The following is a 55,563-nucleotide window of genomic DNA, read 5'->3' on the forward strand; positions in this document are numbered from 1 at the left end:
GGGGTGTCGCGGCCGCGGCGGGGGTCGCCGCCCTGCTCGGGGCGGCCCGGCGGCGGTCAGCTCCGCGCTGAGGGCGGGCAGGTCGCTGGCCGCGGGGCCCCGGATGGCGCAGGGCGTCGGCGGGGAGCACGCTGGACCGGACCCGCACGAGGCGCGCGAGACGAACCGAGGAGCGACCGTGGCCGTACCCGCCTGGAGGACCGTCGTCCTCGACACGACGAACGCCCGTGGGCTCGCGGAGTTCTACCGCGAGCTCCTGGGGCTGACCTACCGCCCAGGTGACGAGCCGCCGCCCGCGGGCGAGCCCGACCCGGACGGGGCCGACTGGCTCGTGCTCCGCGCGCCGTCGGGCCCGGGCCTGGCGTTCCAGCAGGTCGAGGAGCTGCCCCGCAGCACGTGGCCCGAGCCCGGGGTGCCCCAGCAGCTGCACCTCGACCTCACCGTGGCCGACGCCGACGAGCTCGAGGCCGAGCGGGCGCGTGCGGAGCGCCTCGGGGCGACCCTGCTGCTGGACCGCACCGACGACCCGGACGAGCCCCTCTACGTGCTCGCCGACCCGGACGGCCACCCGTTCTGCATCTTCGTCGGCTGAACGCGCCTAGGGTGGACGGACGACGACGAGGAGGCGCCTGATGGCCGGGAGCGAGACGTCCGGGGCGGCCCCGGGGCGGTACGAGCGGATGACCTACCGCCGGTGCGGCCGCAGCGGCCTGGACCTGCCGGCGATCTCCCTCGGGCTCTGGCACAACTTCGGTGACGACCGTCCGTTCGCGACCCAGCGCGACATCGTGCTGCGCGCCTTCGACCTGGGCGTGACCCACCTCGACCTCGCCAACAACTACGGCCCGCCGCCCGGCGCCGCCGAGGCGAACCTCGGGCGCCTGCTCGCACGTGAGCTCCGCCACCACCGCGACGAGCTCGTGATCTCCACCAAGGCCGGCTACCGCATGTGGCCCGGGCCCTACGGCGAGTGGGGCTCGCGCAAGTACCTGCTGCAGAGCCTCGACCGCTCGCTCGAGCGGCTCGGTCTCGACCACGTCGACATCTTCTACTCCCACCGCTTCGACCCGGCCACGCCGCTCGAGGAGACGATGGGCGCGCTCGACACGGCCGTGCGCTCGGGCCGCGCGCTCTACGCGGGCATCTCGTCCTACAGCCCGGCGGACACCCTGCGGGCCGCACAGATCCTCGCCGACCTGGGCACCCCGCTGCTCATCCACCAGCCCTCGTACTCGATGCTCAACCGCTGGATCGAGACCGAGGGGCTGCTCGACACGCTCGAGGAGGTGGGCGCCGGCTGCATCGGCTTCTCACCGCTCGCCCAGGGCATGCTCACCGACAAGTACCTCGACGGCGTCCCCGAGGGCTCGCGCGCGGCCGAGGGGACCTCGCTCGATCCCGCCCTGCTGACGGACGAGGCGCTCGCGCACGTGCGCGCCCTCGACGCGCTCGCGCGCGGGCGCGGTCAGTCGCTCGCGCAGATGGCCGTCGCGTGGGCGCTGCGCGACCCGCGCATGACGTCGCTCGTGCTGGGGGCGAGCAGCGTCGCGCAGCTCGAGCAGAACCTCGCGGCGCTCGGTAATGCCGACTTCGCGGACGACGAGCTCGCGGCGATCGACGAGCACGCCGTGGACGCGGGCATCGACCTGTGGGCCGCGTCGCGCAAGCGCCTGCGGCACCGCTGAGCAGGAGCGCCCCGCCGCCCGTGGGCGGCACGGCCGGCTCGGCCGGGCCCGCACCGTGCCGCCGCGCGGGTCGGTACGCCGACGGCGAATGAGGTCGACCCGTGTCGGTGGCCGGGAGCAGACTGACGCTCGCGCAGCGCCGCGCACACCCCTTGACCCGACGCGACCGGACCGGTGTGACCCATGGCTGAGACCTCTTCTGCGGCGCCTGCGCCGTCCCCGCTGACCTCCGGGCCGACAGATCCCCCCGCACCCGCACGCATGGAGCCGGCCCACCGGCGGGCGGTCTCCCTGCTGCTGGTCTCGGCCTTCGTCGTCATCCTCAACGAGACGATGATGTCCGTCGCGGTGCCCCAGCTCATGGCCGACCTCGCGATCACCGCGAGCACCGCGCAGTGGGTCACGGCGGCGTTCATGCTCACCATGGCGGTCGTCATCCCGATCACCGGGTTCGTGCTCCAGCGGGTCACGACCCGGGCGGCGTTCCTCACCGCGATGGGGCTGTTCTCCGTCGGCACGCTCGTGTGCGCGCTCGCGCCGGGCTTCGTCGTGCTCGTGCTCGGCCGAGTGGTCCAGGCCAGCGGCACGGCGATCATGATGCCGCTGCTCATGACGACGGTCATGACCGTCACGCCCCCCGCGAGCCGTGGCCGCACGATGGGCAACATCTCGGTGGTCATCTCGGTCGCACCGGCCCTGGGCCCCACGGTCTCCGGCTTCGTGCTGGGCGTGCTGGACTGGCGCTGGCTGTTCGTGCTGGTGCTGCCGATCGCCCTGGGGGCGTTCGCGCTCGGCGCCGCCCGCCTCACCAACCTCACCGAGCCCCGCTACGCGCGTGTCGACGTGCTCTCGGTGGGTCTCGCGGCGCTCGCGTTCGGGGGGATCGTGTTCGGGCTCAGCCGGTTCGGCGAGGCCTCGCACGCCGCCGGCGGCCTCGTGGGCGCGTGGGCGCCCGTGGTGGTCGGGGCGGCGGCGCTCTCGCTCTTCATCGCGCGTCAGCTCTGGCTCCAGCGGCGTGACGCGGCGCTGCTCGACCTGCGCACCTTCACGTCCCCGGTGTTCTCGGTCGCGGTCGGCCTCATGGGCCTGAGCATGCTGGCGCTGTTCGGCACCCTCATCCTGCTGCCCTACTACACCCAGAACGTGCTCGGCCTCGCCGCCCTGACGACGGGACTCCTCGTGCTCCCGGGCGGCGTGCTCATGGGCGTGCTGGCGCCCGGCGTCGGCCGTGCCTACGACAGGTTCGGCGCGCGCCGACTGCTGGTGCCGGGCACCGTGCTCGTGAGCAGCGCGGTGTGGGGCATGACGACCCTCGACGAGCGCTCGGCCGCCTGGCACGTGCTCGTGCTGCACGTGCTGCTGAGCCTCGGCCTCGCGCTCACCTTCACCCCGCTCTTCACGGCGTCGCTCGGCTCGCTCGCGCCGCGGCTCTACTCGCACGGCAGCGCGGTCGTCGGCACGGTCCAGCAGGTCGCGGGCGCGGCGGGCACGGCCCTGTTCGTGACCGTCATGACAGCCGGCGCGCTCGCGAGCACGCGCGGCCCCGCGACGGACGTCCTGGCCGTGGCCGACGGCGTGCACGACGCGTTCCTGGTCGGGGCGGTGCTCACGCTCCTGGCGATCCCGGCGGCCCTCGCGATGCGGACACCGCAGGGCCCGGCCGCCCACGGGGCCGGACACTGACGCGTGGCGGAGAGTGCGGGCCTCCTGCTGTACCGCCGGACGGCGGGCGGGGTCGAGGTGCTGCTCGGCCACATGGGCGGCCCGTTCTGGCGGAACAAGGACGCCGGGGCGTGGACCCTGCCCAAGGGCGAGCCCGGCGCGGGGGAGGACGCCCACGCGACCGCCCTGCGCGAGTTCGCCGAGGAGGTCGGCTCCCTGCCCGAGGGCAGCGGCCCGGACCTGCCGCTCGGCCGGGTGCGCCAGCGCAGCGGCAAGGTCGTGACGGCGTGGGCGCGCGAGGGTGACCTCGACCCGGCCGCGGCGGTCAGCAACCTCGTCGAGGTCGAGTGGCCGCCGCGCTCGGGGCGCAGCATCACGGTCCCGGAGCTCGACCGCGTCCGCTGGGTCGCGGCCGCCGAGGCGCCCGCACTCATGGTCACAGGTCAGGGCGAGCTCGTGACCAGGCTCGTCACGGCCCTCACCGGCGACGGCGCCTGAGCTGCCCGCGGCGCGGGTCGGTTCACCCGTCACACGTGGGTCGGACGCCGACGACGACCGTGCCGTCGAGGTCGTCGTCCCGCACCACGCGCGTGCGCAGGCCCGCGCGGCGCAGGAGTCCCGCAGAGAGGTCGCGCTGCGTCGTGCTCGTCTCGAGCACGAGCACGCCGCCGGGCCGCAGCCAGACGGCGGCACCGTCCGCGACCCTGCGGTGCAGAGCGAGGCCGTCGGAGCCGCCGTCGAGCGCGGTGCGCGGCTCGTGCACGCGTGCCTCGGGTGGCATCGTCGCGATCGCCTCCGTCGGGACGTACGGTGCGTTGACCGCCAGGACGTCCACGTGACCGCGCAGGCGGGCGGGCAGCGCGTCGTACAGGTCGCCGCTGTGGACCTCGCCGGGCACGTTGCGGCGCGCGACCCGGGCCGCCGCCGGGTCGATGTCCGCAGCATGCACCTCGAGGGGTGCCCCCGGGGCCGCGAGCGTGGCGACCACCGCGGCGACCGCCCCGGTGCCGCAGCACAGGTCCACCAGCACGCGCACGCCCGCGCACCGGGTGTCGAGCGCGGTGACGGCCTCGCGCACCACGAGGCCGGTGCGGCGGCGCGGGACGAAGACCCCGGGGGCAACCTCGACCCGCACACCGCACAGCTCGGCCCAGCCGAGCACGAGCTCGAGCGGCTCGCCGGCCTCGCGCCGCTCGACGAGCCGCGCGAGGTCGGCCGGGTCCCGCCCGGCATCGACGAGGAGCGCCGCCTCGTCCTCCGCGAACACGGAGCCCGCGGCGCGCAGCCGCGTCACGACGTCGTCCGGGGTCACCCGGGGAGGGTACGCCGCGGCCGGCCGAGCCCTCCGCCCGGCCGGCCGCGGGAGGGTCAGGACTCGCGGAGCGCCTCGGCGAGCTTGACCCGGCCGCCGAGCCGGAGCAGCGACCGCTCGTAGATCTTGGCGCCCAGCGCGATCACGGCGACCGTGGTGCCGGCGAGCACGACGAGGGCCACGAGCGGCTCCCACCACACCGCCTCGCCCAGGAACAGGCGCACCGGCATCGCGACCGGCGCGCTCACCGGGAAGAACGACGCGATACGCAGCACCAGGTCGTTGTCGTTGAAGAAGACGACCACGAAGTAGGGAGCCATCGTCAGCATCATGACGGGCGTCAGCACCGGGCCGGTGTCCTCGATGCGGGACACCAGCGAGGCGCTCGACGCGAAGATCGCCGCCAGCAGCACGAAGCCGACCACGAAGAAGATCGCGAACCAGGCCATGGGCGCGCCGAGCGCCCCGAGCAGCTCGTCCTGCCCCGTGACCACCATGCCGACCACGGAGACCGCGGCGAGCGCGGCGGTCTCCGCGACCGCGAGCGCGCTGTTGCCGAGGATCTTGCCCGCGAGCAGGGCACGCGCCGAGACCGTCGACAGCAGGATCTCGACGATCCGCGACTGCTTCTCCTGGACGGTGTTCTGGGCGATCGTCGAGCCGAACGTCGTCGCGGTCATCATGAACACGAGGCCGAAGGCGAGCGACACCAGGAACCGGATGCCGAACTCGGGGTCCGGGTCGCCGAGGATCTCGACCTCGGGCGTGACGGTGAGCGCACCGAGCACACGCTCGGGCGCGCTGCCGAGCGCGATCACGCGCGCGTCGAGCACGGCGTCGGCCGAGGTGTCCGCGACGACGGCGGCCTCGACCTCCTCGGCCTCGACCGCGGCGCGGGCCTCGGCGACGTCGGCGACGCGCACGCCCTCCAGGTCGTCGGCCGCGTCGACCAGCGCGACGGTCTCGGGGACCACGGCGACCCGCACCGGATCGGTCGTCCGTCCGGAGAGGAGCGACCCGAGGACGATCGCGGCGAGCACGCCCACCAGGAGCACGCCGGCCGAGATCAGGAACGACTTGGAGCGCACCTGCGTGACGACCTCGCGCTCGGCGACGAGCAGCGTGGACTGGAGCGTCCCGGGGACGGCCGGGCGAGGGGACGGGGTACGGGCGTTCATCGGACCTGCTCCGGGGTGGGCTCGGCGGTACGGGGGGACGTCGCGTCGGCCTGCTCGGCCGCGGTCTGCTCGGCCTCGGCGGTCTCGTCACGGACGATGTCGCGGAAGATCTCCGCGAGGCTGGGTCGTACGGGTCGGAACTCGTGGACCGGGGCCTGGTCGAGCGCGGTGCGCAGCACGCGCTGCGCCGTCGTCTCGTCGGCGTCGAACTGCGCCCAACCCCCGGCGAAGTCGACCACCTGCACACCGGGCTCGGCGCGCAGCCACCCGGTGTCACCCGCGGTCGTGAGCTCGTAGCGGGGCTCCGCGAAACGGTCACGCAGCTCCTCGCGACCGCCGGCGGCACGGATCCGGCCGCCCGCGATCACCACGACGTCGTCGCACAGGCGCTCGACGACGTCGAGCTGGTGGGACGAGAAGAGCACCGGGACACCGCGGGCGGCGTGCTCGGCGAGCACGCCGACCACCACGTCGACCGCGAGCGGGTCGAGGCCGGAGAACGGCTCGTCGAGGATCAGCACCTCCGGGTCGTGCACCAGAGCGGCCGCGATCTGCACCCGCTGCTGGTTGCCGAGCGAGAGGTCCTCGAGCCGGTCGTCCGCACGCCCGCCCAGACCCAGCCGCTCGAGGAGGTCGCGCGCCCGGGCGTCGGCGTCCGCGCGGTCGTAGCCGTGCAGCCTGGCGAGGTAGGTGAGCTGCTCGGCCGCGCGCATCTTCGGGTAGAGCCCCCTCTCCTCGGGCATGTAGCCGAACGCGCGCCGTCCGGCTGCGTCGAGCGGGCGACCGTCCATCGTGACCTCGCCCGCATCGGCCGAGAGCACCCCGAGCATGATCCGCATGGTCGTCGTCTTGCCCGCGCCGTTGCCGCCCACGAATCCCGTGAGCCGGCCGCGTTCGACCGCGAACCCGACGTCGTCGAGCACGAGGCGGTCCCCGAAGGACCTGTGGATGCCGTCGAGGCGAAGCATGGACGCTCCTTGTCGGTGGGGCCGCGCCGGTGCGCGCGGCTGCACCCTCGACGCTAGACGGCGCGCGGTGCGGCGACCTCGGGCGCGAGGCGGAACCTCGGCCCCCGGTCCCCTCCACCTCGGGGCGGAGGGGTGGTCCGCCGTCGGGCGCGCGGGGGAGGCGCGCCGGCCCGGCACGCGCCGCGCGGGGAGGTCAGGGCCGGGCGAGCCCGTGCTCGTACGCGAAGACGACGGCCTGCACGCGGTCGCGCAGACCCAGCTTGGTCAGCACGTTCGAGACGTGCGTCTTGATCGTGGCGCGGCCCAGGAAGAGCTCGGCCGCGATCTCGTCGTTGGTGAGGCCGCGCGCCACGAGCTGGAGCACCTCGCGCTCGCGCTCGGTGAGCTCGGCGACGGCGGCGGCGTCCGTCTGCGCGTCGGTCGCGGCCCTGCCGCCCTCGACGGCGCGCGCGATCACCGCTCGCGTGACCTCGGGGGCGAGCAGCGCGTCGCCCGCCGCGACCGAGCGCACGCCCTCGACCAGCTGCTCGGCACGGGAGTTCTTGAGCAGGAACCCCTGGGCGCCGGCCTCGAGCGCCTCGACCAGGTAGTCCTCGCGCTGGAACGTCGTGAGGATGAGCACCGCGGCGTGGATGTCCGGGTCCGCCACCACCAGGCGGGTCGCCTCGAGGCCGTCCATGTCCGGCATCTGCACGTCCATGCAGATGACGTCGGGCCGTAGCGCGCGGGCCTGGCTGATCGCCTGGCGACCGGTGCGCGCCTCGCCCACCACCGTCAGGTCGGGCTGCGCGTCGAGGATCGTGCCGATGCCGGCGCGCACGAGCTCCTGGTCGTCCACCAGCAGCACGCGCCACGGCGGGCCGCCCCGCCCGGGGTCGACGACGGCGTCCTCACGGTCGTTCACTTCTCGCTCCTCAGGGGGACGTGGGCGCGGACCAGGAACCCGCCGCGCTGTCGGGGGCCGGCCTCGAGCGTGCCGCCGTCGGCCGCGACACGCTCACGCATGCCCACCAGGCCCAGGCCGGACGACGGCAGGCCCGTGGTGCGCCCGCCCGCGCCGTCGTCGGCGACCTCGAGCTCGACCGCGCCCGGCAGGTAGCGCAGGCGCACGTCGGCGCGCGCACGGACGCCGCCGTGCTTGCGCGTGTTGGTCAGCGCCTCCTGGGCGATCCGGTAGAGGTTGAGCGAGACGAGCGGGGGCAGGGGAACCGGCTCGCCGACCACCGTGTAGTCGGTGGGCAGGCCCGCGGCAGCCGCGCGCTCGACCAGCTCGGGGATGCGCTCGACGCTCAGGGAACCGACGCCGTCCTGCGCCGAGGGCAGCGCGTCACGCTCGCCCGGCAGGTCCGTCGCCGAGCTGCGGAGCATGCCGAGCATGCCCTGGAGCTCGTCGATGCCCTGCCGCGCGGAGTCCTCGACCCGCGCGAGCGCCTGGCCCGCGCGGTCGAGGTCCGTCCCGAGCAGCGTGCGGGCGGCCGCGGCCTGCACGCCCATCATCGAGACGTGGTGCGCGACGGCGTCGTGCAGCTCGCGCGCCATGCGCAGCCGCTCGAGCGCGACGGCCTGGCGCTCGACCACCTGCCGCTCGAGCTGCAGCAGCCGGCCGCGGTACGCGGTGCGGGCGCGCTCACGCGCCGAGCGCCACGCGTGGTCGCCGAACCAGTAGGCACCCGCGAAGTAGAGGATGTTGGTGAGCAGCTGGGTCAGCAGGAACGCGATGAGCGGCGAGAGCACGCCCGCCCGGGAGAAGTCCGGCATGGACTCGGGGTCGGTGACGGTGAGGAAGATCTGGATCAGCAGCCACCCGAGCATCACCACGACGACGGTGAGGCGCACCCACGTGGCGCGACGCCGGTCCGGCTCCCACGCACCCACCGAGTACAGCGCCATGAACAGCGCGATGTTGATCACCAGGGTCTCGGGCACCCGGAGCATCACGGTGACGATGAACATCACCGTCACGACGGCCACCACCACGCTCGGCAGCCGCCGTCGCAGGGCCAGCGGGAGCATGGTCGCCGCCAGGCACAGCAGAGAGACCCAGCCCGCCGCGGGCTCCTCGTACACACCAGCGATGCGCTGGAGCACCATGCTGAGCAGCGCGAGCACCAGCAGCCCGCCCGCGACGACGGCGTCGTTGCGCACCTCGTCGCGGCCCACGGGAGCCCGGCGCCAGCCGGGCTCGTCGGGGTCGGGGGCCGCCGTCACGACGCCGCCCGGGCCGGGGCGCGCGGGCGCGACGACGTCGGTCGAGGGTGCGGGGTCCACGAAGGACACGGTAGGGGCCGGCCTCAGTCGAAGGGCGCGTCGAGCCACGCGTGGACGGGCGGCACGAGCTGCTCGAGCTCGTCCCAGAGAGCGTCCGGCACCGGGGCCCGCGCCGCGTCGACCGTCTGGGCGATGCGCTCGGGCCGGCTCATGCCCACGACCGTCGACGCGAAGCGCGGGTCGCGCAGCGAGAACTGCAGGGCCGCGGTGCGCAGATCCGTCCCGTGCGCCTCGCACGCGGCCGCCATCGCGTCGATCGCCGCCCGCACCTCGGCTCGCACCTCGCGGTAGCCGTACGTGGAGCCCGAGCCGGCCAGGATCCCGCCGCCGTAGACCGCGGCGTTGAAGACGCCCAGACCCTGCTCGGCAGCCATGTCGAGCAGACGGCCCGCGCTGCGGTCCAGCAGCGTCCAGCGGTTGTGCACGAGCAGGCTGTCGAAGACGCCCGTCGCGAGGTAGCGCTCCATCTCCTGGACGCGGCCACCCGCGAGCCCGATCGCACCCACCTCGCCGTCGTCGCGCAGCGCGACGAGCGTCTCGAGTGCGCCGCCCGGCGCGGTGATCTCCTCGAACGCGAAGTTCTCCGGGTCGTGCAGGTGGACGAGCGGCAGGTGGTCGAGGCCCAGGCGCTCACGGCTCTCGGCGACGGAGGCGCGCACACGGGCCCCCGAGTAGTCGCGGTCGCGCGGGTCAACCTTGGTCACGACGACGTGGCCACGCGGCAGACCCCCGGTGAGCCGGATCGCCTCGCCGATGCGGCGCTCGGACTCGCCGTCGCTGTAGCCGTTCGACGTGTCGAGGCAGCGGACCGGGCTGTCGAGTGCGGCGAGCACCGTGCGCACGCCCTCGTCGGCGGAGACCTCGCGGCCGTACAGGCGCGGGATGCTGCCGAGCGGGCTCGCGCCGAGGGTGAGGGCCGACACCTCGAGGCCGGTGCGGCCCAGCGGCCGCATCCAGTCGGGGGACTCCGGGGTGGGGGTGCTCGTCATCGTCGCTCCGCTCGCGTCGGTGGCCGTGGCCGCTGCGTCACCATCACACCACTGCCAGGATGGCGGCGTGAGCACCGACACCACCGAGACCCCGCGGCGCCTGCGCTGCGCCCTGTTCGTCGACTTCGACAACGTCTACATCGGGCTGCAGAAGCTCGACGCGAGCGCGGCGGAGGCCTTCGCGAGCTCGCCCGGGCACTGGCTCAGTGCGCTCGAGCAGGGCAGCGACGCCGACGGCGAGTTCACGCGGCGCTTCCTCGTGCGCTCGTGCTACCTCAACCCGTCCGTGTTCTCGCAGTTCCGGCCCAACTTCACGCGCGCGGGCTTCGCGGTCGTCGACTGCCCGTCGCTCACCCAGCAGGGCAAGAGCAGCGCCGACATCAACCTCGTGCTCGACGCCGTGGACGCGCTCGCGGCCGAGACGCGCTACGACGAGTTCGTGATCCTCTCGGCCGACGCCGACTTCACGCCGCTCGCGCTGCGCTGGCGGGCCGCCGACCGCCGGGTCACAGTCGTGACGGCGAGCCCCGCGGCGAGCGCGTACCGGGCGGTCGCGGACACCGTGGTCACCGCGGACGAGCTCGCGGAGCTGGTCAAGCACCCCGAGGTCGACCTCGCCGAGGGTGCACTGCCCGACGCGGCAGGAGCGTCGGCCGAGGGCACCGACGAGCCCGCCCCCGCGACGTCGTCGGGCCCGGGGACCGCTGCCGCGCGCCGTGCGGTGCTGCGGACGGTGCGCGGCGCGGACCGCCCGCTCACCGGCGGCGCGGTCGCCGCCGCGGCGCAGAAGGCCGACCCGGGACTGCCGTCGAGCGGGTGGGACGGCACGGGCGGGTTCTTCGCGTGGCTCTCGGCGCACGTACCCGAGCTGGGCTACGCGTCGCGTCCGAGCCCGGGCTTCGTCTGGGATGCCCGCCGCTTCAGCGAGGCCGACCTGCCGGGCCGTGAGCCGGTGGACCTGCCGCCGCTCCAGCGCCAGGTGGTCGAGGTCACCGACATCCCCAACCTCACGCCCGAGCGCTACCGGCTGCTGCTCACCACGCTCGCCGAGGACGTGAGCTCGACGTCGTTCGACCGGCCCGAGACCGCCAAGCGCGTGTGGACCGCGTGCCAGGCGGCGGGCGAGGCGATCGGCCGGGGGTCGGTCAACACGGTGATCCAGGGCATCCTCTATGCGGGCCTCGACCTGACCCGGGCCACCACCGCCGAGCAGGTCGCCGAGACGTGGGCGCAGAACGTCGTCGGGCTCTGCCGCGGCGCGCGCATGGAGCTGCGGCCCGAGGACGTCGCCGCGATCCGCTCGTGGGTGGGCGGCGGACTCGTCAGGTGAGCCCGGACCCGTCGTCGGCCGCCGCGCCCCACGGGGCGGGTGGCGTGCTCGTGCTGCTGCGGCACGGCGAGAGCGTGCACAACGCGGCGCAGGTGTTCACGGGCCTGCTCGACGTCGGGCTCACCGAGCGTGGCCGGGAGCAGGCCCGTGACGCGGCTCGGCTGCTCGTGGCGCACGGGCTGCGGCCCGACGTCGTCGTGACCTCGCCCATGGTGCGCACGCGCCGCACGGCCGAGCTGGTGATCGACGCAGCGGGCCTCGACGGCGTGCAGGTCGAGAGCACATGGCGGCTCGCCGAGCGGGACTACGGCAGCCTCACGGACGTGCCGAAGGCGGTCGCGCGCGAGAGGTACGGGCCCGATCGGTTCATCACCGTGCGCCGCACGCTCGACGGCACCCCCGCACCGGCGAGCCCCGCGCAGGTCTCCGCGTTCGGGCCGGTGTACCGCGAGCCGGGATCCGGCCTGCCGGAACCGGGCGCGGGGGAGTCGTTGCGTGACGTCGTCGGGCGCGTGCGGCCGTGCTGGGAGGACCTGCTGGCGCGCGTGCACGCGGGTGAGCGCGTGCTCGTCGTCGGGCACGGGAACTCGCTGCGGGCGCTGTGCACGCTGGTCGACGGTCTCGCGCCCGAGGAGGTCGTGGACCTCAACCTGCCGCCCGCCCAGCCGCTGCGCTACGACCTCGACGGCGACGGTGGGCTGGTCCCGCGCGGCGGCCGCTACCTCGACCCGGCGACGGCCCACGCCCACGCGACCCGCATCGCCCACGAGGGCGGCACCTGACCCACCCCCCTCCCGCCCTCCCCGGTGCCCAAAGGTTCGAAGGCGAACCTCTGCGCGGGTGGGCTGGTACTGAACCGCCGTTTGCGCACGCGAGCTCGCATCTGCCCACCGTTCGCATCCGAACGTCTGGACGGATGCGAGCTTGCGTGCGCGGAGGCCCGTTCTGGACGCGCCCAAACGCTGAGACGTTCGCCTTCGAACCTTCGGGAGCTGGAGGTGGCGCGGAGCGACGACGGCGTCCTGCCTCGGACCAACGTCCTCGGGCTCAGGCCGCCACAGCAGGACGCGCCCGCCGCCGGAGCACCACCACGGTCACGCCGGCGACGGCGACCGCCAGCACACCACCCGCGAGTGCGAGCGCGGCGAAGCTCGCACCTGCGACGACGAGGCCGGAGGCGGCTCCGCCGAGCGCGCCTGCGAGCGCGATCGCGAGGTCGACGGTGCCCTGGGTCCGTGCTCGTGTGGTCAGGGGGAGCGCGGCCGTCAGCAACGCGGTGCCGCTCACGAGGCCGAAGCTCCAGCCGAGGCCCAGCAGCGCCAGGCCGACCGCGAGCAGCGGCACCGACTCCACGGGGGCGGCAGCCGTCAGCACCCCCGAGACCAGCAGCGTGACCCCCGCAGCCGCCGCGACCGTCTCGGCGCCGTAGCGGTCGACGAGCCAGCCCGAGAGCGGAGACGGCAGGAACATGCCCGCCACGTGCACCGCGATGACGAACCCGGCTGCGCCGACCGAGTGGCCGTGGCCGGTCATGTGCACCGGGGTCATGGTCATCACGGCGACCATCACGAGCTGGGTCACGACCATCACGACCGCGGCGAAGCCGATCGCCCGACGCCGTTCCCGCGAGCTCAGCCCGGGCGCGCCGTCGGCCGCCGTGCCGGAACCCGAGGCCCCGGTACGCGCCGCGAGGCTGCGCGCGAGGAGCAGCGGGTCCGGCCGCAGAAGGACGGCGAGGGCGATGGCGGCAGCGGCGTACGCGACCCCCGCGAGCACGAACGGACCCGCGAGGGCGGGGATGCCCCACGACTCGGCGAGATCGCCCGTCACGGTCACGAGGTTGGGCCCGACGACGGCGCCCAGCGTGGTCGCGACCAGCACGGTGCTGACGGCGCGGCCGCGGTGCTCGGGTGCCGCGAGGTCCGCGCCCGCGTAGCGCGCCTGGAGGTTGGTCGCCGACCCCGAGCCGTACACGAGCAGGGCCGCGAAGAGCAGGGGGACGTGGTCCCACAGCGCGGCGAGCACGACGCCGAGTGCCCCGAGCGCGCCGACGCCGTAGCCGAGCGCGAGCCCGGGCCGTCGGCCCGAACGGTGCGAGATGCGCCCCACGGCCACGGCGGCGCCGGCCGAGCCGAGGGTGAACAGTCCGCTCGGCAGACCCGCGAGGCTCGTCGACCCGAGCATCTGCTGGGCGAGGAGCGCGCCCACGGTGATCCCGGCCGCGAGACCGGCACCGCTCAGCAGCTGGGCGAGGACGAGCACGACGAGCGTGCGGCGCTGCTCGGGAACGGGTGCGCTCACACGTCGCGCAACCGGAGCTCGATCGACGCGCTCCGACCCACCTCGAGGCCCTCGGCCCGGCGCACGGCCTTCTTGACGGGGAGCACGTACGTCCCGGCGTCCTTGCTCGGGAACAGCGACGTGTGCCACGTGGTCGCGCCCACGGTGACCTCGACCCGGACCGAGCCGAACCCTCGCGCGACGGGCGCCGCGAGCTCGAGCACCTCGTCGGCGACCTCCTCGGGCAGGCTCACGAAGGTCCAGCCCTCGCCCTGGCGCGCCTCCCAGAGCCACAACGGGGCGTCGAACGCGTACGTCACGGGTGTGCGGGTCACCCGCGCAGTCTGCCGCGTGGGCCCGACACGCGACAGGACCGCCACCGTGAGGTGACGGCCCTGGCGCGCATGGTCCGGCGTGCTCAGCCCTTGGCCTCGACCGCGGCGGCCAGCTGGGTCACGACGTCGTCCAGACCCCACGGCAGCGAGAGCGCGGTGGGCGGCGAGACGGACGCGATGAACTCGGCGCCGACCAGGGGCGCGACGGCGCCCTCGGTCACCTGCGGCATGACCTGGGCGTACGGCGCCTCGAGGAACGTGTCGGCCTCCTCCTGCGTGGTGCCGTAGACGACGAGCACGTCGCTCGTCAGCTCGTCCAGGCGCTCGTGGCTCAGCGTGAAGTAGAACGGCGACTCGTCGGTGTCGAGCGTGTCCACGGCCTCGGCGTTGGTGAAGCCCAGGTCGAGCATGAACTCGACGCGCGGGTCCTCGTCCGCGTACACGTAGAACGTCCCCGCCATGTCCCACACGGCGGCGAGGCTCAGGCCCTCGAACTCGGGGTGCGCCTCGGCGGCCGCGGCGAGCTCGGCGTCGATGTCCGCGAGCACCGTCTCCGCCTCGTCCTGCTTGCCGAGGGCCTCGCCCGCGATGGTGACGACGTCACGCCACGGCGTGGACCACGCCTCGCCCGGGTAGGCCACCACGGGCGCGATCTCGCTGAGGGTCGTGTACTGCTCCTGCGTGAGGCCCGAGTAGTGCGCGAGGATCACGTCGGGCTCGGCGGCCGAGATCTCCTCGAACGGCACGTCCTCGCCCGAGTCGGGCAGCACGGTCGGCATCTCCTCGCCGGCCTCGTCGAGGGCCTCGGAGATCCAGGGCAGGACACCCTGCTCGTCGCCGCCGTAGGCCTGGAAGGGGATCGCCACGGGGGTCACGCCGAGGGCGATGGCGGCGTCGGCCGCGCCCCAGCCCCAGGCGACGACGCGCGTGGGCTCCTCCTCGATCGTGGTCTCGCCGAAGGCGTGCTCGATCGTCACGGGGAACGCGGCGTCGTCGGCCGCGGCCTCCTCGGTCTCGGGCGCCTCGGGCTCGGCCTCGCTGCTGCACGCGGCGAGGCTCAGGGCGGTGAGGGCGGCGACGGCGAGGGCGGCGTGCCGGCGGGCTCGTGTCACGGGATCTGCTCCTGGGGTGAAGGACCGGGCACGCCCGGGCACGTGCCCGGCGGGGAACCCCCGCTCCGGTGCGGCGTGCGAGGTAAGGCTAGCCTCACCAACCCTGCGCGACCAAGCCGGCGCCGACGGCGGCACCCGGGTGCTACTCCCGGTCGCCCGCCGAGCGCGGCAGCACCACGGGCCGGCCGGTGTCCGGGTCCTCGAGCAGGCGCGCCCGCACGCCGAACGCCGTGTGCACGACGTCCTCGGTGAGCGTGACGACCGGTTCGCCCCGCGCCACCACTCGGCCGCCCGCCATCACCACCAGCTCGTCCGCGTAGCGCGCCGCGAGCGTGAGGTCGTGGATCACGAGCACCACGGTGGTGCCACGACGCACCTCGGCGCGCAGCACGTCGAGCACCTCGACCTGGTGCGCGACGTCGAGCGCGCTCGTGGGCTCGTCCAGCAGCAGGATCTGCGGCTGCTGCGCGAGCGCCATCGCGACCCACACGCGCTGCCGCTGGCCGCCGCTGAGCTCGTCGACCCGGCGGCCTGCGAGCTCGGCCGTGTCGGTCGCCTCGAGCGCGGCCGCGACCACCTCGTCGTCGTCGCTGCGGTGCCCGCGGAAGAACGACCGGTGCGGGTAGCGGCCGTGCGCCACCAGGTCGGCGACGGCGATCCCCTCGGGCGCCACCGGGTGCTGGGGGAGGATCCCGAGGGTGCGCGCGACCTGGCGGGTGGGCAGGCGGTGCAGGTCGGTGCCGTCGAGCGTGATGCGCCCCGAGGAGGGGTGCAGCAGGCGCGCGAGCCCGCGCACGAGCGTCGACTTCCCGCTCGCGTTCGCTCCGACGAGCACGGTGAGCGCACCTGGTCGCACGGCCAGGTCGACGTCGTGCACGACGGCGCGCTGCCCGTACCCGAGCGTGACGCCCTCGGCCGCGAGGAGGGGGGAGGTCATGCGGGGAGCTCCTTCTTCTGCTCGCCCCGGACGAGGAGCCAGACGAGGAACGGCGCGCCGAGCGCACCGGTGACGAGGCCCGCGGGCGGGCTGAGGCTGCCCGGGACGAGGTGCTGCGCGGCGAGGTCCGCGGCCACGACGACGACGGCGCCCACGAGCGGTGCCGTGACGAGCGCGGGCCCGCGGCCGCGCAGGCGGCGGGCGATCGGGCCGGAGACGAACGCGACGAAGGCGACGGGACCCGCGACGGCGACGGCGACCGCTGCGAGCGCGCTCGAGAGCGTGATCGCGCCCACCCGGGTCCCGACGGGGCGGGCGCCGACCGCGCGGGCCGTGTCGTCGTCGAGCGCGAGGGCGCCGAGCGGGCGGTGGGCGAGGCCGAGGAGCGCGCCTGCGGCCAGCACGGTGCCACCCACGCGTCCCACGTCGGCCCACGCGGCCGTGCCCACGCTCCCGACCAGCCAGAACCACGCGCTCTCGGCCTGCGTCAGGCTCGCGCGCGTGAGGGCGTAGCCGAGGAAGCCCTGGGCGAGGAAGGCCACGGCCACGCCGACGACGACGAACCTGGTGCCCGTCACCCCGCGGCCGCTCAGCGCGAACACCGCGACGGCCGCGCCCAGCGCACCCACGAGGGCGGCCCCCTCGACCGCTCGCCCCGTCGCACCGAGCGAGATCGCGAGCACGGCGGCCGCGCTCGCGCCGCCGGTGAGGCCCACGATGTCCGGGCTCGCCAGCGGGTTGCGCACGACCGACTGGAGCAGGGCCCCGGCCAGGCCGAGGGCCGCGCCCACGACGGCGCCGAGCGCGAACCGCGGCAGCCGCAGGCCCGTCACCACGAAGCGCCCCTCGGTGCCTGGCCCGCCGACGAGGGCCTCGACGACCTGGCCGGGCGACAGCGCGACGGCCCCCACGGACAGGGCCACGACGGCGAGCCCCACGAGACCCACGCCGAGGCATGCGACCACGAGCAGGCCGCGCCGTCGGTCGCTGCGCCGGAGCTCGGGCAGCCCGGTGGCGCGGTCTACCTCGCCCACCTGCACGGCTGCGGCGGTCACAGCGCGACTCTCCTCGACCGCACGAGCCCCACGAGGAGCGGGGCGCCCGCCGCGGCGACGACGATGCCCACCTCGAGCTCGCCCGGCGGCGTGACCACGCGCCCGAGCGCGTCGGCGAGGAGCACGAGCGTGGCGCCCAGCATGGCGGCGACGGGCAGCAGCCGGGCGTGCGCCCCGCCCACCAGGGCACGAGCCCCGTGCGCCCCCACGAGCCCGACGAACACGAGGGGCCCGGCCATGGCGGTCGCGGTGCCGCAGAGGAGGACGACGGCGGCCATCGCGGCGGCGCGCGTGCGGGGGAGGCGGAAGCCGAGGCCCCGTGCGACGTCGTCGCCGAGCGCGAGGGCGTCGAGCGCCCGGGCCAGCGCGACGGCGACCAGGGCACCTACGGCGAGCACGGGTGTGAGCGCGAGGGCGTCGTCGAGGGCTCGGCCCGTGAGGGAGCCCACGGTCCAGAAGCGGTAGCGGTCGAGCGCCGCGGGGTCGCCGAGCAGCACGAGGGTGGTCAGCGAGGTGAGTCCCGCGGTGACGGCGGCGCCCGCGACCACGAGGAGGGCCGGCGACGAGCCTGCGCGTGCGGACGCGGCGACGGCCGCGATGAGCCCCGCCGCGGCCAGCGCGCCGAGCAGTGCGAGCCCGGCCAGCCCGAGGACCGAGGTCACGCCCAGCAGGCTCAGCCCGAGGACGACGGCGAACGCCGCGCCGGCGTTGACGCCGAGCAGCCCGGGATCCGCGACCGGGTTGCGGGTGACCCCCTGCATCACGACGCCCGCCACGCCGAGGGACGCGCCCACGAGCAGACCGATGACGGTGCGCGGGACCCGCAGCTCGCGGATCACGACGACGTCGGGCGAGGTGGGCCCCCCGAGGGCGGCCGGGTCGAGCAGCGCGGTCAGCGCCGTGAGGGGGCTCGTGCCGCGTGCGCCGACGGCGAGGCTGAGCGCGACGGCGAGCACCAGGGTCGCGACCAGGACGACGAGGCCGACGGCGGGGTGCGCGCCGGACGGCCGGGCCTGCTCCGGGGCCCCGGCCCGGGAGGTCCCGGAGGTAAGCACTGCCTTACCTTATGCCCGTGCGGACCCCTGGTCGGAACCGTCCGCGTGCCGGTCGGCGGCCCCGGAGCCTGCGCGGGCGCGCATGACGCGCAGGAGGGCGGCCGCGCCGAGCGCGAGGTGCTCGAGGTCGGCGTCGTCGAGCGCGTCGAGCACCTCGGCCTCCGCCGGTGGGCGGGTCGCGACGAGGTCGCGCAGCGCGTCCACCGCAGCGTCGGTCGCGACCACGCGACGCACCCGGCCGTCGTCGGGGTCGCTGCGACGCATGACCATCCCGGCCGCCTCGAGGCGGTCGACGAGACCCGAGACGGTGGGGCCGGAGACGCCGAGCACGCTCGCGAGCTCGGACGGCGTGTGCGGTCCGCGCAGGTGCAGCAGCGCGAGCACGCGCAGCTGCTGCGCGGTCAGCCGGCTGTGGGCGAGGTGGTCCATCGAGTACGCGACCAGCAGGTCGCTCAGCTCGTCGTGCGTGCGCAGGAACTCCGCGACGAGAGCGGCGCGCCGCGGGTCGGGGGTGGGCACGCCGCGAGGGTAGCGAACTCCTGAGCCTGAGGCTAAGCATGTAGCCTGGACGCCCCGCGACGGCGATGTCGCTGCCCCTGCTGCTGCTCCTCCGGAGGACGTCGTGCACCGACTCGCCAGGCTCTCGCTCGGCATGCGTGCCGTGACCGCGCTGCTGACCCTCGCCGTGACCGCCCTGGGCGTCGTGAGCCTCGGGGCGCTCAAGCAGGAGCTCATCCCGTCCGTCCAGCTGCCCGCAGCCTTCGTGCTCGGCGTGTACCCCGGGTCGTCGCCCGACGTCGTCGAGGCGCAGGTCACCGAGCCCGTCGAGACCGCGGCGCGCGCCGTGCGCGGCGTCGAGGAGATCACCTCGACGTCGTCCACGAGCCTCTCGGTCACGACGGCGACCTTCGAGTACGGCACGGACATGGACCTCGCCGCGCAGCAGCTGACCACTGCGGTGAACCGTGCCGGCACCGGGCTCCCCGCCGACGTCGAGCCGCAGGTGCTCACGGGATCCGTCGACGACCTTCCGGTGGTCCAGCTCGCGGTCGCGGGCGGCTCCGACGACGCCGCGCTGACCGCGACCGTCGAGGACGTGCTGGTGCCCGCGCTCGAGGACGTGCCCGACGTGCGCACCGTCGCCCTCACGGGCGTGGCGGAGCAGGAGATCGTGCTCGACGTCGATCTCGCCCGCCTGGCCGCGCTCGGCCTCACGCCCGACGTCGTGCTCGGCGTGCTCGACGCGCACGGCCTCACCCTGCCCGCGGGCACGATCACCGAGGGCGCCCAGACGTACTCCGTCCAGGTGGGCACGCCCGTCACCTCGGTCGACGAGCTCGCCGCCCTTCCGCTGATCCCGCCGGACGGCACGGCCCCCGCCGGCGGGGTCGTGCTGTCCGACGTCGCCGAGGTGGTCGACACGCAGGCCGCAGCCACTTCGCTCTCGCGGCTCGACGGCGAGCCCGCGCTCGCGGTCGCCCTGACCAAGACCCCTGCCGGCAACACGGTCGACGTGTCGCACGCGGTACAGGAGGCGATCGCGGACGTCGAGGACGCCCTCGCTGCCCAGGACGTGCGCGTGAGCGTCGTCTTCGACCAGGCGCCCTTCATCGAGGAGTCGATCGAGGGGCTCGCGACCGAGGGCGCGCTGGGCCTCGTGTTCGCCGTCGTCGTGATCCTGCTCTTCCTCGCCTCGCTGCGCTCGACCCTCGTCTCCGCGGTCTCGATCCCGCTGTCGCTGCTGGTCGCCTTCACGGTGATGCGCGTGACGGGCTACACGCTCAACCTCCTCACCCTCGCGGCGCTGACCATCTCGATCGGCCGCGTGGTCGACGACTCGATCGTGGTGATCGAGAACATCAAGCGGCACCTGTCCTACGGCGAGTCCAAGCGCGACGCGATCCTCACCGCGGTGCGTGAGGTGGGCGGCGCGATCACCTCCTCGACCGTCGCGACGGTCGCGGTGTTCGTGCCGATCGGCCTCGTCGGCGGGATCGTGGGCGAGCTCTTCCGCCCGTTCGCGATGACCGTCGCGATCGCGATGGGAGCCTCCCTGTTCGTGGCCCTGACCATCGTGCCGGTGCTCGCGTACTGGTTCGTGCGCGCGCCGCGAGCGGCCGACGGCGACCTCGCCGCGGTGCGCGACGCTGCCGAGGAGCGTGAGCGTCGCGGGGTGTGGCAGCGCGCGTACGTGCCGACGCTCGCGGCCGCGCTGCGGCACCCGTGGGTCACGCTGACCACGGCCGTCGCGGTGCTCGGCGGGACGCTCGCGCTGGTGCCGCAGCTCGAGACCAACCTGCTGGGCGACTCGGGTCAGGACACCGTCACGGTCACGCAGGACTTCGCCCCCGGCACGTCGCTCGAGGCCCAGGACGCCGCCGCGCGCGAGGTCGAGGACGCGCTGCGCGAGCTGCCCGAGGTCGCCACCGTGCAGACCACCGTGGGCTCGGACCCGACGACGGCGGCCTTCACCGGTGGGGGAGAGCAGGCCTCGTTCGCGGTGACGCTCGACCCCGACGTCGACGGCGTCGCCGCGCAGGACACCGTGCGACGCACGGTCGCGGACCTGGGCGGCGACCGCACCACGGCCCTGACCGTCTCAGGTGGGGATGCCGCGTTCGGCAGCTCGACGATCGACCTCGTCGTCACCGCGCCCGAGGTCGACGTGCTGGGGGAGGCCGCAGGACTCGTGGCCGACGCCGCGGCCGAGGTGGACGGCGTTCTGTCGGCGGTCAACAACCTCGCGAGCGACCAGGAGATCGTCGACGTCACGGTCGACCGGGACGCCGCGGCGCGCGCGGGCCTCACGGAGAACCAGGTGGCCCAGGCGGTCGCGGGCCTCATGCAGCCCGTGCCCGTGGGCACGGTCGACCTGGGCGACGGGCCCGTCGACGTGCGGGCGACGCTCGGCGACGCGCCGCTCACCGTCGACGAGCTGCGGGCCGCGCCCCTGCTGACGGCCCAGGGACCCGTGCCGGTCTCGGCGCTCGCGAGCGTCGAGGTGGTGCAGGTGCCCTCGGCGATCACGCGGCTCGACGGGGCGCGCAGCGCCACCATCGCCGTGACGCCCGAGGGCCAGGACATCGGCTCGCTCTCGGCCGAGCTCGAGCAGGTGGTCGCCGAGCTCGACCTCCCGGCGGGTACCGACGTGACGCTGGGCGGTGTCGCGGCCGACCAGGAGGAGGCGTTCGCCGACCTCGGTCTGGCCCTGCTGCTCGCGGTCGCGATCGTCTACATCGTGATGGTCGCGACGTTCAACAGCCTCGTCCAGCCGCTGATCCTGCTGGTCTCGGTCCCCTTCGCGGCCACGGGCGCGCTGCTCGCGCTGCTGGTCACGGGCACGCCCCTGGGCGTCCCCGCGCTCATCGGTCTGCTCATGCTCGTGGGTGTGGTGGTCTCGAACGCGATCGTGCTCATCGACCTGATCAACCAGTACCGCGAGCGCGGGCGCGGCCTGGACGACGCCGTGCGCGAGGGGGCCCGCAAGCGCCTGCGCCCCATCGTCATGACCGCGGCCGCGACGATCTTCGCGCTGGTGCCGATGGCGCTGGGACTCACCGGCGGTGGCGCCTTCATCTCGCGGCCGCTCGCCCTCGTGGTGATCGGCGGCCTGCTCACCTCCACGCTGCTCACGCTCGTCGTGGTGCCCGTGCTCTACACGCTCCAGGCGCGTCGGGGTGAGCGGCGCAGGCTCGCGGCCGAGGGCCTACGCGCCTGAGCGGTGCGGGTCAGCCGCGTCCGCGGCCCTTCCCGGGGGCAGGCGCGGGCGGCCCACCGTCCTTCGGTTCCGGTGCCTCGGGCTTGCCCGGGCCCGACGGCGGGGTCGGACGTCCGTTCCCTCCCGCGGGCTTGCCCGGCGGAGTCGCGGGCGGGCCGTCGTCGGCAGGGCTGCTCGGTGCGTCCGCCGGCTTGCCGGGGGTTCCGGCGGGCTTGCCCGGCGTGCCAGCGGGCGTGCCGGGGGTCCCGGCGGGCGTGCCGGGGGTGCCGGCGGGTTTGCCGGGGGTCCCGGGGGTGCCGGCGGGCTTGCCGGACGACCCCGACGTCGCGGGGTCCGGCAGGTCGTCGGGTGGGCCTGCCCCGCGGTCGGCCGCGGCCGGCAGCTCCGGCGGACCCGGGATGCGCTCGGCGCCGGCCGGGGCCGTCGGTGTGGGCAGGACGGTCGGGGTCGGCAGGCTCCTCGGCGGTGCGGTGGGCGGCCACGTGGTCGGCGACCACGGCACACCCGCCGGGGCGTCGTCGGCGGTGTCGGTCACGGTTCGGTCCACCTGCTCGACCACCGTGTCCTGCGCCACCTCGGCGGCTGCGGGGAGCGGGGCGATCGCGCCGGTCACCGCGAGGGTCGCGCCCACGGCGGCCGACGTCGCGGCGGCGCTCGAGACCGGGAGGGCCGAGGCGACGGTGGTCGCCGCGGAGCCGAGGTCCGGCGTCGGGACGTGGCGCAGGCCCGGCAGCCCCGAGAGCACCGAGAGCGGTCCGGCCACGATCCGCAGGCGACCCAGACCCACGCGCAGGAACGCGTGGACGACGTCGGGGTCGAACTGCGTCCCCGCGCAGCGCGCGAGCTCCTCGCGTGCCGCCGCGGCCGAGAGGGGCTCCTTGTAGGACCGTGCGGAGGTGATCACGTCGTACGCGTCCGCGACGGCGACCACGCGGGCACCGAGCGAGATCGACGTCCCCGCGAGGCCCGCGGGGTAGCCCCCGCCGTCCCAGCGCTCGTGGTGCTGACCGATCGCGTCGAGCCACGGCCCGAGCCACTCGGCGAGCGGACGCGCGAGCTCCATCCCCTCGTGCGGGTGGGTCGTGAGCACCGCCCACTCGCCGGGGCTCGGCCGGCTGGTGCTCGTCAGCACGTCGGCCGGCACGTGCAGCTTGCCGACGTCGTGCAGCAACGCGGCCCAGCCGAGCTTGGCCGCGTCCTCGCGCGAGAGGCCCATCTCGGTCGCGACGAGCGCGGCGTAGGCCTGCACGCGCTCGCTGTGCTTGAACGTCACCTCGTCGTGCGCGCCGAGCGCGGCGACCAGCTCGAGCACGAGCGCTGCCGGGTCAGGGGCCTCGCCGGGCTGCCGCGCGGACCGGGTGCGTTCGAGCCAGGTCTCGAGCACCTCGGGGGACCACGTGCGTCGCGCCACCGCGAAGCGGGAGGGCGCACGGTCGGGAAAGACGAGGGTCATCCGCAGGAGCGTGCTGAGCGGGAGCAGCCTGCGGGTCCAGCGCGTCGCGAGCAGCACGAGCGCCGTCGACAGCGCGACCTGCGCGAGCAGCCACAGCCACGGGTGCATCCCGAGGCGCTCGGGCGGGAGCCAGCGTGCCGTGGCGAGCCCGACGGCGAGCGCGAGGAGCGCGGGCAGCAGCGGCGCGAGCACGCGCACGGTCCCGGCGAGGAGCGGGCGGGGCTGCCAGGTGCCGAGGGTGGCGTCGTCGTAGTTCTGTGTGGGACCCGACGCCATGTCCTGACTATCGGCACGTCGGGACCATCCCTGTAAAGCCGGGCGGTCGCACGTTCGGGTGATCCTCCGTCCGTCGGCGCCCCGATCGAGTTCCCAGCCTGCACACAGGTTCGAGGTGCACCCTGGAGGCGGAGCCGCCGGAGGCGCGGCGACGAGGAGGCGCATCATGAGCACGTCGAGGCGCAGGTGGGTGCTGGGTGCGGCCGGGGTCGCGGGCGCCGTCGGGGTGGCCGTCGCTGCCGGGGCGGTGGCTCCTGCGGTCGCCGCGGAGGAGGACGACGAGCGGCTCGCGCTCCGCGAGCAGCGCATCGTCGAGGCTCTCGACGAGCTGGTCGAGGACGGGACGATCGAGACGGACCAGGCGGAGGCGGTGGCGCAGACGCTCGCCGGCTCCGACGCGCTGGGTCCCCGTGCCGGAGGGCACATGCGTGGCGACGCGGTGGGCGTGGACGCGGCGGCGGAGGTGCTCGGCCTGACCACCGAGGAGCTGCTGACGCGCCTGCACGACGGCGACACGCTCGCGGACGTGGCGCGCGACGAGGGTGTCGAGGTCGACGCGCTGGTGGACGCCCTCGTCGCGGCGGCCCGCGAGCGCCTGGACGACGCCGTGACCGACGGACGCCTCACGCAGGCCGAGGCGGACGAGCGCGCCGCCGACCTCGAGGACCGCATCGCCGAGCGCGTCGAGGAGGGCGGGGCGCTGGGCCGCGGCCCGCTCGGGCGGTCGACCGGTGAGCGGGGGCACGGTCCGCACGGCCCGGCCGACTGGTCGGGCACCGGCGCCTGACCCCGGGCCGACCCATCTCCCGGACCCGCGGCGCCCCCCTCGCCGCGGGTCCGGGTCCTCCTCAGGGGCGCGCACCCTCGTCGAGGTAGGTGAGCACCGCGAGCACGCGGCGGTGGTCGTCGTCCGACGGCGGCAGGTCGAGCTTGGCCAGGATGTTGTTGATGTGCTTGCTCACGGCCTTCTCGGTGACGACCAGTCGCTCGGCGATCGCGGCGTTGGAGCGTCCCTCGGCCATGACCGCGAGCACCTCGCGCTCGCGTGGTGTGAGCGGGGACAGCCTGTCGTGCTGGCGGCCGCCCCCGAGGATCTGCGCGATCACCTCGGGGTCCATCACGGTGCCTCCCGCTGCGACGCGGCGCACGGCCTCCACGAAGTCGCGCACGTCGCCCACCCGGTCCTTGAGCAGGTAGCCGACCCCGCCCGTGCGGTCGGACAGCAGCTCGGACGCGTACACCTGCTCGACGTACTGCGACAGGATCAGCACCGGCAGGCCGGGCACCTCGCGGCGCGCGAGGACGGCGGCTCGCAGGCCCTCGTCGGTGAACCCCGGTGGCAGCCGCACGTCCACCACCGCGACGTCGGGCCGCAGCTCGACGAGCCGGTCGGCCAGGGCCGTGCCCTCCTCGAGCGCGGCGACCACCTCCATGCCGTGAGCCTCGAGCATGCGGACCAGCCCGTCGCGGAGCAGGGCGAGGTCCTCGGCGATCAGGACGCGCACGGCAGCACCGCCTCGACGGTCGTCGGCCCCCCGGCGGGGCTCGTGAGCTCGAGCGCGCCGTCGAACGCCTCGATCCGGCGCGCGATCCCGCGCAGCCCGGTGCCGAGCGCCGGGTCCGCTCCGCCGCGCCCGTCGTCGTGCACGCGCAGCACGAGGGCGTCGCCCGTGTCGTGCAGGCTCGCGACGATGCGCGCGGCGCCCGCGTGCTTGACGGCGTTGGTCAGCAGCTCGGCGGCGGTGAAGTAGGCGGCGGACTCGACCGGGGCGGGCAGGCGTCGTCCGAGCCTCACGTCGAGCTCGACCGGCACGGGGCTCGCGAGAGCCAGGGCCTCGAGGGCGTCGCCCACCCCACGGTCGGCCAGCAGCGGCGGGTGGATGCCGCGCACCAGCGCGCGCAGGTCCGCGATCGCGTCGTGCGCCGCAGAGCGGGCCTCCCGCACGAGGCCGCGCGCAGCGGCGGGGTCGGTGTCGAGCAGCTCCTCGGCCATGCCCAGGTGCAGGGTGACCGCGACGAGCCGCGCCTGGGCGCCGTCGTGCAGGTCGCGCTCGATCCGCCGCAGCTCGGCGGCCGAGGAGTCCACGGCCTCGCTGCGGGTCTCGGCGAGACGCGCGACCTCGCCCGCGAGCCTGCGCGCAGTCGTCGGGCCGAGCAACGCCTGCGTGAAGCGTGCCTCGACGTCGAGGAACGCCTGCGGTGCCAGGGCCGCGAGCACGCCCACGCCCACGCCGATCGGCACGCCGAGCAACGACACGCCAAGGCCCGTGACGGGGACGCCGTTGTAGACCACACCGGAGTCCGGGGCGATCAGGTGGATCACGGGCAGCAGGAGGCCCTGCAGGGCGGTGAGGGTGAGCAGCACGGTCAGCAGCGCGAGCCACGTCTGCGTCGGCAGGACGAGCCACACGAGATCCCGCCATGTCGCCTGGTCACGGAGGAGGGTGCGCACGTCCGCGTCGCCACGCGAAGGGAGGTAGGGGCTCGACACGGGTGGCTGCGTCCGGAGCCGTTGGTGGTCGGCGAGGCGACGTTGCAGCCCGATCGCCCGGACGAGCACCCGCCGCCCTGACGGTGCCACCGCCAGGACCGCCGCGACCACCAGGAGGGCGAGCACGAGGAGCCCTGCGACGTCGGCGAGCACCCCGACGAGCAGGTGCTGCACGTCGCGCATCCACCGCCGGGTCGCTCGTCCCACCGGTCGAGTATCGCGAGGCGTCGTCCCGGGTGGCGAGGGTGTCCGCACCCGGGGGACGGTGGTGCTGGCACCCCTCACGACGTGCGGACGTCGGCGGTGTGGGCCTCGCGTCGGCTGAGCCACAGGAACGGCACGGCGAGCAGCTGGACGCCCGCGCCCACCAGGTACGAGGCGCCGTAGCCGCCCAGGTCGGCGACACGTCCGAGCGCGGGCTGGACCACCACGCCGCCGCTGCTGCCCATGAGCGAGTCGAACGAGAGCACCGTGGCCCGCTCGCTCGAGGGGATCAGGTCGTTGAGGTAGGCCTGCCGCACCGGGGTGGCCGCGGCGTCGAGCAGGCCCCACAGCACGAGGACGCCGACGGCGACCCAGACCGTGGTGAGGGTCGCGAGGACCGCGAGCGTGAGCGCCGAGACCGCGGTCGCCAGGATGATCGCCGTCGTGCGTCTGCGGAACGCGCGACGCAGGCGCGGGGCGAGGACGCCACCCGCGACCTGGGAGCCCGCGACCACCGCGGCCGCCAGCCCGGCGACCGAGTAGGCCTCCGTGTCGCCGTACAGCTCGAGGAGGAAGGGCTGCATCGCGTAGAAGGCGTAGAAGCCCACTCCCGAGACGAAGGGCGCGGCGAGCATGAGCCAGCGCACCGGCCGGTGGCCCAGGCCGTGCCGGAGGGACGCCCGAAGCACCCCGCGCACGGCCTCGCCCGGGCGCGCCGTCGTCGGTGTGAAGCCCAGGTCGCGCATCGCGGCGAGGGCGACGGCGGTCATCACGGTCAGGGCGGCGACCCGCACGAGGAAGGGCGCGCCGAGGTCCGTGACCTGGGCGAGCACGCCGCCGCCCACCGCGCCGACGAGCATCGCGACCCCGCCGACCACCTGAGCGCGGCCGAACACCTGCTCGAGGTCCCCGGTCCAGCCCGTCGCGGTGAGCGCGTCGACGAGCCAGGCCTCGAGCGCGCCCGAGAAGAACGTGAACCCGAGCCCCAGCAGCACCGAGACCACGGCCCACTGCCAGAACGGGGCGCGTCCGAGCCAGAGCGCCCAGTAGGCGAGCGTCGTCGCCGCGAGCACGACGGTGCCGAGCACGTACGACAGCCGCCGGCCCCAGGCATCGGCGACCACGCCCGTGGGGATCTCGAAGAGCACCATGCCCACGGTGAAGAAGGCGTTCGCGGCGAAGGCCTCGAGGTTGCTCAGACCGGCGTCGAGCAGGAAGAGCGTGTTGACGCCCCAGACGAGCGACGCCGCGAGGGTGTTGCCGGCCACGAGCACCAGGTAGGTGCCCTCGACCCGATGCGGGGTGGTGACCACGCGTCGAGCATGGCACCACCCACTGACGTGGGGGTCAGCGGTCCTCGGCCGGCGCGGGCCGGTGCGGCTCGAGCGTCGTGCGCAGCGGGATGCTGCGCACGAGCAACGAGGCGACGACCGCGACGAGCGCGATGGGGATCGAGGCCAGGAACACGCTGTGCAGCGCGTCCGCGAGGCCCTGACGCACGGCCGTCGCGACGGCGTCGGGCAGTGTCGCGAGCGTGCTCGCGTCGAGCACGGAGCCCGCGTCGAGCCCGCCGTCGGGCAGGTGCGCCGCGGCGCCCGCCGGCAGGTGTGCGGGGATGGTGGTGACCAGGCGCGAGGTCATGATCGTGCCGAGCACCGCGATGCCCACGGTGGCACCCGCGTTGCGGAAGAACTGCAGGGTCGCGGTCGCGACGCCCAGGTCGCGGCGGTCCACGGCGTTCTGCACCACGAGCGTGAAGGTCTGCATCGCGCCGCCCAGCCCCACGCCGATCACCACCATGGCGAGGGTGAGCTGGAGCTCGCTCGAGCCGTGGTGCATGCGCGTGAGCAGCCAGAAGCCCGCGGTCATGATCACCGTGCCGCCCACGATGAACGGCTTGTAGTGGCCCCAGCGGGTGATGAGCAGACCGACGAGGATGCCCACGCCGATCATCGACACGCTCATGGGGATGACGATCGCGCCCGAGCTGGTCGCGTCGACGCCCAGCACGCCCTGCGCGTACACGGGGATGTAGAAGACCGCGCCGAACATGGCCATCGCGACGGCGAGGGCCGCGAGGTTGGAGAACGTGACCACCGAGCTGCGGAACAGGCGCAGCGGGATGACGGGCTCGTCCGCGCGCAGCTCGATCGGCACGAAGATCGCGAGCAGCGCCGCCCCGGCGAGGAACAGGCCGAGGATCTGGGGTGAGGCCCACGGGTAGGTGGTGCCGCCCCACGACGTCGCGAGCAGGATCGCGATGAGCGCGGCCGAGAGCGTGAGGATGCCCGCGACGTCGATCCGGGCGTCGCGCCGAGCGTGCGGCAGGTGCAGGTACCGCGCAACGAACACGAGCGCCACGACGCCGATCGGCAGGGCCGCGAAGAACAGCCAGCGCCAGCCGACGGTGTCCGTGATCCAGCCACCCGCGAGCGGTCCGGCCACCGAGGTGAGGCCGAAGACGGCGCCCATGTAGCCCTGGTAGGTGCCGCGCTGCCGCGGCGGGATGATGTCGCCGATGATGGTCTGGGAGAGCGTCATGAGCGCGCCCATGCCGAGCCCCTGCACCGCGCGGGCACCCACGAGCCACCAGAAGTCCTGCGCGAGCCCGGCGAGCACCCCGCCCAGCATGAAGACGACGAGCCCGCCCAGGTAGAAGGTGCGTCGGCCGTAGAGGTCGGAGAGCTTGCCGATCACCGGCACCACCACCGCGGCCGCGAGCATGGCCGCCGTCGCGAGCCAGCTGTAGTGCGCCATGCCGCCGAGCTCGGCCACGATCACGGGGAGCGCGGGGGAGACGATCGTCTGGCTGATCGAGGCGACGAGCATGCCGAGCATGAGTCCGATGAAGACGAGGCGGGACTCGGGGCTCAGGCGTGCCCTCGGGGGAGCCGGCGTACCCAGGGCAGGAGCGTTCTCGGCGGTGGTGGTGCGTCGCGGCACGTGGGTCTCCTCGCGGTGATGTGCCGGGCCCACCCGGCCGGTCGACGCTACGTCGAACTTGCAGAGGCTGCAAGTTCGCACAGACTGCACAGTTGCAGGATGTGTAGCCTCGTACCCATGGTCGCCGCCCCCGCGCCCCTCGCCCCCTCCGGACCCGCCTCGGCCGCGAAGGACGAGGGTCTGCGCGAGCGCAAGAAGCGCGCGACACGGCGCGCCCTGCGGCTCGCGGGCCTCGAGCTGGTCGCCGAGCGTGGGCTCGACGCCGTCACCACCGAGGAGATCGCGGCCGCCGCCGGCGTCTCCCCGCGCACGTTCTTCAACTACTTCACGGGCAAGGAGGACGCGCTCGTCGGCAACGACCCCGAGCTGCTGCCGCGGCTGCTCGCCGGGCTCGCGGCCCGGCCGGTCGACGAGCCCGTGCTGGACTCCCTGCGCGCCGTCTTCGTGGCCTACGCGGACGACGTCGTGGTCGACCGTGACCTGTGGCGGCTGCGCATGCGCGTGGTCGAGCAGAACCCGTCCCTGCGTGCCGCGATGCTCGGCGCGACGGCCGAGCTCGAGCGCCGGCTCGCAGCGGCCGTGGCCGAGCGCCTGGGCATGGACCCGACCGAGCACCCCTACCCGCGCCTCGCCGCCAACCTCGCCGTCGCCGCCGCGCGTGCCTCGCTGCTGCACGTCGGCACGGGCCGGCCTGGCAGGGAGCTCGCGGAGGTCCTGGCCGAGTCGTTCGACGCGATCGCGGCCGGCCTGCCCGCGCCGGGCTGAGCCCGAGGACGCCGTCGGGCACGTCGTGCGCGTCAGCCGCGCGCGAGGAGGGTCAGCAGCTCGCTGTGCGCCGTGTGGGGGAACATGTCGAGCAGGCGTGCCCGTACGGGTCGCAGCGACGGCATCGCGGCGAGGTCGCGCGCGAGCGTGGTGGGGTTGCAGCTCGAGTAGAGGACGTGCCGTGTGCGCGAGGCCTCGAGCCAGGTCGCCAGCTCTGTCCCGATCCCGCGTCGGGGCGGGTTGACCACCACGAGGTCGGGGGCCTCCCCGGGCGGCGTCGCGAGCACGTGCGCCGTGGCGTCCGCGGCGACGAACGTGGCGTCGACGGCCGCCTCCGCGGCGGACTCGCGCGCGGCCGCGACGGCCTCGTCGCTCAGCTCGACCCCCGTGACCTCGCGGTCCGTGCGTGCGAGGTGGAGGGCGAAGCCACCCACCCCGCAGTACAGGTCCCACACCGACGACGGCGCCGCGTCGTCCGCCCAGGCGCGCGCCTGGCGGTAGAGCTCGACGGCCACCTGCGTGTTCGTCTGGAAGAAGCTCTGCGGCCGCAGGCGCAACGGGACGTCGAGCCGCATGGGCAGCACGGCCTGCTCGGTCAGCACGATCTCGTGCTCGCCCTCGAGCACCGCCTTGTGCTCAGGCAGCAGGTTGACCGACACCACGCGGGTGGTCGGTAGCTCGCCGAGGAGCCAGGGCAGGTGCTTGCGGATCCGCGCGAGCGACTCCTGCGAACGCAGCACGAACCGCACCATGAGCTCGCCGTCGGGCGAGACGCTCACGACGACGTTCTTGAGCTCACCGCGACGCGTCGGGACGTCGTAGGGCGTGAGGCTCGCCCGGCCCACGAACTCGGCGAGCGGGTCGAACGACCTCGCGAGGGTGGCGGGGTAGAGCGGGCAGGTGCGCAGGTCGACGCCGACGCCGCCGGGATCGAGGATGCCCAGGGTCGGCTGCTGGACGGTGCCTCCGACGGCGAGCTTCGCCTTGTTGCGGAACCCCTGCTCGGCGCTCGCGACCACGGGTGCCCACGCCAGCCCGGGCGGGTCGCCCAGCACGGTCCGGACGTGCTGCTCCTTGGCGGCGAGCTGCTCCCCGTACGGCCGCGACAGCCACGTGCACGACCGGCACACCTCGGCGTCGAACAGGGCGCACTGCACCCCACCACCCTAGGCGCGCCCGAGCCTCCCCACCCCACCTCCCTGGTACCCCCCGGGCCTCCACCCCCGCCCCCTGGCCCCCGGGCTCCCGCCGAGATCGTGACTCCGGTGGCGAGATCGTCGGCCGTAGCCCCCCATCTCGGCGCACAGGTCACGATCTCGACAGTGTGGGTGGGGTCGGGGAGCGGGGGTGGTGGGGTGTCGGAGGGGTCGGACAGGATCTGGGCATGGAGGACGTCGGTGGGCTCGACCATCTCGCGGAGCTCGTGCGGGTGCAGGACGCGTTCCTCGCGTCGATCGACGAGGTCGACCCGGACACGCGCGTGCCCTGGTGCGGGCGCTGGCGCGTGCGCGACGTCGTCGTGCACCTGGGCCGCATCCACCACTGGGCTGCGGCGCAGGCGCGGCGCACGCGCGAGGTGCCGCTCGGCCGCGGGCCCTTCGACCTCGCGCCCTTCTACGCCGAGCACGCGCACGAGCTGCGGACGGCGCTCGTGGAGCTCGGTCCTGACGCGATCGGCTCGACCTTGCTGGGGCCGGGGCCGGCGTCGTTCTGGCGGCGCCGCCAGCTCCACGAGACGCTCGTGCACCTGTGGGACGTGCGCACGGCGGGCGGGCTCCCGACGTCCGCGCCCGCGCCGGTGTGGGCGGACACCGTGGACGAGGTGGTCACCGTGATGCAGCCACGTCAGGTGCGCATGGGGCGGATGCCACCGCTCGAGGTCACCGTCCGGCTGGTCGCCGACGACGCGGATCTCACCTGGGACATGGCAGGGGAGACCGGGCGGTCGCCGGACGTCACGGTGACCTCGTCGGCCGAGCGTCTGGCCCTGATGCTCTGGAAGCGCGTCCCCACCGGTGACGGCTCCCTGGTGGTCGCCGGGGACGCGCACGTGCTCGCCCAGGTGATCGGGCAGCGGATCACGCCGTAGGGGGACTGGCGGCCTGGTCCGTGCCCGTGTGGCCGACGGAGGCCAGCAGCCGTTGCGCGAGGCCGGCGATCGCGGCCGTGAGCTCGGGGCCGCCCTGCACGTGGAACGCAGCGGGCACGACGGCGAGCTGCTGGGCGTACCACTCGGGGTTGTTGGTCGTGGCCACGAGCCTGCAGCGCGACGGCCCGTCGGGCTCGACACGCCCCAGGGCGCGCGGCAGCCACGGGCGCACGACGTCCGCGGGGGCGTCGATCCGCACGTCGACGTCGTGGGGCCAGCCCACGGCCAGGTGCTCCTCGAGCACCGCGACCGGGTCCAGGCCGTCCGGCGGGACGAACGTCGTCTCGAGCGTGGTGCACCCCGCGACGCGATCCACGCGGTAGGTGCGCACGGCGTCGGCGTGGTGGGAGCGGCACACGAGGTACCAGCGGCCGTGGCGCACGACGACGGCCCAGGGGTCGACGTCGAGGTCTCGCGGCACGCCACGCTCGGGTCGGTAGGCCACGCGCACCTGACGACGGTCGGCACACGCCTGGACGAGCGCCGCAGTGGTCGCGGGGTCCGGCCGGGCGGCGCCCCGATCGGGAGCTGCGGCCGCGGTGCTCCGCACCAGCTCGGCCTGCGCCGCGACAGCCGGAGGGAGGGCGCGTACGAGCTTCGCGAGGCCGCTGCCCACCGGGGTCGCGGGGTCGTTCGTGTCGTGGTGCCCGTCGAGGGCCGCCATCACCAGGCCGAGGGCCTCGGTGCCCGAGAACACGACGGGTGGCAGGCGAAGGCCCCGCCCCACCCGGTAGCCGCCGTAGGGCCCGCGCACCGACTCGATCGGGATGCCGGCCTCGCGCAGCACGCCCACGTAGCGCCGGGCCGCGCGCTCGGTGACGCCCAGCCGTTCGCCCAGCCGGGTCGCCGTCATCCCTGGGTTGCCGTGGAGCAGCTCGAGCGCGCGCAACGCGCGTGCGGTGGGGCTCGACTCGACAGTCACGCGCACCTCTCGGGATCCGGAAGCACAACGTCCGGAACCGACCCTAGCGTGGGCGCAACCGCCGGAGAGGGAGCCGCAGATGACCACGCTCGAGAACCGCCCCGCCACCGCCCTGCTCGTGATCGACGTCCAGAACGACGTCGTCGCGGGCGCGTACGAGCGCGACTCCGTCGTCGCTAACGTCGCGAGCCTCGTCGACCGCGCCCGGGCGCAGGCCGTTCCGGTGGTCTGGGTCCAGCATGCCGACGAGGGCCTCGAGCGGGGGAGCGAGGGCTGGCAGCTCGTGCCCGAGCTCGCCCCGGCCGACGGCGAGCCGCTGGTCGAGAAGGCCTACGGCGACTCGTTCGAGGGCACCACGCTCGAGCAGGTGCTCGCTGGCCTGGGTGTGGGGAGGCTGGTGGTCGCGGGTGCGCAGACGGACATGTGCGTGCGCTCGACCCTGCACGGCGCGCTCACGCGCGGCTACGACGCGCTGCTGGTGAGCGACGCCCACACCACCGAGGACCTCACCGCCTGGGGCGCACCGAGCCCGGCCGACGTCGTGGCGCACACCAACCTCTACTGGGGCTTCCAGAAGGCACCCGGCCGCACGGCGGGCACGGTCACCACCGCGGAGGTCGACTTCGCACCGGCGTGAGACGGGCCGGCTGGGCTGATCCGCAGCTGGGCCGCGCGCCTCAGCCCTGGGCCAGGCGGTCCAGGGCGAGGCCCGCGAGGAGGGCGGCCGAGATCGGCAGGGCACCGTCGTCGAAGCGCGCGTGGGCCGAGTGGTTGTAGGGCGCCGTGGCGGGGTCGAGCTCGGGCGGCGTCGCGCCCACGAACACGAAGGCGCCGGGCACCTGCTCGAGGACGTACGAGAAGTCCTCGGCGCCGGCGACCGGTCGCGGCGCGGGCTCCCAGGCCGAGTCGCCGAGCAGGGCGCGCGTGACGTCCGCGACGCGTGCGGCCTCGGCCTCGTCGTTGACCGTGACCGGGTAGCCGCGCACGTAGCGGGCCTCGGCCTCGAGGCCGTGCGCCGCCGCGACGTGGGTCGCCACGCGCTCGAGGATCTCGGGGATCGCCTCCCAGTGCTCGCGCGAGAACGTGCGCACGGTCGCGTCGAGCTCCGCCGTGGCCGGGATGACGTTGTCGATGGTGCCGGCCGCGATCCGGCCCACCGAGACGACCACCGGGTCCTGCGCGTCGAGCTGGCGCGTGATCGCGGTCTGGAAGGCGAGCACGATCTCGGCCGCGACGGGCACCGGGTCCGCCGCGTTGTGCGGGGTCGAGCCGTGGCCGCCCCGGCCGCGCACGGTCACGTAGAGCTGGTCGGAGGCCGCCATCTGCGTGCCCGGACGCCCGGTGACCACGCCCACCGGGGTGAGCGACGAGATCACGTGCACGCCGTACGCAGCGACCACGCGCTCGCCCGCGGCGTCGAGCACGCCCTGCTCGATCATGCGCTCGGCGCCGTGGTAGCCCTCCTCGCCGGGCTGGAACATGAAGACCACCGAACCGGCGATCTCCTCGCGCCGCTCGACCAGCAGCCGGGCTGCGCCCACGAGGCCCGCGATGTGCAGGTCGTGACCGCACGCGTGCATCGCCCCGGGGTGCTCGCTGCTGAACTCCTCACCCGACTCCTCGGTCACGGGCAGCCCGTCCATGTCTCCGCGCAGCAGCACCGCAGGGCCCGGACGCGCGCCCCGCAGCACGGCCGTCACCGAGGTCAGCCCGGTCCCCGTCGACACCTCGAGGTCGAGGGGCTCGAGCGCCTCGAGCACACGCTGCTGGGTGAGCGGCAGATCGAGCTCGAGCTCGGGGATGCGGTGCAGGTCGTGGCGCAGCGCCGCGAGCTCGGGTGCGAGGGCGCGTGCGTCCTCGAGCAGGCGGGCCGAGACGTCGTCGGGCAGCAGGGTCATGGGGCGCTCCGGGGCGGTCGGGACGGGCGGTGCCTCCGACGCTAGTGCCTCGACGCCGTTCCCGGTGCGGGGACGTCAGCCCAGCTGGCGCGCCCCCAGCCACGGCTCGAGCACGTCCTCGGCGCCGAGCCAGGGACCGAGTCCCTCGGCCATCTCGGCGTCGGTGAGCAGCAGGTGCTCGAACGGCGTCCGCAGGTCGGGCGCGTGGCCCCCGGCGCCGGTCACGACCAGGTGCGTCTCGGGACGACGTCGGCCCCACGTCCCGAGGGCGCCGATCGACAGCTGGCCCCCCGCCGCGTCCCAGACGCAGACGGTGTCGGGACGGTTGGCCACCCAGAACACGCCGCGCCCGCGGAACGGCCCTGCCGCGAGCTGCTCGACGTCCTCGACGAAGCGTTCGGGGTGGAACGGGCGGGACGAGCGCAGCTCGACGGTCCAGGCTCCCGGCGCCGACCGGTGGCGAGGCGCGGAGACCTGCAGCGGGTCGAGCCTCGCCTCACCCGCGCGCGCGTCGTGGTGGCCGGCCAGCAGCCGTCGCACGTCGAGCTCGTGCAGGCCGTCCACCCGGCGGCCGTCGAGCGCGCGCACGTGCTCGAGGAGCGCCGAGCCCGTCGCGTCGGTCCCGTGCGTCACGACGACGTCGGCGTGGGCGAGCTGGGCGGCGACCGCCTCACCCACCGCGCGCCGGTCGTCCTGCGTCAGGGCGAGACCGCGCTCGTCGATCAGGTCGTCGCCCAGGAGGTCGTCGTGCAGCGCGTCCAGGTCGACGCCGGCCGTCACGGCGGACAGGCGCAGCCGGGTGAGCAGCCCACCGCGGCGCACCTCGGCGTCGAGCGCGCGGGCGACGGGCAACGACTCGGCCGAGACCGGCAGCGCGAGGGCGACGGCGTCCCACCGTCCGTCGGCGGCGAGCTCACGCAGCCGGGGGACGGCGTCCTCGCGCACGGCGCAGCTCAGGCACGCGTGCTCGAGCGGCACGCGCGCGTCCTCGACCACGCCGTCGCGGTCCAGCACGAGGCGCCGGATCTCGCCGCCGCCCACGCCGTCGTCGTGGATGTCGTGCTGCAGCACGACGCCGGACGGGACGTCCATGAGGAAGCCGAGCACGAGCGAGTCGCGCAGCACGGGGTCGACGGAGGTGAGCACCGTGAGCGGCAGCCGGTGGGACATGCGGTTCTCCCTGCGGTCGGGGACGGGGTAGGGGCCGGCTCGGAACCGGACCCGAGCACGGTACGCCTTGACGAGAACGATTATCAATCTCTAGTTTCGAGGCCCTACCCACAGGAGGTCCGCATGTCCGCCGTCTGCCAGGTCCTGGGCACCACACCCGGGTTCGGCCACTCGATCTCGCACTCCCACGTGCGCACCAAGCGCCGCTTCGACCCGAACATCCAGCGCAAGCGCTACTGGGTGCCCTCGCTCGGGCGGCACGTGCGCCTCCGGGTGAGCGCCCGGGGCATCCGCACGATCGACCGGCGCGGGATCGACGCCGTGGTGGCCGAGATCCTCGCCCGCGGGGAGAGGCTCTGATGGCCGCCCGGCGACAGGACCAGCGCCCGATCATCACCCTGCGCTCCGCAGCCGGGACCGGCGCGTCATACGTCACGCGGAAGAACCGACGCACCACGCCCGAGCGGCTCGTGCTGCGCAAGTACGACCCGGTGCTGCGGCGCCACGTCGAGTTCAAGGAGAGCCGCTGATGGCCAAGGCGAGCAAGATCGCGCGCGACGCCCACCGCCGCGCCGTCGTCGCCCGGCACGCCGAGCGCCGTCGCGAGCTCAAGGCCGCGGCCGTGGACGTCCACGCGACCCCCGAGGAGCGCGCCCGTGCCATGGCGGAGCTGCACGCCCTGCCGCGCGACGCGAGCCCCACCCGCGTGCGCAACCGGGACGTCGTCGACGGTCGACCGCGCGGTCACCTGCGCGCGTTCGGGCTCTCGCGGGTGCGCATGCGGCAGATGGCGCTGCGCGGCGAGCTGCCCGGGATCACGAAGTCGAGCTGGTAGGAGGCCAGAGCCATGCGCAAGGACATCCATCCGCCGTACCACCCGGTCGTGTTCCGCGACCTCACCACGGACACGGCGTTCCTCACGCGGTCCACCGTGACGTCCGAGCGGACGACGACCTGGACGGACGGCCGCACGTACCCCGTGGTCGACGTCGACGTGTCGAGCGCGAGCCACCCGTTCTGGACGGGCCGCACGCGCGTGCTCGACACCGAGGGCCGCGTCGAGCAGTTCCGTCGCCGCTACGGCCAGCGGCCCGACGGCGGTGCGCGATGAAGGTGCGTGCGTCGCTCGCCTCGCTCGCGAAGAAGGACGGCGCGATCGTCGTGCGTCGTCGCGGGCGGGTCTACGTGCTCAACAAGCGCAACCCGCGCTGGAAGGGGCGGCAGGGCTGATGGCCGTCCCCAAGCGACGCATGTCCCGCTCCCGCACGCGCTCGCGGCGTGCGCAGTGGAAGGCCGAGCCCGTGCGGCTCGTCGAGGTGGTCGTCGACGGCCGCTCCGTGCACGTCCCGCGCCGCCTCGCACGAGCGGTGCAGCGCGGGCTGATCGATCCGTGGAACCCCGAACGAGGAGAGACATGACCCTGAACCGCCCCGACGTCGTCGAGCGCGTGGCCGAGCGCGCCCAGCTGTCCCGTGCACAGGCAGACGCCGCCCTGACCGCCGTGCAGGACGTGCTCGCCGACGCGCTGCGCGACGGCGTCGCCGTGCGCATCCCCGGCCTGCTGGTCGCCGAGCCCACCGAGCGTGCGGCGCGCACCGGGCGACACCCGCGCACGGGGGAGCCGCTCGAGATCCCCGCCGGTCGTGGGGTGCGCCTCGCGCCCGGCTCGGTGCTCAAGGCCGCCGTCCGCGCGTGAGCTGCCGTCGGGGCCCCGCAGGAAGGTCTGCGGGGCCCCGATGAGTTCGGCCGTCCCCGCGTGTCAGACCTGAGGTGCAGGGTGCACACGTCCGGACTCTGGGAGCCAGCATGACCACGCCGACCATCCTCACCACGCACACGCTCGACGTGCCGGGCGCGACGCTCACCTACGACGTGCGCGGCTCGCTCCCGGCCGCCGGCGGGCACCCGCCGCTGCTCGCGATCGGCCAGCCCATGGACGCGAGCGGCTTCGGCACGCTCGCCTCCTACCTGACGGACCGGACCGTCGTCACCTACGACCCGCGCGGGATCTCGCGCAGCACCCGGCACGACGGCGGCACGACGCACGACCCGGAGCAGCAGGCGGACGACCTGCACCTGCTCATCGAGGAGCTCGGCGCCGGGCCCGTGGACCTGTTCGGCTCGAGCGGTGGGGCCGTGACCGGCCTCGCTCTCGTCGCGCGGCACCCGCAGGACGTGCGCACGCTCGTCGCGCACGAGCCACCCGCGCTGTCGGTTCTCCCCGATGCCGCACAGGCGTTCGCCGCTGCGCGCAAGGTCGACGAGACCTACGCCGAGCGGGGGTGGGGAGCGGGCATGGCGATGTTCATCGCGCTGACCTCGTGGCAGGGCGAGTTCACGTCCGACTTCGGTGACCCCGCACCCGACCCCGCGGCCTTCGGCCTGCCCGCCGAGGACAACGGCTCGCGCGACGACCCTCTGATGTCCGGGGCCTCTGCCGCGGTGACTGCCTACCGGCCCGACGTCGAGGCCCTGCGCGCCGCTCCGACCAGGGTGGTGATCGCCGCAGGCATCGAGAGCAAGGGGATCCTCACCTGGCGCACCTCCGAGGCGATCGCGGCCGCGCTCGGCACCCAGCTCGCGGTGTTCCCGAGCAACCACGGCGGGTTCCTCGGCGACGAGTTCGGCCAGCCGGGCGAGCCCGAGGCCTTCGCGGCACGCCTGCGCGAGGTGCTCGACGGCGAGTCCTGACGACGGGTACCGGACGCGGATCGTCCGGACCGGGTCCTACCGTTCCACGCAGGACGACGTCGCGTGGGAGGGACTGAGATGGCCGAGGAGTACGTGCGCACAGGGCAGTTCCGGGGGGCGACGTTCCGGCAGGCGAGCTTCGCGGGTGCGGAGTTCCGCGAGGTCGACCTGAGCGGAGTGGCGGTTCGCGACAGCGACCTGCGCGGCGTGCGCCTGGCGAGCTGTGCCGTGGACGGCCTGGTGATCACCGGGATCGACGGGATGGCCGGCGAGGTGGTGGTCGACGATGTGCCCGTGGGCGCGTTCGTCGCCTCGGAGCTCGACCGGCGCTTCCCCGAACGCGTGCGGCTGCGCGCGGTGCGCACGGCCGACGACGTGCGCGCGATGTGGGCACAGGTCGAGGAGCTGTGGGCGGGCACGCTCGGACACGCCGCGGCCTTGCCCGACGACGCGTTGCACAGGCGGGTGGACGGCGAGTGGTCGTTCGTCGAGACGCTGCGCCACCTCGTCTACGTGGTCGACACGTGGGTGGGGCTGGCCCTGCAGGGCCGCGCTGACTCGTTCCACCCGTGGGCGCTGCCGCAGAGCGACCTGCCCGACGACGCCGCGGCGGCGGTGGGGCTCGACCGTGACGCGCGCCCCGCGTTCGACGACGTCGTCGCTCTTGTGCGGGAGCGCTGGGGCGCCGTCCGGCACGCGCTCGACGAGGTCACCGACGGGTCGCTCGACGAGCAACGCACGGTCCGACTGCCCGGTGAGGACGACGCACCGGTCACCGTGCGGCGCTGCGTCGGCACGGTGCTGCGCGAGCACGTGGAGCACCGCCGCTTCGCCGAGCGCGACCTCGCCGCACTCGCCCGCTGAGCGCACCACGCCGCTGCGCTGAACCTGCGGCTCGATCCGTCACCACCGAGAGGACAGACCATGGCACTGCCCGTTCCCATCGACCCCGAAGGGCTCCTGCGCAGCCCGGCGTTCGCCCACGGCATGCTCGCTCCACCCGGCCCCACGCTGTACGTCGGCGGGCAGAACGGCGTCGACGTGCGGGGCGAGCTGCTCCAGGGCCTCCGGGCCCAGACCGAGCAGGCGCTGCGCAACGTGCTCGCCGTTCTCGACGCGGCGGGCACCGACGCCGACCACGTGGTCCGGATGACCATCTACCTCGCCCCTGACGTGGACCCTGACGAGGCCTACGCCGCGTCGGCCGAGGTGTGGGGCGTGCGCCGCACCGCGGTGTCCGTGCTGTCCCTGGCTCCCGCGCGCCCTGGCGCCCTCGTCGAGATCGACGCCATCGCAATCGTCCCGACGGACTGATCGAGCCCGGCGTGCGCCGGCGCCCCGCCGACAGCCCGCCGAGATCGCACTCCCGCACCGAGATCGCACTCTCGACGGTGCGATCTCGGTGCGGCAGTGCGATCTCACGCTCGAGTCCGGGCGTCCGGGTGCCGATGTCTACATCGAGCGGGGCATCGCCCGCGTAGGGGGGCAGCCGTGGTTGCTGAGCAGGGGACGCGTGGCGCCGAGCAGCGGGTCACGCGTCGATCGCTGCACCGGCCCGGCCGCGCCGCCCCCGACCCTCCCGGCGTCCCCCGCCTGCCGGTGACGTGGCGCCCCCGCCGGAGGCTCGTCGTCCTCATCGCCGTCGTCGCAGTGGTCCAACCGGGACGGCGGGGCAGCCTCCTGCTGCTTGCGATTCAGGAGGGTCCGGGCTCGCGGGCCGCCCTCGTGAGCCTCGCCTTCGCGGTGGCAGGGCTGGCCCTCGCGGTTCTCTTCGCGCGCGGCTCCCTGAGCCTGAGATCTGACGTGCACGGGAGGACCGTGCTGGTCCACCAGGGCCTGCTGCGTCGCCGCGAGGTGCGACTCTCCGACATCGGTGAGGTGTGCGTGGTCGACGGTCCGGCGAGGCGTGTCCTTCTTCTCGACCGACGCGGTGGCGTCATCGCAGTGCTCGGCGCCTGCCCCGAGTTCTGGCAGCGTCCCGACGTCCATGCCCTGCTCGGCGACGAGGGAGTCGCGGTGCGTCGCGAGATCCTCCTTGACCGCGCGGTCGACATCGAGGCCGCGTACCCGGGGTCGACGGCCTGGGTCGAGCGCAGCAAGCTCCGTCTGTTCGGAGTCGTCGCCCCGCTGGTGCTGCTCGGTGTCTTCCTGCTCGCCTGGCTTCTCGAGGCCTGACGCAACTGCGCCGGCCGTGGTGCGGGTCCTCGCGCTGTCGCGATGATGTCGAGACCGGCGTGCCGGCTCCGTCCCAGGGGTGTCACGTCGACGACGGCGTGGCCGGACCGAGAAGGAGACGGACGATGGCGAAGTTCTTGCTGCTCAAGCACTACCGCGGCGGCCCTCAGCAGCGACCCAACGCGCGCACGCCGATGGAGGAGTGGACGCCGGCGGAGATCGCCGCGCACCTGCGCTTCATGGAGGACATGGCGGACGACCTGCGTCGCCGCGGCGAGTGGGTGGGTGGCGAGGCCCTCGCTCCCGAGGGGGCGTTCGTGCGGTACGACGGCGAGGGGAGGCCGCCGGTGACCGACGGGCCGTTCGCCGAGACCAAGGACCTCATCGCGGGCTGGATGATGATCGACGTCGAGTCGCTCGAGCGTGCCCACGAGACCGCCGCGTACCTCTCGTCCGCACCGGGGCCAGGTGGCCGCCCGCTCGAGGAGTGGATCGAGGTGCGGCCCTTCCTGGAGTACACGCCGCCGGTGGTCGACTGACCGTGGACGAGCTGCTGAGGCCACTCGTGCCCCAGGTGCTCGGCGTCCTCGTCCGTCGCGGGGCCGACCTCGCGACGGCCGAGGACGCCGTCCAGGACGCCCTGGTCGAGGCCGTGCGCCGGTGGCCCGACGGGTTCCCGGAGGACCCGAAGGGCTGGCTCGTCACGGTCGCGTGGCGCAAGCTCGTCGACGCGCACCGCTCGGAGGCGTCCCGCCGGACGCGCGAGGTGCGGGTGCTGCACGACGTCGCCCAGGGGCCCGTCGAGCAGCGGGACGACACGCTCCAGCTGCTCTTCTGGTGCTGCCACCCGGCGCTCACCTCCGCGTCCGCGGTGGCCCTGACCCTGCGCGCCGTCGGCGGCCTGACGACGCGCCAGATCGCCGAGGCGTACCTGGTGCCCGAGGCGACCATGGCGCAGCGCATCTCGCGTGCCAAGCGCACCGTCTCCGAGCACGGGGTGGGCGCCGACGGCGACCTCGGCGCGGTGCTGCGCGTGCTGTACCTCGTGTTCAACGAGGGGTACACGGGGGAGGTGGATCTCGCTGCCGAGGCGATCCGGCTCACGCGCTTGCTCGCCCGGCTCAGCCCCGAGCCCGAGGTGGGTGGGTTGCTCGCACTGATGCTGCTGCACCACGCGCGTCGCCCCGCGCGCCGGGACGCCGACGGCATGCTCGTGCCGCTCGGCCGCCAGGACCGCAGCCTCTGGGGCACCAGCCTGATCGCCGAGGGTGTCGACGTGCTCCAGACCGCGCTCGCGCAGGACAGGCTCGGGGAGTACCAGGCGCAGGCGGCGATCGCGGCGCTGCACTGCGATGCGCGTTCGGCCGACGAGACGGACTGGCCCCAGGTGCTCGAGTGGTACGACGAGCTGCTGCGGATCAACCCCTCGCCCGTGGTCGCGCTCAACCGCGCGGTCGCGGTCGGCGAGGTGGACGGCGCTCGCGCGGGGCTCGCTGCGCTCGCGTCCGTGCCCGACGACGTGCCACGCAGGGCGGCGGTCGCGGCCTGGCTGCACGAACGCGCCGGCGAGCCGGCCACGGCCGCCGAGCTCTACGCGCACGCGGCGTCGTCGGCCGCCAACCTCGCCGAGCGCCACCACCTGTTGCGCGAGGCCGCCCGCCTCGCGCCAGACGCCCCAGGAACCTGACCCGCCCGCGCCTGCCCGCCGCCCCCACCCGCCCCCTCCCACCTGCCCCCTCCCACCCGCCCCCTCCCACACGCCGCGCCCCGGCCCCATCCACCCCCACCCGGGTGTTGAGATCGCACTTCTGCACCGAGATCGCACTCTCGACAGTGCGATCTCGGTGCGGGAGTGCGATCTCACGGCGGTGGGTGGCTGCGCCGGGGGATGGGCGATGGGGGCGGGGGCTGGCGGCCGCCGTGGGGTGCCGCGCGGAGGGGGCCGTGCGAGGGTGAGGTGATGCGACGTTCCATGCGGATCCTGCTGACCGGGCTCGTCGTCGGGGCCACCGCCGCGTGTGCGGGTGGCACCCCCGAGGCTCCGGAGACCACGACCCCGACCATCTCCGAGCCGGATGAGACGCAGCCGGTCGAGACCTCTGAGCCGGAGCCCGAGCCGAGCGCCGAGGTGCCCGACGACGTGACCGAGGACGTCCTGCTGCCCGCGGAGGCGCTCGGCACCGCGGACGAGCCGCGCGAGGTCGACGACGCCGTCGGGCCCTGGCAGCTGCCGCAGGCATGCGAGCCGGTGACCCCGGACGCCTCGGCGATGCTCACCCTCACGCAGGGGACCGGGGAGTTCGAGATGGCCGTGGGGCTGCACCAGGTGGCCGTCTTCCCGGACGCCGACGCCGCGGTCGAGGCGGCCGACGCCCTCGTGGCCGAGCTCACCCGGTGCGCCGAGGCCGGCGCGGACGGCGGGATCCTGGTGCTCGAGGAGATCCCGGTGGGTGCCCAGGGCCACGGTCTCGCCATCGACTACTACGGGGCCTCGGCCGACGGCGACCTCGACACCGCGATCGGCCGCTACCTCGCGCTCACCCGCCGCGGCGCGGCCGTGACGCTCACCGGGACGCTCGGTGGCGAGGCGAACGTGGCCGCCGCGCGCGAGGAGGTCGTCGGTTGGGCGCAGCAGGCCTGGGAGCTGCTCTGCGCCCACGACGTGGACGGCTGCTGACCCGTTCGAGCGACGCGGGTTCGCCTCGAGGAGGACACTGGAGGTGGGCCGGCGGCCCGACGGCGGCCGTCGCGCGTGCGAGAGGTGGTCGGCATGGACGCGGAGCAGCTCCACAAGATCGAGAGCGCGCAGGGGTTCGTCGCCGCGCTGGACCAGAGCGGTGGCAGCACACCCAAGGCGCTGCGCCTGTACGGCCTGGGCGAGGACGCCTACGCCGACGAGGCGCAGATGTTCGACCTGATCCACACGATGCGCGCGCGGATCATGACCAGCCCGACGTTCACGGGCGAGCGCATCCTCGCGACGATCCTGTTCGAGCAGACGATGGAGCGCGACGTCGGCGGCAAGGGGACGGCCGAGTACCTGTGGCAGGACAAGGGGATCGTCCCCGTGGTCAAGGTCGACAAGGGACTGGCCGACGAGGCCGACGGCGTGCGGCTGATGAAGCCGATGCCGGCCCTCGACGGCCTGCTCGAGCGCGCGCTCGGCCACGGGGTGTTCGGCACCAAGATGCGCTCGGTGGTGCTGCGGGCGCACGAGGCCGGGATCGAGGCGAACGTCGCCCAGCAGTTCGACGTCGCACGGCGCATCCTCGCGGCGGGGCTGGTGCCGATCATCGAGCCCGAGGTCGACATCCGCAGCCCCGAGAAGACCGCGGCCGAGGAGCTCGTGACCGCGGCGATCCTGGCGCACCTCGACGCCCTGGGCAACGGCGAGCGCGTCATGCTCAAGCTCACGCTCCCCGAGCAGGACGACCTGTACGCGCCCCTGGTCGCGCACCCGCACGTGCTGCGGGTCGTGGCGCTCTCGGGTGGCTACTCGCGCGAGGAGGCGAACGCGCGGCTGGCGCGGCAGCACGGCGTCGTCGCGAGCTTCTCGCGCGCCCTCACCGAGGGTCTGACGGCGCAGCAGACCGACGCCGAGTTCGACGCGACCCTCGACGCCGCCATCCAGTCGATCTACGACGCGTCCCTGACCTGATCCCGGCCGGCCACGACATTGGCCGGCCAGGCCGTACATCGACAGCGGGGCCGTACATGCGCATGTACGCCCTCGCGGCAGATGTACGGCCTCGCGAACGACGGCGCCGCCGCGTCCGTCGTCGACGGCCCGGAGCGGAGGGCGGCCTAGCGCCGTCCTGGTGTGTGCGCGGCTACGCTCGTCGTCGCGCCGGGGCGGGCCCGGCACCGAGGAGGGGCCGTGGGGCACCGGATCTTCGCGACACCGTTCGCCGCGATCTACCCGCACTACGTCGCCAAGGCCGAGCGCAAGGGCCACACGAAGGCAGAGGTGGACCAGGTCATCGCCTGGCTGACCGGCTACGACGAGGCCGGCCTCGAGCAGGTGCTGAAGGCCGAGACCGACCTCGAGACCTTCTTCGCCGAGGCACCCGCGATGAACCCGAACGCGCACCTCATCACCGGGGTGATCTGCGGTCACCGCGTCGAGGAGATCGAGGATCCCCTCATGCAGCAGATCCGCTGGATGGACAAGCTCGTGGACGAGGTCGCGCGAGGCAAGAAGATGTCGTCGATCCTGCGGGCCTGAGCGCGCGGCTGCGGGCGCAGGCGCCCGGGCCTCCCGGGTCACATACTGGGTCGATGGTGAGCCAGCGGGGGAGGACGGCGGCGCTGCTGGCGATCGTGGCGCCGCTCGCTGCGGGGTGCGGCGCGCCCGAGCCGACACCCTTGGCGACGTCGGTGCCGATCCCGTCCGTCCGGGCCTCCGCCCCCGCGGTGACGCCGCGCGCGACACCAGAGCCCACGGCGAGCCCGGCCGCGGCCCCCGAAGCCGCCGAGCCGGTGACGCCACGCTTCGAGGCGGGCATCCAGCAGATCGGCCCGGAGCTGGAGCAGCGCATGTCGGCGTCCTGGCGTCCTGGGTGTCCCGTCCCGCTCGGCGACCTGAGGTACCTGACCTTGACGCACCACAGGTTCTCCGGCGACGTCGCGACGGGTGAGCTGGTGGTGCACGCCGATCTGGCCGAGGGAATGGTCGAGGTGTTCCGCATGCTGTTCGAGGTCGGCTACCCGATCGAGAGCATGCGTCTGGTCGACGACTTCGGCGCGGACGACAACGCGTCGATGGCCGCCAACAACACCTCGGCCTTCAACTGCCGCGCGATCACGGGTGGTAGCAGCTGGTCGGAGCACGCCTACGGGCGGGCGATCGACCTCAACCCCGTCCACAACCCGTACGTCCGGGGGACCGCGGTCTACCCGCCGGCGGGGGCGGAGTACGCGGGACGCCCCGACGTGCCCGGCGTGCTGCATGCCGACGACGAGGTGGTTGCCGCGTTCGCAGCCGAGGGGTGGCAGTGGGGCGGCCTGTGGACCAGCCCGATCGACTACCAGCACTTCTCGACCACGGGGCGCTGACTCCGCGCGGCGCCGAACGTTCAGGCTGCCCGGCGTCGGGCGAGGGTGGCACCGGCGTCCACGGCGGCCTGTTCCGCCTCGGCGCGCATGCGCTGGGCCAGGTCGCTGAACTCGTTCAGGGCCGGGTTCACGCCGACCAGGGTGAACTCGCGCTCGACGACCGTCAGGTCTGCGCCCCACACGTCCGCGAGGATCCTTCGCAGGTATGCCGTGTTGTGGTCCCAGCCCTCGCGCGGGGTCCCCGGGCCGTACGCGCCTCCGCGGGTGGTGACGAGCACGGTCGGTGTGCCCTCGAGGAGGGGCGTGCCGGTGGGCGCGCCCGCGATCGCGAGGTCGATCCAGGTCTTGACGTGCTGGGAGACGCCCCAGTTGTAGAGCGGCAGGGCGAGCACCGCGCTCGAGGCCTGCCGGAGCTCGTCGGCGAGGCCGGCGGCGATCGCGACGGCCTCTCGCTGCTCGGGCGTGCGGTCGTCCTCTGCCGTGAACCCGCCGGAGATCGCGTTCGCCCAGGTCTCCGCCGCCAGCGGCTGCTGCGCCAGGTGCCGCGTCACCACCGGGAGGTCGGGCTGCGACGCGCGGGCCTGGTCGAGCACGAGGTCGGCGAGCGCGCTGCTGGCGGAGCGCGCCCCCTGGATGCTGGAGTCGACGCGGAGCAGGTACATGGGATCTCCCGGGTAGGTGCGACTTGAACGTTCAAGCAATTTAGGGTGCACGACTTGAACATTCAAGCGACGAGTACCATGGCGCCTGTGACGTCCGACACGAACCGCGCAGTGCCAGCACCGGCCGACGAGGTCCGGTGGCTGTCCGCGGAGCAGCTGCGCAACTGGCGTGACCTCATGGAGATGCTCTCGTTCCTCCCCGCGGCGTTGGACTCCCAGCTCAAGCACGACGCCGGTCTCAACGGGTTCGAGTACCACGTGCTCGCCGCGCTCTCGGAGGCCCCGGGCGGCGAGCTCGGGCTCAGCACGCTCGCCGAGATGTCGCGAGGGTCGCTCTCGCGCCTGTCGCATGCGGTCACCCGGCTCGAGCGCGCCGGCTGGGTGGAACGTCGCCGCCTCTCGGATGAGGCCGGCCGGCGCGGCGTCGCTGTGCTCACCGAGGCCGGGCAGGCCAAGCTCGAGGAGACCGCTCCGGGTCACGTGCGTGAGGTACGCCGCCTCGTCGTCGACGTGCTGACTCCCGAGCAGCTCACCTCGATCGCCGGGTCCGCGCGAGAGATCACCGCGGCGATCCTCGCGGACCCGCCGGCGGAGTGCACCGAGGGCTGCGTCGAGCCGCCGGACTGTTGAGGGCGGTCCGGTGCTGCCGTCGTTCACCGGGCCCGTCCGGTGGCCCCTGGGCGGGCTCGCGCTCGCCGACGACGTCGCGTCGCTCCTCGAGCTCGAGGCCGCGGAGTTCGCGGCCGTGCTCGGTACCCCCGTCCACATCGATCTCGATGGCGCCGACGACGGCGGTCCGGACACCTGGGCGGTGCGGGTGGACCCGCACGTCGCCGCGGCGACCCTCGAGGCGGAGGCCCGGTCGCGCAGGCTCGTGCTCGCGCTGCCCACGCCGTCGGACCTCCTCGACGGCGTGAACCTGCTCCACAGCCTCGCCCACGCCCCGACCGCCGTCGTGCAGGACGTCGAGGCAGCGACGTATGCCGAGACGGCCGACCGGATCCGGGCCGAGCTCGCCCACGTCTACCCGTACGCGGAGCTGCGGGGCCTCGACCTGGTCCGCGTCGCCGAGCGGTACGACCACCTGCGCGGCCTCGAGGGAGTGGAGTTCTGGGACGAGGCGGCGCGGTGGGTTGCCGAGCTGGGTGACGCGCACACGCAGCTGATCACGCCGGGGCCTCGGTTCCATCCGCCGTACGTCGCGCAGATGCGAGCCGACGGCGCGGTGCTGCTCGAGGTCCCCGACGACACCGCGGCCTGGGCGGCGGGCGTCCGGCCGGGTCATGTGCTCACCGTCGCCGACCCAGGTGCCTGGCTGGCGCGCACCGGCGCGTCCCCGCACCAGCACGCGCTCGTGGCAGGACGGCGGTTCCTGGCGGCCGAGGGCGCCGCCCGCCGCTTCGAGGCTTATGGGCCCGACGGCGTCCGCCGCGCATGGACCGAGGAGCGCCGGGCCCGGCCGAGCGTGGTCGCCCGCGGCAACCAGGTGCACATCCGGTCGTTCGCCCCTGAGGTGCCGAACCGCCTCCGCGAGGCACTCGCCCGCGCGAACCCGGACGAGGAGCTGGTGCTCGACCTGCGGGGCAACGTCGGGGGGTCCCTCGTGGCCGCCGCCGAGGCTCGCCGGCTCTTCGTGCGACGGGCCGCGACCTTCGGTTCGATCGCGTTCACCACGGGCCGGGGGACGCTCGCCCCGGCGCAGCCGCTCACGATCCGGCCCGACGACGAACCGTGGCCGGGGCGGGTGCGCGTGCTCGTCGACGCGCTCACCTACTCGGCCGCCGAGGACTTCCTGCACCCGCTGGTCGGGCTGCCGCACGTCGAGGTCGTCGGGGGACCGACCGGCGGGGGCTCGGGGAGGCCGCACACCCGCCTGCTCAAGGACGGTGTGCGGCTCTCCGTGAGCACCGCGATCACGTTCACCCGCGACGGTCGTCCGATCGAGTTCCGCGGCATCAGCGGCTGCAGTCGCTGAGACGACGCAGCAAGGTGCTGCCGGAGGGCGTACGGGGCATCCGAAAGGTCGTTCTTGCGGGGGATGGGCTACCCCCGCGATCGCGGGACGATCGGGGCATGAGCGGCACCACGGGCACAAAGGGCGCGACGTCGGACGGGGGTGCGCCCCGTGTCCCACCGCGGTGGTTCGTGCGCACGGCGTGGCGCGTCCACCGCGCGCTTCACCGGCTCAGCGGCGGACGCTTCTTGTGGACCACCGAGAGCAAGCGAGGGTGGGGGACGCTGCGTCTGACCACCGTGGGACGTCGTTCCGGTCAGGAGCGGAGCGTGATCCTCGGGTACCTCGAGGACGGTCCGAACCTCGTGACGCTCGCGATGAACGGCTGGCAGGAGGGCCACCCCGCGTGGTGGGTGAACCTGCGGGAGCGGCCGGAGGCGATGGTGCGCCTTGCGGATGGTGAGCCGCGCCGGTACCGCGCGAGGGCCGCCGTCGGCGCGGAGCGCGACTGCTTGTGGGGCCGCTGGACCGCGGTCAACGGCGACCTCGACGGCTACGCCGCGCAGCGCACGACGACGGCGCCGGTGGTGGTGCTCGAGCCCGTGTCCGGCTGCGCTGCGGCGCACCCGACCGATGGCGCTGGCCGATGAGTTCGCGCCGCACGGGCTGTCTACCGTGACGCAGCAGTCCGTAGTCACGCGCTTGGGAAGGATCACCCTCGATGTCGATGACCCGTGTGCAGAACTTCTCGCTCTCCCTCGACGGCTTCGCCACCGGCGAGGGGCTCCGCCTCGAGGAACCGTTCGGCCACGCCGGGCACCGGCTGCACGAGTGGATGGTCGCGACCCGCGCGGGCGGCGAGATGTTCGGGCGGGAGGGCGGTACCCGAGGCGTCGACGACGCGTTCGTGCGGCTCTTCGACGTGGGTGTGGGCGCCGAGATCATGGGTGCGGGGAAGTTCGGCCCGCCCGGGTGGCAGGACGACCCTGCCTGGCGGGGCTGGTGGGGACCCAACCCGCCGTTTCACACACCTGTGTTCGTGCTGACCCACCGGCCGCGGGCATCCGTCGAGATGGAGGGCGGCACGACGTTCCACTTCGTCGACCGCCCGCCCGCCGAGGCGCTCGACCTGGCCCGCGAGGCCGCGGACGGGCACGACGTGCGCATCGGCGGAGGCCCGACGACGGTCCGCGCGTTCCTGGCCGCCGGGCTCGTGGACCACCTGCACGCCGTCGTCGTGCCGATCGTGCTCGGTCGGGGCGTGCGCCTGTGGGACGGGCTCGAGGGGCTCGAGCAGCAGTACGACGTCGAGGCCGTCACGTCACCCGGTGGCGTGGTCCACCTGACGTTCTCGCGCGCCGCCTGAGACGGCGAGACCCGCCCGCGCGTGTCTGCCGTCGACGCGCCGCGGCTCGGTGTGCGGCCATCGCTGCCATGATCACCTCGGTGGATCGGACGGCGGGGGGACGTGTGGCGGTGGACGATGCCGAGCTCGACGTGCACGAGAGCGCGATCGGAGCCGCGAACGCGGTGCTCGCCCGCTACTGGCCCGAGGAGTCAGTCCCGCTCGACGCCGAGCTGCTCGCAGCACGGATGGGCATCGACGTCGTGCTCGGAACGCCGGCGCGCGACGCCGCCGTCGTCGCCGTGCGCGACGAGCGCGGTGCGCGGGTGGTGATCGCAGCTCACCTGCACCCGTCCGTCCGGTCGGCGCTGCTGGTCCGGGCGATCGGCCACCTGAGTCGGCCGGACGTACCAGCGGCATCGGAGAACGTCACGGACGCGTTCACCCTGAGCTTCCGGCGGGCGTTGCTCGTGCCCGAGCACGTGCTCGACACCTTGCGGCGGTCCGGCCTGTCATGGCCGCAGATCGACGCGCACCTCGGTGTCGACCGAGGCACGGCCCTCGAGCAGTGGGGTCTCTACGCGGCCCTGTGGCGAACGTTCCAGCGCACGAACGTCGGCGGTGCCCAGCCGCCCTGGCGCGTCGCGGCGCTGCGTCGCGAACCACCCCGCCCCCGTGCGGTCAGCCCTGCGGAACGCGAGCGGCGCTACCTGCTGGAGTCGGTCGCCGCGGCCGTCCGGCAGGTCATCGCGCGCGGTGGGACGACCGCCGTCCCGCGTCGCCCGGTCCCCGTCGACGTCGAGCTGAGTGCCGGCGTCGAGGCCTACCTGCGTCGCCCGCTCCGCGTCACGAGCGAGAGGCGGGACGACGTCGGCCGCGTGGCGGTGCGCCGTTCCCCTGAACAGCTGCTCGCCGAGGTCACGGCCGTGGTCGCCGAGCTGGGCCGGATCCCCTTGGGCGCCGCACGCGGCGACTACTCCGCGGAGATCCGGCTCGTGGGTGCCCACGTCGACAGACGGCACCCTGAGCTCAGCCGTGAGGCGCGCAGCGCCCTGGTCAACGACTGGGCGTTCGCGAACCGCTGAGCCCGCGCGGAACGATCGCGGCGAGGAGGTCCTCCGCCGGGGTGCTCGAGGGCCGGTCGCTCACCTGTCCGTCGCCCAGCTCGACCACGCGCCACGCGCCGTCGTCGCGCAGCACCACGTCGAGGGTGACGAACGCGAGCCCGAGCCTGGCGACCAGCGGCGCGACGGCCGTGAGGGCCGGGGCCGGCGGCACGTCCGACGGGGTGTCCGGGTGGGCGGTGACGAGCCTGCACTCGCCGTCGACCCACCACGTCCGTGCCTCGGCCGAGACGAACCGTTCGAACCGCCGCAGCACGAGACCGCCCACCAGGTCGTCGCCGCGCAGCTCGAGGAACTTCGCAGCGACTGCGCGCGCGGTCGGGACGTCCGCGACGTCGGGGACGTACGCGGCCTCGTCCCAGTGGTGCTTGAGGGACCTGGTGAAGTCGCGCAGCACGGCCGCACCCGAGCCCAGATCGCGGCAGCAGCGCTCGAACGCGTCGAGATCCGGCCCGTCGGTCCACACGGACTCGGGGGTGACGTCCGCGAGCGCCGTGGCCCAGCCGGGCAGCTCATGGGCCGCACGGAAGTGCTCGACCGACGTGCGCAGCCGGACGTCGCGTCGCCCCAGCTGCTCCTCGAGCCGGGCGTACTGCTCCGAACGCAGCATCCAGCCCCGGTACACGGCGTCGTCCGAAGGCCCCGGAAGGCGGACGACGGCGTCCTCCCAGCGGCCGGCCGCGAGCGCGTCGTGGTCCACCAGCCCGACGGCGTGCCCCGCGGCACGCGCGGCGACGCCCTCGGCACGGAAGTGCTCATCGGCACGTCGAGGATCGAGCGGATCGGCGGGGAGCAGCAGCAGCAGCATGCGCCGATCCTCGCCCAGATCCCTGCGTGCCTCGCAGTCGTCCACAGGCCCCACGCGGACGCTGTTCGGCTCGTCGCGGAAGCCGGGCGACAGCCTCGGCCGAGCGACACAGCGCGCCCCACGCCATCCTCCCGCCAGGGCGCCGCGCAGGTGGACCTCATCCCCGGCGCGCCGTGTGCCGATGCCCTCAGGGAGCCCTCTCAGCCCCCCACCCGAGGAGCCGCGTCGATGGCACGCCCGGCGAGTCCCACCGTTCGAAGCCAGACACGCGCGCTCGCGGTGATCTGCGCGCTGACGGGGATGATCTCGCTCGCCGCGGTCGTCCTGCCCTACAGCCCGACCTCCCCGCTGGCGTACTGGGGGAGCGCGGGGGGCGTGCTGCTCGCCGTGGCGACCGCGCTGCTCGTCGGCCAGGAACGCATCCGTCCCTGGCACCTGCATGCCGCGCTCGTGCTGCTGACCCTCGCGGTCACGGCAGGGGTGGCGCTGTCGACCACGCCGTCGGGTGTCGTGATGACGGCCATCTGCTTCCTCTGGATCGCGGCCTACAGCGCCGTGCAGCACTCACCGCGGGTGCTCGCGCGGTACCTGGTGGCGATCGCCGTCGGGTTGGCCGTGGCTCTCGGGTACGCCGACGCCTTCTCACCTGTGCTGACGTGGCTCCTCGTGGTCGGGACGTACGCCGCCGTCGCGGTCGTGCTGAACCGGACGGTCCAGGCGCTGCGGCGCGAGGCCTCGACGGACCCGCTGACGGGGACCCTCAACCGCCGCGCCTTCACGGGCGCCGTCGAGCTCGCGATCCGGCGCGCACGTCGCACCGGCGGCACCGTCGCGCTCGCGACCATCGACCTCGACGACTTCAAGGCCGTCAACGACGTCCACGGCCACGCAGCCGGTGATGCCGTGCTCGTGGACCTCACCCGTGCGTGGCAGCAGACGCTGCCGCCCGAGGGGTCACTCGGCCGGCTCGGCGGGGACGAGTTCGCCATCCTGCTGCCACAGGCCACCGCCGACGACGCCCGAGTGGCGCTGGCAGCTCTGGCTGCGGAACCCTGCGGCTGGTCGGCAGGCGTCGCGCAGTGGGACGGCCACGACGTGACTGCCCTGCTCCATGCAGCCGACGTCGACCTGTACGCGGCGAAGGTCTCCCGCGGCTGACACTCTCGGGCCATCGGGGTCCGGCGCCGACCGATAACGTGCGGCTCATGCGATTCGACCTCGAGGCCGTGCTCTTCGACATCGACGGAACGCTGGTCGACTCCACTCCCGCGGTCGAGCGGACGTGGCGCACGTGGGCGTCACGACGCGACGTCGACGCGGCCGAGGTCTTGCGCGTGTGCCACGGCAGGCGAACCCAGGACACCGTCGCGCTCTTCGTCCCTCCCGAGCAGCGGGCGGAGGCCGTCCTCGAGCTCGAGCGACTCGAGCTCGAGGACCTGGACGACGTCGTCGCGCTGCCCGCGGCAGGTTCTCTGCTGGCTCGGCTGCCTGCTGATCGGTGGGCGGCCGTGACGTCCGGGTCGCAGCGGCTGATGCGTGCGCGCCTCGCCGCCGCCGGGCTGCCCGTGCCACGGGTCCTGATCGCGGCCGAGGACGTCACCGCCGGCAAGCCGGACCCGGACGGGTACCTGAAGGCGGCCGCCGCCCTCGGCGTCGACCCGCGACGGTGCCTCGTGGTCGAGGACGCGCCCGTGGGCGTCCGCGCCGGCAAGGCCGCCGGTGCGCGGACGCTCGCCGTCACCACGTCGCACGACGCCGCCGAGCTCGGCGAAGCGGACGCGATAGCGCCGGACCTGGCCTCCGTGACCGTGGCGCCGGCACAAGGCGGGCTCGTCGCGACGGTCCGCTGACGGGCTGGACGACGCCGTGTACCGGCGGTCTGGCCTTGACGGGCAGCACGAAGGCCGCCGCCCTGGTGGGCGACGGCCTTCGCGATGGGGTGGAGGTGGCGGGAATCGAACCCGCGTCCGATGGCAGTGAAACAGGTCTTCTCCGGGCGCAGCTTGCTACGAGTTTCTCGGCCCCAGCGATCACGCAAGCAAGTCGCTGACAGGCCCAGTCGTCTGAAAGTCCCCCCAACCCCGACGACGAGGGTTGGGAGCAGTGGCTCTCTAGATGACGCCAGACACTGAGTCGAGAGCTAGCTCAGGCTGACGGACTTCGGGACTCGCTCAGGCGGCGAGTGCGAAGTCGGTGCGCTTGGAATCGGCACCTATGGGTTTGCGGGGAGCGTTAACGAGATAACCCCACATCCTCGGCCCGCTTCTCCTGGAACGACGGCCACCGTCGAAACCGATCACCCCCTGTGCAGTTGTCAACCACCCGCCGCAGCACCGTGGCGCCTCGGACGAGCAGGTCAAGCATACGTCCCAACGGAGCCGCACTCCCACCTATTCCCGCAGGCCGTCGCGGCACGGACGGGCAGGTCAGGAGGCCGACTTCACCTGGTACAGGTCGTCGTCGGCCCTGGAGAACCACTCGTCGAACGGTTCGCCCCGCCAGGTCGCCATGCCGGCGGACCACGAGCAGAGCTCGTCGCTCAGGCGGCCGACGACGGCGGTGGCCGTCGCGCGGTCGGCGCGGGGGAGGAGGAGCGTGAACTCGTCCCCTCCGAATCTCCCCAGCACGTCCTCCGCGCGCAGGTCGCCGCGCCAGCTGCGCGCCAGGCCACGCAGCACGTCGTCGCCCGTGGCGTGGCCGCGCTCGTCGTTGATGAGCTTGAAGTCGTCGAGGTCGAGCACCACGAGCGTCAGCGGCGCACCGGTGCGCCGCGCCCGGGCCATCTCGAGCTCCGCGACGGTGCGGAACGCCCGTCGGGACAGCGCGCCGGTGAGGGCGTCGGTGGTCGCCTCCTGGCGCAGGCGGACCACCCGGTGGTTGAGCACCACGGCAACAGAGCAGAACGTCGCGGACAGGAAGAACCACGACTGCACGGGGGACGGAGCCCCGGACCACCACAGCCCTAGGCCGAGGCCGACGACGATCCCGTAGAGGTAGCGGACCATCACGCGCGTGCGGTGGTGCAGCGCGCTGAACAGGGCCACCCACAGGAACGAGACGGACGTGATCAGCGTGCCGCTCGGTGTGGTCGACGCCCCGACGCACGCGGCGATCGCGACGGTCGCGATGCCCAGCGCGGTGTGGATGTGCGCGGCGCGTGCGCTGTCGGCGATCGTCCACAGGCCGCCGGCGAGGGCGAGCGCGAGGACCGCGAAGCCGATGCCGAGCGTGCGCGGCGCGGTGGGGCTGAACGGGAAGACCACCGTGGTGCCGACCACGCCTGCGGTCACGAGGCAGGCGAGGGCCAGCGTGCGGGCCTCTTCTCGCCGACCTGCGGTGCCGTGGGCACGGGGCATCGCCACACCTCCGGGGGATTCGTCGCCCACGTCGTCATCGGCAGCCGGGCTCCGAGGCGAGACCCTAGCGAAGGATGATCTTGCTCACGTCCACGCCAGGTCCCGCGTGTCGCTCACACCCCGGGGAGTGGTGCAGGCACCGGGCCGGTCGTCGCGATCGACCTCACCACGTGCCTCCGCCGCCTCCGCTCACGCCGCCGCCGGAGAACGTCGAGCCGCCCGAGCCCGACGAGCCGGG

General features: G+C 74.3%; 61 protein-coding genes and 1 other RNA gene (1 of these 62 only partly in view). 35 read left to right on the top strand and 27 right to left on the bottom strand.

The genetic code is table 11. The annotated features are described in order from the left end of the window. Positions 1-178: 178 nt before the first annotated feature. The 4 genes from GXB85_RS11175 to GXB85_RS11190 all read left to right on the top strand — a co-directional run bounded on the left by GXB85_RS11175 (position 179) and on the right by GXB85_RS11190 (position 3,845). Entirely contained in the window at positions 179-592 is a 414-nt protein-coding gene (locus GXB85_RS11175; protein ID WP_370524182.1) for a VOC family protein, read from the top strand. A gap of 40 nt (positions 593-632) precedes the next feature. Beyond that, a complete protein-coding gene (gene mgrA / locus GXB85_RS11180; RefSeq protein WP_161917741.1) occupies positions 633-1,685 on the top strand; it encodes an L-glyceraldehyde 3-phosphate reductase in 1,053 nt (350 codons plus the stop codon). A gap of 183 nt (positions 1,686-1,868) precedes the next feature. Beyond that, complete coding sequence (locus GXB85_RS11185; protein ID WP_161917742.1) at positions 1,869-3,368, top strand: MDR family MFS transporter; 1,500 nt, start codon at positions 1,869-1,871, stop codon at positions 3,366-3,368. Positions 3,369-3,371: 3 nt separating this feature from the next. Further along, positions 3,372-3,845 carry an NUDIX domain-containing protein gene (locus tag GXB85_RS11190; protein WP_161917743.1) on the top strand — a complete coding sequence of 158 codons (474 nt, stop codon included), beginning with the start codon at positions 3,372-3,374 and terminating at the stop codon, positions 3,843-3,845. Between the two features lie 22 nt (positions 3,846-3,867). Here the strand turns inward: GXB85_RS11190 and GXB85_RS11195 are convergent, their stop codons facing one another. From GXB85_RS11195 to GXB85_RS11220, 6 genes are all read right to left on the bottom strand, one after another. Further along, positions 3,868-4,659: a putative protein N(5)-glutamine methyltransferase gene (locus GXB85_RS11195; protein ID WP_161917744.1), complete on the bottom strand. Its 792-nt coding sequence runs from the start codon at positions 4,657-4,659 to the stop codon at positions 3,868-3,870. A gap of 56 nt (positions 4,660-4,715) precedes the next feature. Then, positions 4,716-5,837, bottom strand: a complete 1,122-nt coding sequence (locus GXB85_RS11200) for an ABC transporter permease (protein WP_161917745.1) — start codon at positions 5,835-5,837, stop codon at positions 4,716-4,718. Beyond that, complete coding sequence (locus GXB85_RS11205) at positions 5,834-6,805, bottom strand: ABC transporter ATP-binding protein (RefSeq protein ID WP_161917746.1); 972 nt, start codon at positions 6,803-6,805, stop codon at positions 5,834-5,836. Before GXB85_RS11205 ends, GXB85_RS11200 begins: the two co-directional genes overlap by 4 nt. 193 nt (positions 6,806-6,998) lie before the next feature. Further along, a complete protein-coding gene (locus GXB85_RS11210) occupies positions 6,999-7,709 on the bottom strand; it encodes a response regulator transcription factor (RefSeq protein WP_161917747.1) in 711 nt (236 codons plus the stop codon). Continuing rightward, positions 7,706-9,073: a sensor histidine kinase gene (locus tag GXB85_RS11215; protein WP_370524183.1), complete on the bottom strand. Its 1,368-nt coding sequence runs from the start codon at positions 9,071-9,073 to the stop codon at positions 7,706-7,708. Before GXB85_RS11215 ends, GXB85_RS11210 begins: the two co-directional genes overlap by 4 nt. Before the next feature lie 23 nt (positions 9,074-9,096). Next, positions 9,097-10,062: an aldo/keto reductase gene (locus GXB85_RS11220; protein ID WP_161917749.1), complete on the bottom strand. Its 966-nt coding sequence runs from the start codon at positions 10,060-10,062 to the stop codon at positions 9,097-9,099. Positions 10,063-10,129: 67 nt separating this feature from the next. Between GXB85_RS11220 and GXB85_RS11225 the strand changes: the two genes are divergently transcribed. Further along, positions 10,130-11,392 carry an NYN domain-containing protein gene (locus tag GXB85_RS11225; RefSeq protein WP_161917750.1) on the top strand — a complete coding sequence of 421 codons (1,263 nt, stop codon included), beginning with the start codon at positions 10,130-10,132 and terminating at the stop codon, positions 11,390-11,392. Then, positions 11,389-12,174, top strand: coding sequence for a 2,3-bisphosphoglycerate-dependent phosphoglycerate mutase (locus GXB85_RS11230; RefSeq protein ID WP_161917751.1), 786 nt, complete (start codon positions 11,389-11,391; stop codon positions 12,172-12,174). The genes GXB85_RS11225 and GXB85_RS11230 overlap by 4 nt, the downstream gene beginning before the upstream one ends. Positions 12,175-12,439: 265 nt before the next feature. On the opposite strand, the gene GXB85_RS11235 is transcribed toward GXB85_RS11230, so the two are convergent. The 7 genes from GXB85_RS11235 to GXB85_RS11265 form a co-directional block, all read right to left on the bottom strand. After that, a complete protein-coding gene (locus GXB85_RS11235) occupies positions 12,440-13,693 on the bottom strand; it encodes an MFS transporter (RefSeq protein ID WP_161917752.1) in 1,254 nt (417 codons plus the stop codon). Continuing rightward, positions 13,690-14,007, bottom strand: coding sequence for a DUF1905 domain-containing protein (locus GXB85_RS11240; protein WP_370524184.1), 318 nt, complete (start codon positions 14,005-14,007; stop codon positions 13,690-13,692). Before GXB85_RS11240 ends, GXB85_RS11235 begins: the two co-directional genes overlap by 4 nt. Before the next feature lie 83 nt (positions 14,008-14,090). Next, positions 14,091-15,119: an ABC transporter substrate-binding protein gene (locus GXB85_RS11245; RefSeq protein ID WP_161917753.1), complete on the bottom strand. Its 1,029-nt coding sequence runs from the start codon at positions 15,117-15,119 to the stop codon at positions 14,091-14,093. Between the two features lie 142 nt (positions 15,120-15,261). Then, a complete protein-coding gene (locus tag GXB85_RS11250) occupies positions 15,262-16,056 on the bottom strand; it encodes an ABC transporter ATP-binding protein (RefSeq protein ID WP_161917754.1) in 795 nt (264 codons plus the stop codon). Next, positions 16,053-17,111, bottom strand: a complete 1,059-nt coding sequence (locus GXB85_RS11255) for an iron chelate uptake ABC transporter family permease subunit (RefSeq protein WP_370524185.1) — start codon at positions 17,109-17,111, stop codon at positions 16,053-16,055. Before GXB85_RS11255 ends, GXB85_RS11250 begins: the two co-directional genes overlap by 4 nt. Further along, complete coding sequence (locus GXB85_RS11260) at positions 17,108-18,166, bottom strand: iron ABC transporter permease (protein WP_161917755.1); 1,059 nt, start codon at positions 18,164-18,166, stop codon at positions 17,108-17,110. Before GXB85_RS11260 ends, GXB85_RS11255 begins: the two co-directional genes overlap by 4 nt. Positions 18,167-18,175: 9 nt before the next feature. Beyond that, positions 18,176-18,685, bottom strand: coding sequence for a MarR family transcriptional regulator (locus tag GXB85_RS11265; protein ID WP_161917756.1), 510 nt, complete (start codon positions 18,683-18,685; stop codon positions 18,176-18,178). A 103-nt stretch (positions 18,686-18,788) separates the two neighbouring features. On the opposite strand from GXB85_RS11265, the gene GXB85_RS11270 reads away from it, so the two are divergent. Continuing rightward, positions 18,789-21,884 carry an efflux RND transporter permease subunit gene (locus GXB85_RS11270; protein ID WP_161917757.1) on the top strand — a complete coding sequence of 1,032 codons (3,096 nt, stop codon included), beginning with the start codon at positions 18,789-18,791 and terminating at the stop codon, positions 21,882-21,884. Between the two features lie 10 nt (positions 21,885-21,894). Here GXB85_RS11270 and GXB85_RS18670 read toward each other — a convergent pair whose 3' ends face one another. Continuing rightward, the gene (locus GXB85_RS18670; protein ID WP_161917758.1) at positions 21,895-23,613 is read right to left on the bottom strand and encodes an HD domain-containing phosphohydrolase; all 1,719 of its coding nucleotides are present in this window, start codon (positions 23,611-23,613) and stop codon (positions 21,895-21,897) included. A gap of 166 nt (positions 23,614-23,779) precedes the next feature. Between GXB85_RS18670 and GXB85_RS11280 the strand changes: the two genes are divergently transcribed. Further along, positions 23,780-24,400, top strand: coding sequence for a hypothetical protein (locus GXB85_RS11280; RefSeq protein WP_161917759.1), 621 nt, complete (start codon positions 23,780-23,782; stop codon positions 24,398-24,400). A gap of 61 nt (positions 24,401-24,461) precedes the next feature. On the opposite strand, the gene GXB85_RS11285 is transcribed toward GXB85_RS11280, so the two are convergent. From GXB85_RS11285 to GXB85_RS11300, 4 genes are all read right to left on the bottom strand, one after another. After that, complete coding sequence (locus GXB85_RS11285; protein WP_161917760.1) at positions 24,462-25,118, bottom strand: response regulator transcription factor; 657 nt, start codon at positions 25,116-25,118, stop codon at positions 24,462-24,464. After that, entirely contained in the window at positions 25,106-26,311 is a 1,206-nt protein-coding gene (locus GXB85_RS11290) for a histidine kinase (RefSeq protein ID WP_161917761.1), read from the bottom strand. Before GXB85_RS11290 ends, GXB85_RS11285 begins: the two co-directional genes overlap by 13 nt. A 74-nt stretch (positions 26,312-26,385) precedes the next feature. Further along, the gene (locus tag GXB85_RS11295) at positions 26,386-27,621 is read right to left on the bottom strand and encodes an MFS transporter (RefSeq protein ID WP_161917762.1); all 1,236 of its coding nucleotides are present in this window, start codon (positions 27,619-27,621) and stop codon (positions 26,386-26,388) included. A gap of 34 nt (positions 27,622-27,655) precedes the next feature. Continuing rightward, positions 27,656-29,251: an MDR family MFS transporter gene (locus GXB85_RS11300; protein ID WP_370524186.1), complete on the bottom strand. Its 1,596-nt coding sequence runs from the start codon at positions 29,249-29,251 to the stop codon at positions 27,656-27,658. Positions 29,252-29,368: 117 nt separating this feature from the next. Between GXB85_RS11300 and GXB85_RS11305 the strand changes: the two genes are divergently transcribed. Next, positions 29,369-30,016, top strand: coding sequence for a TetR/AcrR family transcriptional regulator (locus GXB85_RS11305; RefSeq protein WP_161917763.1), 648 nt, complete (start codon positions 29,369-29,371; stop codon positions 30,014-30,016). Positions 30,017-30,048: 32 nt separating this feature from the next. Here GXB85_RS11305 and rlmC read toward each other — a convergent pair whose 3' ends face one another. Further along, on the bottom strand, positions 30,049-31,173 hold the full coding sequence (gene rlmC / locus GXB85_RS11310; RefSeq protein WP_161917764.1) for a 23S rRNA (uracil(747)-C(5))-methyltransferase RlmC: 1,125 nt from the start codon (positions 31,171-31,173) through the stop codon (positions 30,049-30,051). Between the two features lie 227 nt (positions 31,174-31,400). On the opposite strand from rlmC, the gene GXB85_RS11315 reads away from it, so the two are divergent. Continuing rightward, the gene (locus GXB85_RS11315; protein ID WP_161917765.1) at positions 31,401-32,105 is read left to right on the top strand and encodes a maleylpyruvate isomerase family mycothiol-dependent enzyme; all 705 of its coding nucleotides are present in this window, start codon (positions 31,401-31,403) and stop codon (positions 32,103-32,105) included. Here GXB85_RS11315 and GXB85_RS11320 read toward each other — a convergent pair. Beyond that, positions 32,095-33,087, bottom strand: coding sequence for a WYL domain-containing protein (locus tag GXB85_RS11320; RefSeq protein ID WP_161917766.1), 993 nt, complete (start codon positions 33,085-33,087; stop codon positions 32,095-32,097). The two genes, GXB85_RS11315 and GXB85_RS11320, sit on opposite strands and share 11 nt — an antisense overlap. A 79-nt stretch (positions 33,088-33,166) precedes the next feature. Here GXB85_RS11320 and GXB85_RS11325 point away from each other — a divergent pair, with 79 nt between their 5' ends. Beyond that, the gene (locus GXB85_RS11325) at positions 33,167-33,724 is read left to right on the top strand and encodes a cysteine hydrolase family protein (protein WP_161917767.1); all 558 of its coding nucleotides are present in this window, start codon (positions 33,167-33,169) and stop codon (positions 33,722-33,724) included. Positions 33,725-33,764: 40 nt separating this feature from the next. On the opposite strand, the gene GXB85_RS11330 is transcribed toward GXB85_RS11325, so the two are convergent. Together GXB85_RS11330 and GXB85_RS11335 are read right to left on the bottom strand one after the other, a co-directional pair. Then, complete coding sequence (locus GXB85_RS11330) at positions 33,765-34,985, bottom strand: M20 family metallopeptidase (RefSeq protein ID WP_161917768.1); 1,221 nt, start codon at positions 34,983-34,985, stop codon at positions 33,765-33,767. Between the two features lie 75 nt (positions 34,986-35,060). Continuing rightward, entirely contained in the window at positions 35,061-36,155 is a 1,095-nt protein-coding gene (locus GXB85_RS11335) for a GTP-binding protein (protein ID WP_161917769.1), read from the bottom strand. Between the two features lie 123 nt (positions 36,156-36,278). Here GXB85_RS11335 and rpmB point away from each other — a divergent pair, with 123 nt between their 5' ends. From rpmB to GXB85_RS11420, 17 genes are all read left to right on the top strand, one after another. Continuing rightward, positions 36,279-36,515 carry a 50S ribosomal protein L28 gene (gene rpmB / locus GXB85_RS11340; RefSeq protein WP_161917770.1) on the top strand — a complete coding sequence of 79 codons (237 nt, stop codon included), beginning with the start codon at positions 36,279-36,281 and terminating at the stop codon, positions 36,513-36,515. Beyond that, positions 36,515-36,685, top strand: a complete 171-nt coding sequence (rpmG, locus tag GXB85_RS11345; RefSeq protein ID WP_161917771.1) for a 50S ribosomal protein L33 — start codon at positions 36,515-36,517, stop codon at positions 36,683-36,685. Before rpmB ends, rpmG begins: the two co-directional genes overlap by 1 nt. Continuing rightward, positions 36,685-36,990 carry a 30S ribosomal protein S14 gene (rpsN, locus tag GXB85_RS11350; protein WP_161917772.1) on the top strand — a complete coding sequence of 102 codons (306 nt, stop codon included), beginning with the start codon at positions 36,685-36,687 and terminating at the stop codon, positions 36,988-36,990. Before rpmG ends, rpsN begins: the two co-directional genes overlap by 1 nt. A gap of 12 nt (positions 36,991-37,002) precedes the next feature. Beyond that, on the top strand, positions 37,003-37,266 hold the full coding sequence (locus GXB85_RS11355; RefSeq protein ID WP_161917773.1) for a type B 50S ribosomal protein L31: 264 nt from the start codon (positions 37,003-37,005) through the stop codon (positions 37,264-37,266). Continuing rightward, positions 37,263-37,385, top strand: a complete 123-nt coding sequence (locus GXB85_RS11360; protein WP_161917774.1) for a 50S ribosomal protein L36 — start codon at positions 37,263-37,265, stop codon at positions 37,383-37,385. The genes GXB85_RS11355 and GXB85_RS11360 overlap by 4 nt, the downstream gene beginning before the upstream one ends. Beyond that, on the top strand, positions 37,385-37,573 hold the full coding sequence (gene rpmF, locus GXB85_RS11365) for a 50S ribosomal protein L32 (protein ID WP_161917775.1): 189 nt from the start codon (positions 37,385-37,387) through the stop codon (positions 37,571-37,573). Before GXB85_RS11360 ends, rpmF begins: the two co-directional genes overlap by 1 nt. Next, positions 37,570-37,851, top strand: coding sequence for an HU family DNA-binding protein (locus GXB85_RS11370; RefSeq protein WP_161917776.1), 282 nt, complete (start codon positions 37,570-37,572; stop codon positions 37,849-37,851). The genes rpmF and GXB85_RS11370 overlap by 4 nt, the downstream gene beginning before the upstream one ends. 110 nt (positions 37,852-37,961) lie before the next feature. Next, positions 37,962-38,846, top strand: a complete 885-nt coding sequence (locus tag GXB85_RS11375) for an alpha/beta fold hydrolase (protein WP_161917777.1) — start codon at positions 37,962-37,964, stop codon at positions 38,844-38,846. A gap of 63 nt (positions 38,847-38,909) precedes the next feature. After that, a complete protein-coding gene (locus GXB85_RS11380) occupies positions 38,910-39,710 on the top strand; it encodes a DinB family protein (RefSeq protein ID WP_161917778.1) in 801 nt (266 codons plus the stop codon). Between the two features lie 60 nt (positions 39,711-39,770). Continuing rightward, entirely contained in the window at positions 39,771-40,160 is a 390-nt protein-coding gene (locus GXB85_RS11385; RefSeq protein WP_161917779.1) for a RidA family protein, read from the top strand. A 177-nt stretch (positions 40,161-40,337) separates the two neighbouring features. Further along, entirely contained in the window at positions 40,338-41,021 is a 684-nt protein-coding gene (locus GXB85_RS11390; RefSeq protein ID WP_161917780.1) for a hypothetical protein, read from the top strand. Positions 41,022-41,146: 125 nt separating this feature from the next. Further along, complete coding sequence (locus GXB85_RS11395; protein ID WP_161917781.1) at positions 41,147-41,560, top strand: YciI family protein; 414 nt, start codon at positions 41,147-41,149, stop codon at positions 41,558-41,560. Further along, on the top strand, positions 41,557-42,708 hold the full coding sequence (locus GXB85_RS11400) for an RNA polymerase sigma factor (protein ID WP_202627892.1): 1,152 nt from the start codon (positions 41,557-41,559) through the stop codon (positions 42,706-42,708). Before GXB85_RS11395 ends, GXB85_RS11400 begins: the two co-directional genes overlap by 4 nt. A 273-nt stretch (positions 42,709-42,981) precedes the next feature. Continuing rightward, positions 42,982-43,698: a hypothetical protein gene (locus GXB85_RS11405; RefSeq protein ID WP_161917783.1), complete on the top strand. Its 717-nt coding sequence runs from the start codon at positions 42,982-42,984 to the stop codon at positions 43,696-43,698. Between the two features lie 93 nt (positions 43,699-43,791). Then, complete coding sequence (locus GXB85_RS11410; protein WP_161917784.1) at positions 43,792-44,679, top strand: fructose bisphosphate aldolase; 888 nt, start codon at positions 43,792-43,794, stop codon at positions 44,677-44,679. Between the two features lie 219 nt (positions 44,680-44,898). Continuing rightward, positions 44,899-45,246: a DUF2200 domain-containing protein gene (locus GXB85_RS11415; RefSeq protein WP_161917785.1), complete on the top strand. Its 348-nt coding sequence runs from the start codon at positions 44,899-44,901 to the stop codon at positions 45,244-45,246. A gap of 53 nt (positions 45,247-45,299) precedes the next feature. Then, positions 45,300-46,076: a M15 family metallopeptidase gene (locus GXB85_RS11420; RefSeq protein ID WP_237728204.1), complete on the top strand. Its 777-nt coding sequence runs from the start codon at positions 45,300-45,302 to the stop codon at positions 46,074-46,076. Between the two features lie 20 nt (positions 46,077-46,096). On the opposite strand, the gene GXB85_RS11425 is transcribed toward GXB85_RS11420, so the two are convergent. Next, positions 46,097-46,738, bottom strand: coding sequence for an FMN-dependent NADH-azoreductase (locus tag GXB85_RS11425; protein ID WP_161917786.1), 642 nt, complete (start codon positions 46,736-46,738; stop codon positions 46,097-46,099). Between the two features lie 87 nt (positions 46,739-46,825). Here GXB85_RS11425 and GXB85_RS11430 point away from each other — a divergent pair, with 87 nt between their 5' ends. From GXB85_RS11430 to GXB85_RS11450, 5 genes are all read left to right on the top strand, one after another. Beyond that, positions 46,826-47,368: a MarR family winged helix-turn-helix transcriptional regulator gene (locus GXB85_RS11430; protein WP_370524187.1), complete on the top strand. Its 543-nt coding sequence runs from the start codon at positions 46,826-46,828 to the stop codon at positions 47,366-47,368. 10 nt (positions 47,369-47,378) lie between these two features. Continuing rightward, entirely contained in the window at positions 47,379-48,713 is a 1,335-nt protein-coding gene (locus GXB85_RS11435; protein ID WP_161917788.1) for a S41 family peptidase, read from the top strand. Between the two features lie 98 nt (positions 48,714-48,811). Further along, entirely contained in the window at positions 48,812-49,342 is a 531-nt protein-coding gene (locus GXB85_RS11440) for a nitroreductase/quinone reductase family protein (protein ID WP_161917789.1), read from the top strand. Between the two features lie 71 nt (positions 49,343-49,413). After that, positions 49,414-50,058, top strand: a complete 645-nt coding sequence (locus tag GXB85_RS11445) for a dihydrofolate reductase family protein (protein ID WP_161917790.1) — start codon at positions 49,414-49,416, stop codon at positions 50,056-50,058. A 110-nt stretch (positions 50,059-50,168) separates the two neighbouring features. Next, positions 50,169-51,122, top strand: coding sequence for a hypothetical protein (locus GXB85_RS11450; protein ID WP_161917791.1), 954 nt, complete (start codon positions 50,169-50,171; stop codon positions 51,120-51,122). On the opposite strand, the gene GXB85_RS11455 is transcribed toward GXB85_RS11450, so the two are convergent. Next, positions 51,094-51,969: an ATP-grasp domain-containing protein gene (locus tag GXB85_RS11455; RefSeq protein WP_161917792.1), complete on the bottom strand. Its 876-nt coding sequence runs from the start codon at positions 51,967-51,969 to the stop codon at positions 51,094-51,096. The genes GXB85_RS11450 and GXB85_RS11455 overlap by 29 nt on opposite strands. Before the next feature lie 228 nt (positions 51,970-52,197). Here GXB85_RS11455 and GXB85_RS11460 point away from each other — a divergent pair, with 228 nt between their 5' ends. Both GXB85_RS11460 and GXB85_RS11465 read left to right on the top strand, forming a co-directional pair. Continuing rightward, complete coding sequence (locus tag GXB85_RS11460) at positions 52,198-53,127, top strand: GGDEF domain-containing protein (RefSeq protein WP_161917793.1); 930 nt, start codon at positions 52,198-52,200, stop codon at positions 53,125-53,127. Between the two features lie 47 nt (positions 53,128-53,174). Continuing rightward, positions 53,175-53,819, top strand: coding sequence for an HAD-IA family hydrolase (locus GXB85_RS11465; protein WP_161917794.1), 645 nt, complete (start codon positions 53,175-53,177; stop codon positions 53,817-53,819). Positions 53,820-53,906: 87 nt separating this feature from the next. On the opposite strand, the gene ssrA is transcribed toward GXB85_RS11465, so the two are convergent. From ssrA to GXB85_RS11480, 3 genes are all read right to left on the bottom strand, one after another. After that, positions 53,907-54,273: a transfer-messenger RNA gene (gene ssrA / locus GXB85_RS11470) on the bottom strand. 122 nt (positions 54,274-54,395) lie between these two features. Next, the gene (locus GXB85_RS11475) at positions 54,396-55,325 is read right to left on the bottom strand and encodes a GGDEF domain-containing protein (protein ID WP_161917795.1); all 930 of its coding nucleotides are present in this window, start codon (positions 55,323-55,325) and stop codon (positions 54,396-54,398) included. Positions 55,326-55,488: 163 nt separating this feature from the next. After that, a protein-coding gene (locus tag GXB85_RS11480; protein WP_161917796.1) for a DUF2207 domain-containing protein crosses the window boundary here: on the bottom strand, positions 55,489-55,563 show its 3' portion. 1,821 nt of this gene lie beyond the right edge of the window; the window shows 75 of its 1,896 coding nt (coding positions 1,822-1,896); the start codon falls outside the window, past its right edge; its stop codon occupies positions 55,489-55,491.

Source organism: Cellulomonas sp. APG4, assembly GCF_009996735.1.
GTDB lineage: Bacteria > Actinomycetota > Actinomycetes > Actinomycetales > Cellulomonadaceae > Actinotalea.

Coding starts and splice junctions, on each gene's coding strand:
- rpsN (WP_161917772.1), top strand. CDS start 36,685: ATGGCCAAGGCGAGCAAGATCGCGCGCGACGCCCACCGCCGCGCCGTC.
- GXB85_RS11220 (WP_161917749.1), bottom strand. CDS start 10,062: ATGACGAGCACCCCCACCCCGGAGTCCCCCGACTGGATGCGGCCGCTG.
- GXB85_RS11475 (WP_161917795.1), bottom strand. CDS start 55,325: ATGCCCCGTGCCCACGGCACCGCAGGTCGGCGAGAAGAGGCCCGCACG.
- GXB85_RS11455 (WP_161917792.1), bottom strand. CDS start 51,969: ATGCTGCTGCTGCTGCTCCCCGCCGATCCGCTCGATCCTCGACGTGCC.
- GXB85_RS11395 (WP_161917781.1), top strand. CDS start 41,147: ATGGCGAAGTTCTTGCTGCTCAAGCACTACCGCGGCGGCCCTCAGCAG.
- GXB85_RS11280 (WP_161917759.1), top strand. CDS start 23,780: ATGAGCACGTCGAGGCGCAGGTGGGTGCTGGGTGCGGCCGGGGTCGCG.
- GXB85_RS11405 (WP_161917783.1), top strand. CDS start 42,982: ATGCGACGTTCCATGCGGATCCTGCTGACCGGGCTCGTCGTCGGGGCC.
- GXB85_RS11200 (WP_161917745.1), bottom strand. CDS start 5,837: ATGAACGCCCGTACCCCGTCCCCTCGCCCGGCCGTCCCCGGGACGCTC.
- GXB85_RS11425 (WP_161917786.1), bottom strand. CDS start 46,738: ATGTACCTGCTCCGCGTCGACTCCAGCATCCAGGGGGCGCGCTCCGCC.
- GXB85_RS11305 (WP_161917763.1), top strand. CDS start 29,369: ATGGTCGCCGCCCCCGCGCCCCTCGCCCCCTCCGGACCCGCCTCGGCC.
- rpmG (WP_161917771.1), top strand. CDS start 36,515: ATGGCCGCCCGGCGACAGGACCAGCGCCCGATCATCACCCTGCGCTCC.
- GXB85_RS11335 (WP_161917769.1), bottom strand. CDS start 36,155: ATGTCCCACCGGCTGCCGCTCACGGTGCTCACCTCCGTCGACCCCGTG.
- GXB85_RS11460 (WP_161917793.1), top strand. CDS start 52,198: ATGGCACGCCCGGCGAGTCCCACCGTTCGAAGCCAGACACGCGCGCTC.
- GXB85_RS11330 (WP_161917768.1), bottom strand. CDS start 34,985: ATGACCCTGCTGCCCGACGACGTCTCGGCCCGCCTGCTCGAGGACGCA.
- GXB85_RS11205 (WP_161917746.1), bottom strand. CDS start 6,805: ATGCTTCGCCTCGACGGCATCCACAGGTCCTTCGGGGACCGCCTCGTG.
- GXB85_RS11355 (WP_161917773.1), top strand. CDS start 37,003: ATGCGCAAGGACATCCATCCGCCGTACCACCCGGTCGTGTTCCGCGAC.
- GXB85_RS11375 (WP_161917777.1), top strand. CDS start 37,962: ATGACCACGCCGACCATCCTCACCACGCACACGCTCGACGTGCCGGGC.
- GXB85_RS11445 (WP_161917790.1), top strand. CDS start 49,414: ATGTCGATGACCCGTGTGCAGAACTTCTCGCTCTCCCTCGACGGCTTC.
- GXB85_RS11410 (WP_161917784.1), top strand. CDS start 43,792: ATGGACGCGGAGCAGCTCCACAAGATCGAGAGCGCGCAGGGGTTCGTC.
- GXB85_RS11185 (WP_161917742.1), top strand. CDS start 1,869: ATGGCTGAGACCTCTTCTGCGGCGCCTGCGCCGTCCCCGCTGACCTCC.
- GXB85_RS11315 (WP_161917765.1), top strand. CDS start 31,401: ATGGAGGACGTCGGTGGGCTCGACCATCTCGCGGAGCTCGTGCGGGTG.
- GXB85_RS18670 (WP_161917758.1), bottom strand. CDS start 23,613: ATGGCGTCGGGTCCCACACAGAACTACGACGACGCCACCCTCGGCACC.
- mgrA (WP_161917741.1), top strand. CDS start 633: ATGGCCGGGAGCGAGACGTCCGGGGCGGCCCCGGGGCGGTACGAGCGG.
- GXB85_RS11360 (WP_161917774.1), top strand. CDS start 37,263: ATGAAGGTGCGTGCGTCGCTCGCCTCGCTCGCGAAGAAGGACGGCGCG.
- rpmB (WP_161917770.1), top strand. CDS start 36,279: ATGTCCGCCGTCTGCCAGGTCCTGGGCACCACACCCGGGTTCGGCCAC.
- GXB85_RS11465 (WP_161917794.1), top strand. CDS start 53,175: ATGCGATTCGACCTCGAGGCCGTGCTCTTCGACATCGACGGAACGCTG.
- GXB85_RS11385 (WP_161917779.1), top strand. CDS start 39,771: ATGGCACTGCCCGTTCCCATCGACCCCGAAGGGCTCCTGCGCAGCCCG.
- GXB85_RS11420 (WP_237728204.1), top strand. CDS start 45,300: ATGGTGAGCCAGCGGGGGAGGACGGCGGCGCTGCTGGCGATCGTGGCG.
- rpmF (WP_161917775.1), top strand. CDS start 37,385: ATGGCCGTCCCCAAGCGACGCATGTCCCGCTCCCGCACGCGCTCGCGG.
- GXB85_RS11325 (WP_161917767.1), top strand. CDS start 33,167: ATGACCACGCTCGAGAACCGCCCCGCCACCGCCCTGCTCGTGATCGAC.
- GXB85_RS11370 (WP_161917776.1), top strand. CDS start 37,570: ATGACCCTGAACCGCCCCGACGTCGTCGAGCGCGTGGCCGAGCGCGCC.
- GXB85_RS11440 (WP_161917789.1), top strand. CDS start 48,812: ATGAGCGGCACCACGGGCACAAAGGGCGCGACGTCGGACGGGGGTGCG.
- GXB85_RS11250 (WP_161917754.1), bottom strand. CDS start 16,056: ATGACCTCCCCCCTCCTCGCGGCCGAGGGCGTCACGCTCGGGTACGGG.